The following is a 54526-nucleotide window of genomic DNA, read 5'->3' on the forward strand; positions in this document are numbered from 1 at the left end:
CTGGCGTTGATTTTTGGCACGCTGTTGAGTTCTCAAGGAACGGACGCTTCCTTTGTACTCACCCTCTCGGGCTTTCCTCCGGGCTTCCCTTCGGTGTTCCAAACTCTATCAGTGTTTTTCCGGCCCCCTGACCACCGTCCTGCAGGCATGCAGAAGGTGATCCCGGGATAGGATCTGACAAGTTGGGTGCTGCCAAGCCAAGCAAAGACGCTTGGTCGCGTCGCTCGGCCTCAAGCAGGAGTACGACTGTACATGCGGCCGTAGAGCAGGTGCAAATCGATTAGAGGTGTGGTCTAGACCACTAATCCGGACCTCTCGGGCGGAACCGTTACTACATATGACATACCCTGCTGCTCAGTGTGCCGTCCGGGACAGGTAGTGACGGCCCCATCACATTTCCACCCCTGGGAGGCTTCCCATGACCAGCGTGACGTCCCCTCTCGCAGGACGTGCCATCGGACTGGCCGCGGTGCCGGATCCGGTCTTCTCCGGAGCCATGGTCGGCCCCGGCACTGCCATCGACCCCGTACGTGAACCCTCCGAGGCTGTCTCTCCCGTGGACGGAGTCATCGTCTCCCTCCACCCACACGCCTTCGTGGTCGTGGACAGTGAAGGGCACGGCGTGCTCACTCACCTCGGTATCGACACCGTGCAGCTCAATGGCGAGGGCTTCGAGCTGCTCGTCAACAAGGGCGACACCGTGACCCGCGGCCAGAGTGTGGTGCGCTGGAACCCGGCCGCCGTCGAGGCCGCCGGCAAGTCCCCGGTGTGCCCGATCGTGGCTCTCGAAGCAACGGCCGATGCCCTCTCCGATCTCCGCGAGGACGGCGATGTGAAGGCCGGCGACAGTCTCTTCACCTGGGAGTGACGTCAATGCCGTCGTATGACGGTGAGCAGGACAACCACCGCGGCGGCGGGACCCGCCGCACTATCGGAGACGGGTGAGATGGAGACAACGCTGCGAGGCGTCGGTGTGAGCCACGGTGTGGCGATCGGCGAGGTTCGGCACATGGGGACGGCGGTTCTGGAACCGCCTGCCAAGCAGATTTCGGTGGAGGACGCGGAGCGTGAACAGGGGCGCGCCCGCCAAGCCGTGGACGCTGTGGCGGCCGACCTGATGGCGCGCGGCAATCTGGCGGGGGGCGAAGCCCAGGCGGTGCTCGAAGCGCAGGCCATGATGGCCCAGGACCCCGAGCTGATGGCGGACGTGGAACGCCGTATCGCGGTCGGCAGTACCGCGGAGCGGGCCGTCTATGACGCCTTCGCCGCCTACCGTGCTCTGCTGGCCGGTGCCGGTGAGTATCTCGCCGGCCGGGTGGCCGATCTCGATGACGTGCGGAACCGTATCGTCGCCCGGTTGCTCGGGGTGCCGATGCCGGGTGTTCCGGACAGCGACGAGCCGTACGTCCTTATTGCCCGTGACCTTGCGCCTGCCGATACGGCGCTGTTGGACCCGACGCTGGTGCTCGGTTTCGTCACCGAGGAGGGCGGGCCGACGAGTCACAGCGCGATCCTGGCGCGGGCACTCGGTGTGCCGGCCGTGGTGGCGCTGCCGGGGGCCGGGGAGTTGGCCGAGGGCACGGTGGTCGCCGTGGACGGCAGCACCGGTGAGATCTTCGTTAACCCCAGTGATGAGAAGAAGGAGCAGCTGGAGGTCGCGGCGGCCGCGCGCAAGGCCGCTCTCTCCGCTTCTACAGGTCCTGGTGCCACCTCCGATGGGCACAAGGTGCCACTGCTGGCCAACGTCGGCGGTCCTGCTGATGTACCTGCCGCGCTGGAGGCGGGGGCGGAGGGTGTGGGGCTCTTCCGTACCGAGTTCCTTTTTCTGGACGACAGCAAGAACGCGCCGTCCGAGGAGAAGCAGGTCGAGGCCTACCGGCAGGTGCTTGAGGCGTTCCCCGAAGGACGTGTCGTCGTGCGGGTGCTGGACGCAGGCGCGGACAAGCCGCTGGACTTCCTGACGCCGGCCGACGAGCCGAACCCGGCTCTGGGTGTGCGCGGTCTGCGGTCGTTGCTCGACCACCCCGACGTGCTGCGCACTCAGCTGACGGCGCTCGCGAAGGCCGCCGAAGGGTTGCCGGTCTACCTTGAGGTCATGGCGCCGATGGTCGCGGACCGTGCGGACGCGAGGGCGTTCGCGGACGCGTGCCGGGAGGCCGGGCTGCGGGCCAAGTTCGGTGCGATGGTGGAGATTCCGTCCGCCGCGCTGCGGGCGCGCTCGATTCTGCAGGAGGTGGAGTTCCTGTCGCTGGGGACCAATGACCTCGCGCAGTACACCTTCGCCGCCGACCGTCAGGTGGGTGCGGTGTCCCGTCTGCAGGATCCGTGGCAGCCCGCGCTGCTCGACCTGGTGGCGATGTCCGCCGAGGGTGCGAAGGCCGAGGGCAAGAGCTGTGGTGTCTGCGGTGAGGCCGCGTCCGACCCGCTGCTGGCTTGTGTGTTGACCGGTCTTGGGGTCACCTCCCTTTCCATGGGTGCGGCTTCGATTCCTTATGTGCGCTCGACGCTGGCGAAGTACACGCTGGCGCAGTGCGAGCGGGCCGCACTGGCCGCGCGCGCTGCGGACAGTGCCGAGGAGGCGCGCGCGGCGGCTCAGGCGGTCCTGTCCGGCGAGTAGTCGAAACCAGTCGTCGGGCGGGAAGCCGTCCGTCGGTTGTGTTCCAGGGGCTCCTCACCAGTGGGTGGGGCGCCCCTGGCGTGTTCAGTGGTGGTGTCCTCCTTGGGGTGGCTCTAGATCTCCAAGGTCCGGCGGCACGCAGTAGTCGACGCCTGATTCCGGGGAGATGAGGTCGCCGGATTCGACGTCGGTGCAGTAGGCGTCGAAGACCTCGCCTGCGGTCAGGGCTTCCAGGCCGTCGCCGCGGAGGCGCCAGCCGTAGATGCAGTCCGGGGTGTTGGGGCTGGTGGTCCGCATGACGAGGCCGCCGGGGCTTCGGGTGGCGAGGCCGAGGGCGAGGACTGTGGTGAATTCGAGGGCCTCGGCGTCGTCCAGGTGTGTGGTGCCGTCCTCGTCCTGGTCGGCGTGGAGAACGGAGACGATGGTTTCCGGTGCTCCCGAGACGCTGCAGACGAGGTGTCGGTTGCCGGGTCGGGCCGTGTCGAGGATGCGGACGAGGAGGCCGGAGGCCCGGGTGAAGGCGGCGCGGCCGATGTCCTCGCCGCAGGAGGCGCAGGCTCCGAGGCGGGCGAGGAGTGTGGTCGCGTACTCCCAGGTCGCCTGGCGGACGGCCTCGTCGACCAGGGCCGGGAGGAGGTCGGCCAGCGGCTGGCCTTCGTAGAGCAGGGTCGGGCCGGTGGCGGCGAGTTCGGCGGTGAAGCGGGCGCGGCTCGACGGGATGTCGGGGTCGAGGCCGCTGCCGGCGCAGAACTCGGCGTACTCCTCGGGGTCGAAGAGGGCCACGCTGGTGTGGCTGCCCTGGAGGGAGCGGCTCCTGAGGAGTGCTTCCACCTGCTGGAGGTAGGCGGTGTGGTCGTCGAAGGTGAAGCTGCGATAGCGCCGCATGGCGCTGAAGTCCTGCTCGTCGGTCAACAGGCCGATGGTGCCCGCGATTTCGCGGCGCAGAACGCGTCGCATGGTCTGGTGGTCGGTGTGCGCCATGTTTCCCCCTGTGCGCGGTCGATCAATACTCACTCACAGTAACCGGCGGCACTGACAACGGCGTCCGAGCGAGTGGCTCGCGGACCAGGCGGTGCTGAATCATGCAGGTCAGAGCGATGGCGGCGCCGAAGACGGTCCAGCCGAGGGGACCGGTGGCGATGGCCGCGGTGACCGCGAGTGGGCCGATGCTGCGCTGGGTGGACTGGGCGAGTCCGTGCACGCCGAGGTAGGCGCCCTGTGCGGTGTCGGGTGCGAGGGCGACGGAGAGTTCCCACGAGATGGTGGCGTGGAGCATTTCCGCCATGGTGAAGGCGGTTGCCGAGGCGGTGAGGAGCACGATCGCCGTGACGGCTCCGCCGGTGGCCGAGAGTGCCAGGGTGGCGCCGCCCAGGGCGAAGGCGACGGAGAGCGGTATCAGCAGGTTGCGGGTGGCCGCTGTCGAGGTGGCGAAGCGGGCCAGGGGGACGATGAGCGCCACCACCATCACGTTGTTGAGGACCATCAGCAGGGGTGCCAGTCCGTGCGGTGCGTCGCTGGCGTGGGCGATCCAGAGCGGCAGGCCGACCTTGAAGACGGCGTCGTCGAGGAAGAGGACGGTCTCGGTCGCGACGTACGCGAGGTAGGTGCGGTCGCGCCAGGGGTTCGGTGGCCTGCTCGCGGGTGGCGCGTCCTTCGACATCGCTACGGTGCGCTGCGGCGACGGGGGTTCGCCGCAGCCCACGGTGAGGGTCGCGACCGCGACGAAGGAGAGGCCGTCGCCGAGGAGGAGCCAGTGGTAGGCGGCGGTTGTGCCGAGGGCGAGGGCGGCCGCGGCGGTGAGACCGCCCAGGGCCCAGCCCGCATTGGCCGCGGTTCGGCTGATGGCCTGGTAGCGGATGCGGTCCGGGCCTGCGACGCGGGTGGCGTAGAGCTTGGTGAGCACGTTGGCGGCGCGGTCCCCGAAGCCGCCGGCGGCCGAGAAGACGATCAGCAGGACGTAGTTGTCCGTGGTGAGCAGGGCGAACGAGGCCAGGGCGCGCAGGAGTTGAAGGGTGACGAGGACGCGGGTGAGCGGGAACCGGTCGGCAAGGCGCCCGCCCAGGGGTGCGCCGGCGATGCCGATGGCCCCGGCGATCGCGGCGAGGGTGCCCACTTGGGTCACGGAGAGATGCGAGACGTAGGTGAAGTACAGGACGGACACGGAGGCCCACAGGCCGCTGCCGGTGCGGTCGACGAGGGCGATCACGAGCATTCTGCGGCCGTCGCGTCCTCCGGGTATGCGTTTCGGCCGTACGGCTGCGCGACTCGTCCTGCGCACTGCTCCCCCTTGCGTTAGATTATGTATTGGTACATAGTGATTGACGTGGCAATACAATATGGGATCAGTGGTACGACGGCCAAGGGGATTGCCGCGTCCGTCGAACGGCGTGTGGCCGAGGGGGCGTTGGGGCCGGGTGCCGCATTGCCTCCGGTGCGGCGGCTCGCGGACGGGCTCGGGGTGAGTCCGGGGACCGTCGCCACGGCGTACAAGGAATTGCGGCAGCGGGGCATCGTCGTCACGCGCGGGCGGGGCGGGACGGTGGTGGCGCAGGCTCCGGCGGTGGCGTCGCGGCGGCCGCCCCGGGTCCCGGACGGCTTGCGGGACTTGGCCGGTGGGCACCCCGATCCGGCGTTCCTGCCGGCCCTGGTGCCGCCTTCGCGGCTCTCCCCCGGTGCGCGGTCCCACCGGTCGACGCCGCGGCTGGCGCGGCTGGAGGAGGCCGTACGGGACTGGCTTCGGCCCGACGGTGTGCCCGTGGAGCACATGACCTTCGCGCACGGGGCGCTGGATCTGATCGGGCGGCTGCTGTCCGTGGAGTTGCGTCCCGGGGACGCCGTGGCCATGGAGGACCCCGGTTATCACCATCTGCTGGATCTGGTCACGGCGTTGGGCCTGCGGATGGTGCCTGTCGCCGTGGATGACGAGGGCATGCGTCCCGATGCCCTGCGCGCGGCGCTGCGGGCGGGTGTGCGCGCCGTGGTGTGCAGTCCCCGGGCGCAGAATCCGTACGGGGGCTGCTTCTCGGCCGCGCGCCGGGACGTGCTTGTCGAGGTGCTCGGGGACGATCCGGAGGTGCTGGTCGTGGAGAACGATCACGCGTCCTCCGTGGCGGCCGCTCCCCTGTGGTCGCTGGCCTCGGGTGGGTTGTCGCGTTGGGTGCATGTGCGGACGGTGAGCAAGTTCCTCGGCACCGACCTGCGGTGGGCCGCGGCCGCCTGCGATCCGATCACGCTGGCCCGGCACGACGGACGGTTGCTGTTGACGTCAGGCTGGGTCAGCCATCTTCTCCAGGAGACCGTCCACGGGCTGATGACGGACGACGGCACGCGCGCGTTGGTTACGCGTGCGCAGGAGGCTTATGTGCTGCGCCGGGAGACCCTCCGCAAGGAGTTGGGCGGGCGGGGAATCGACGCGCACGGGGCGAGCGGCATGAACCTCTGGGTGCCCGTGCGTGACGAGTCCGCCGTGGTCAACGGGCTGCGGTCGTACGGCTGGTGGGTCGCCGCGGGGGCACGCTTCCGGCTGTCGTCCGAGCCGGGCGTACGGATCTCCGTCGCCGACCTCGAACCGGCCGACGCGGTGCGGCTGGCCTCGGACTTCGCCGCTGTGCTCGGCGAGGGCGCGTCCGAGGCCACCTATGGAGGGTGATCGATCTCCAGGGGAGGGCGATCAGGCGCGTTTGCGGGCGAGGTCCTCGTAGAAGCTCAGCAGGTCGAGGTTGTCGATGGAGCCCGGGTTGACCGCTTTCTCCAACGGGGTGCCCTGGAGAAGGCGTTTGACGGGTACCTCGATGCGCTTCCCGGTGAGGGTGTGCGGGACGCCGGGCACCTCGATGACCTCGTCGGGTACATGGCGTGGGGAGAGCTGTTCTCGGATGGTCTGCTTGATGCGGCCCAGGAGGGCGTCGTCGAGGACGGCTCCGGGGGCGAGGTGGACGAAGAGGGGCATCCAGTAGCCGCCATCGGGCTGTTCGATGCCGATGACGAGGGATTCCCTGATCTCCGGGAGTCGTTCGACCGCTTCGTAGATGTCGGCCGAACCCATGCGCACGCCTTGCCTGTTGAGCGTGGAGTCGGAGCGGCCGTGGATGACGACGGAGCCGCGGGAGGTGACGGTGATCCAGTCGCCGTGGCGCCAGACTCCGGGGTACGTGTCGAAGTAGCTGTCGTGGTAGCGGGTGCCGTCCGGGTCGTTCCAGAAGTAGATCGGCATGGACGGCATGGGGTTGGTGACCACGAGTTCGCCGACCTCGTCGATCAGGGGGTCGCCGTTCGGGTCCCAGGACTGGAGGTCGGTGCCGAGGCCGGGGGCCTGGAGTTCGCCGATGTACACCGGGAGGGTCGGTACGGCTCCCGCGAAGCAGGAGCAGACATCCGTGCCGCCGCTGACCGAGGCGATCCACAGGTCGTCGCGGACCTCGTCGTGCAGCCAGCGGAACCCGTCCGGGGGCAGGGGTGATCCGGTGGTGGCGACGCACTTCACCTTGGAGAGGTCGAAGTCCCGGGACGGGTGCACGCCCGCCTTGCGGCAGGCCATGACGTACGCGGCTGAGGTGCCGTAGAGGGTCGCCCCGGTGCGTTCGGCGACGCGCCACTGGGCGCCGATGTCGGGGTACCCGGGGCTGCCGTCGTAGAGGACGATCGTCGTGCCCGTCAGGAGGCCGGAGACGAGGAAGTTCCACATCATCCAGCCGGTGGACGTGTACCAGAAGAAGCGGTCCTCCAGGCCCAGGTCGCAGTGCAGGCCGAGTTGTTTGAGGTGTTCTACGAGGATGCCGCCCTGGGACTGGACGATGGCCTTGGGAAGGCCGGTCGTGCCCGAGGAGTAGAGCACCCACAGGGGGTGCTCGAAGGGGACCTCTTCGAAGACGGGCTCCACGTCGGCCGAGGTCAGGGACGACCACTCCAGGGCGCCCTCGGGGGCGTCGGTTCCCAGGAGGGGGATGTGGACCACGGCGCGCAGGGTGGGCAGTTCGCGGCGGAGTTCGGCGACCGTGTCGCGGCGGTCGTGCTCCTTGCCGCCGTAGCGGTAGCCGTCGACGGTGAACAGAACGACCGGTTCGACCTGTTGGAAGCGGTCGAGGACGCTGCGGGCGCCGAAGTCGGGGGCGCAGGACGTCCAGACGCCTCCCACCGCCGCCGTGGCGAGCAGGGCGACGACGGCCTGCGGGATGTTCGGGAGGTAGCCGCTGACGCGGTCTCCGGGGCGTACACCGAGGGTGCGCAGCTCGGCGGCCAGGGAGCCGACCTGACGCCGCAACTCCGCCCAGGTGACCGGGCTCGGCTCGTGGGTCTCGTCGACGTACAGGAGGGCCGGTTCGTCCGCGCGGGTCGCTGCCGCGCGGAGGGCGTGCTCGGCGTAGTTGAGGGTCGTTCCGGGGAACCACTGGGCGCCGGGCATCGAGCGGTCGCCGAGCACGCGCGCGTAGGGGGTCGAGAAGCGGACGTCGAACCACTCGGTGACGGCCTGCCAGAAGGTGTCCAGTTCGTCGACGGACCAGCGGTGCAGTGCCGCGTAGCCGCCCTCGGCGGGGGCTCCGTGGTGTTCGGCCGCCCAGGACTGGAACCTGGTGACCTGTGCCTGGGCGATGCGTTCCGGATCTGGCTGCCAGAGCGGCAGGGGGTTCGCGGTCGACATGGGGCGGCTCCCGGGACTGTGCGCGTCGTGTGCGTCGGTCGCGCACGTGCGGGGGTGTGCGCGTGACGCGGCTGACACGGACGATGCCATGTGATCGACTTCTGCACCAGGGCGAGCTCCACATAGTCCGTGTCGTGAAGATGTGGTCCCACCACGGGTGAACGGCAGTTGAACGGCACGGTTATCCGGGGCCTGTAATGGCAGGGTGAGCAGCATGGACGGTCGTGACCTGGTGCGTTCGGTGAAAGTGGTCGGTTCGACGGGGGCGGCGCAGGGTTTGCGTACCGTACGGGCGGCGTGGCGCAGGCGCCGTGCCGACGCCACCGGGCTGCCCTCGCGGGGCGCTGAGCGGGCTCGGGTACCCGGGCCGGTGCGTGAGGCGGAGCCGGGGCCCGGTGGCGGGGTCATCCGGTTCAGCCGCTCCGAGCTGCGCATCACCGTCGCCGCGAACGGGGCCGTCTTCTGGGGCTGGGACGGGGCCGGTCCGGAGCCGTCGTACGCGCTCGGCGGGCGCTGCCCGGAGCCGGACCCCCGGGCGGTCCTGGAGCCGGACAAGGACGGCGGCTGGCGGGTCGTGGCGGAGCGGGTGACGGTCGCCGTGTCGCGGCACGGCGCGGTCGAGGTGCGTACGCCCGGAGGTGTGACGCTGCGCCGTGATCTGCCGCCGCGCTGGTGGGAGCCGGTGGGCGGGGGCACGGCACGCTGGATGCAGCGCTCGGAGGTGGCGGCGGACGCCCGGTTCTTCGGGCTCGGCGGGCGCGCGTCGGGCCCCCGGCTGCGCGACGGGACGTACCGGCTGTGGAACACCGACCCCGGGCATGCCTTCGCGCCGGGCGACGATCCGCTGTACGTCACCATGCCGGTGCAGCTGGTGGTCGCCGACGCGGCCACGCATCTGGTGTTCCACGACACCTCCTGGGACGGCACGGTGACGTTGCGGGAGGGCGAGGAGGGTGCCGGTTCCGGGCACGACCGGGCCGGGGCGTCCGAGCTGCGGATGGACGGGGGGCCGCTGCGGTGCTGGGTGGTGGTGGGCACCCCCGCGCGCGTGCTGCACGCCTGGGTCTCGCTCACCGGCGCTCCCGCGCTGCCGCCGGCGTGGGCGCTGGGTCACCATCACGCGCGGTGGGGCTTCGGGAGTGAGCAGGAGGTGCGGCGGATCGTCGCCGGCTACCAGGAGCGCGGTCTGCCGCTGGACGCCGTCCATCTGGACATCGACCACTACGACCAGCACCAGGTGTTCACCGTCGACCAAGAGCACTTCCCGGAACTGCCGGTGCTCGCCGAGGAGTTGCGCCGGGCCGGCATCCGTCTGGTGTCGATCGTCGACCCCGCGGTGAAGGCCGAGCCGGGAAACGCCGTCTACGACAGCGGGACGGCCGAGGACGCCTTCGTACGGGACGCCTCGGGGCGGCTGGTGCGGGGCGTCGTGTGGCCCGGGGAGGCCGTTTTCCCGGACTTCACGCACGCGCGTGTGCGGGAGTGGTGGGGCGGGCTCTACAAGGAGCGGCTCGCGCAGGGGTTCGCGGGGTTCTGGCACGACATGAACGAGCCCACGTCGTTCACCGCCTTCGGGGAGTCGACCCTGCCCCGTTCGGCCCGGCACGACCTGGAGGGGCGGGGCGGTGACCATCGCGAGGCGCACAACGTGTACGCGCTGTGCATGGCCAGAGCCGCCTATGAGGCGTTGCGCGAACTGGCCCCCCAGGAGCGGCCGTTCCTCTTCTCGCGCTCCGGGTGGGCCGGGATGCAGACCTACGGGGGCACCTGGTCCGGCGATGTGGCGACCGGCTGGCCGGGGCTGCGGGCCTCGCTGGCGCTGGTCATGGGGCTCGGGCTGTGCGGGGTTCCGTACTCGGGTCCGGACGTGGGTGGCTTCGACGGGAGTCCCTCGCCCGAGCTGTATCTGCGCTGGTTCCAACTCGGCGCGTATCTGCCGCTGTTCCGCACCCACGCGAGCCTGCGGGCGGGGCGCCGGGAGCCCTGGGAGTTCGGTGCCGACGTGCTGGAGCACGCGCGTGTGGCGCTCGTCGAACGGCGGCGGCTGCTGCCGTACTTCATGACACTGGCGCATCTCGCGCGGCGGACCGGAGCGCCGTATGTGAGGCCCCTGTGGTGGGGTGCGCCGGAGGATCGCGCACTACGGGACTGCGAGGACGCCTTCCTGCTCGGGGACTGTCTCCTGGTGGCGCCAGTGCTCGATCCGGGGTCGGACCGGCGTGCGGTGCAGTTGCCGCGGGGGCGCTGGTACGACACGGAGACGGAGCAGGCCTACGAGGGGCCGGCCCAGATTCTCGTCGACGCCCCGTTGTCGCGGATCCCGGTGCTCGCGCGCGCGGGTGCCGTGCTGCCGGTGCGGGGCGCGGACGGCGGGCTGGAGCTGGAGGTGTGGGCGCCCGCCCGGGGGCGGACCGGTGGCGGGCTGGTGGTGCCGGACGCAGGCGACGGCTGGGACGAACCGGAGATCGAGCGGTACGTCGCCCGCTGGGAGGGCCGACGGGTGGTTGTGGAGCGGGAGTTGGAGGACGGCGTGAGCGCGCCGTCCTACCCGGTGCGGGTGCGCGGGCTCGGTGAGGGCTGACCTCAGATGTACCGGCCCTCGAACCAGGCCCTGACGGCCACGGAGTGCAGCGGGAAGGCGAGCTCCTCCGGCCTGCGCAGGAGGTGCCAGCCCTCCGTCTCGTCGGTGGCGACGGACTTGGGCAGCCCCTCGACCGGGCGCTCGGGGAGGACACCGAAGAGCAGGAGATGCCCGTCGGGCGAGCTGATGGCGTCGACGAGCCGTACGTCGCGGCTCGCGGCGTCGATGCCCGTCTCCTCCCTGAGTTCGCGGACGAGTGCCTGCCGCCAGTCCTCGCGGTCGTCGACGTAACCGCCCGGCAGGGCGACGCCTCCGCGCGCGGGGGCGACGGTTCGGGTGATGACGACCAGGGCGGTGCCCTTCGTGTCGTACACGGGCTGGAGTGCGACGGCTACGGGCAGCGGGTTGCGGTACGCGACGGTGCCGCAGGCCGGGCAGGTGCGGGGCCAGCCGGAGGCGCCCTCTCCGTAGGGCGATCCGCAGCTCGAACAGTGGGAGTTCGGCCCGGAGTTGGGGACGGAGGCTTGAGTTTCGGACACCCGGCGGACTGTATCCGATCAAGCGGAGGGCGTCTTTCCGGGGGCCGCGCGCGTGAACGGGAAACGGCCGGAACCACCCCCGTGGGCCCCGGCCGTCCCTCCCGGTATCACGACGCCGTAAGTGGCTCGATGGTTCACCGAAACGCCCTGCTCATTTTCCGTTGCCCGTGGCACACTTCTGACGTTCCGTCAGATCCAGTGCTGTGGAGGGACGTTGTCGCGGACACGCACACCTGTGGTCACCGATTGGTTCACCGGGGACGGGGACGACTTCCGGCTCCTCGGCACGCGCTGTTCCGCGTGCGCCTCGGTCTTCTTCCCCCGTGAGGACGGCCACTGCCGCAATCCGGCCTGCGGGGGCGGCGAGTTGGCGGAGGTCCCGCTGTCGCGGCGCGGCCGGGTCTGGTCCTACACGGACAGCCGGTACAGGCCACCGTCGCCGTATGTGAGCGATCCGGAACTTCCGTGGGAACCGTACGCGTTGATCGCTGTGGAGCTGGAGTCCGAGCGGATCGTGGTGCTGGGACAGGCGGTTCCCGGGATCACCGTCTCCGATCTGACGGTGGGCATGGAGGTGGAGGTCGTCCCCGGTGTGCTGAGCGAGGACGCGGAGACGACCTGGACGACCTGGCACTGGCGGCCTGCGGGGGTGACGGCATGACGGCGGACGTGGCGGTGCTCGGCGCGGGCATGCACCCCTGGGGCAAGTGGGGGCGCGGCTTCGTCGAGTACGGGACGGCGGCGGCCCGGGCGGCACTCGCCGACGCCGGGCTGGAGTGGCGGGACGTCGGCTCGATCGTCGGCGCGGACACGGTGCGTGGCGGATATCCCGGGTATGTGGCGGGCGCGACGTTCGCGAAGGCGCTTGGCTGGCAGGGCGCCCGGGTGGCGAGCGTGTACGCGGCCTGCGCGTCCGGGGCGCAGGCCGTCAACGCGGCGCGGGCGCAGATCCTTGCGGGGCTCGCGGACGCGGTGCTGGTCGTGGGCGCCGATGCCGCCCCCAAGGGGTTCTTCCGGCCAGCCGGCGGGGAGCGGCACGACGATCCGGACTGGCTGCGCTTCCGGGTCCTCGGGGCGACGAATCCGACGTACTTCGGGCTGTACGCGCGCCGGCGGATGGCCCTCTACGGGGACACCCCGGAGGACTTCGCACAGGTCAAGGTGAAGAACGCCGCCCTGGGGGCGCTGAATCCGTACGCGCGCTACCGCAAGCGGGTCTCCGCCGAGGAGGTCGCCGCCTCCGCGGTGGTCGCCGATCCGCTGCGGCTGCTGGACATCTGCGCCACCTCGGACGGCGGGGCCGCCCTGGTGCTGTCCAGCATGGAGTTCGCGCGCCGGCACGGGGCGCCGGACCCGGTGCGGATCCGGGCGGTGTCCACGGTGACGCCGCGCTATCCCAACACCGTGCTGGACCTCCCGGACATCGCCACGGACTCCTCCGCGGCGGTGGCACCCCCGGACGAGACGTTCCGGGCGTCGATCGCGCGCGCGGCCTACGAGGAGGCGGGGGTCGGCCCGGGCGAGCTCTCCCTGGCCGAGGTGTACGACCTGTCCACCGCCCTGGAGCTGCAGTGGTACGAGGATCTGGGGCTGTGCGGCGAGGGCGAGGGCGCCAAGCTGCTCCGGGAGGGCGCGACGGCCCTGGGCGGGCGCATACCCGTGAACGCGAGCGGTGGACTGGCCTCCTTCGGGGAGGCGGTTCCGGCGCAGGCCATCGCCCAGGTCTGCGAGTTGACCTGGCAGTTGAGAGGCGACGCGGGTGACCGGCAGGTCGCGGGCGCGCGGGTGGGGCTCACCGCGAACCAGGGGCTGTTCGGGCACGGGTCGGCGGTGCTCGCCGTGCGGTGACCGACGGCGCGCCGCGCACACGGTGTGATCAGCCCGCAAGGCTGCGTGAACGTCTTATGAACTGGGCCTCGGCGTACGCCGGTGGCGTCATCATGCTGCCGTGCGCTCCTCGACGGACACTCTCCGCTTCGCCTTCCAGCCGGTGGTCAATCTGACCACCGGTGGGGTCGCGGGGCTGGAGGTCCTCGTCCGCCCGGAGACCGGGGACATCTTGGCGGAGGCCCGCCGCGACCCCGAACTCGACGGCAGGCTGGCCGTGTTGGCGGTCCGCGCCGCCGCGCGCAAGGAGACGCTGCTGCCGCTGCACATCAACGTGTTCGCCGGCACCCTCGCCGACCTCGGCGGGCTCACCCCGCTGCACAGCGCGGTGCGCGAGGCGGGGCGGCTCCCGTGGGAAGTCACGATCGACATCGTCCCGCCGTACACGCACGTGCCCCAACGGGCGCTCCTGGAGGCGGTGTCCGAGCTGCGCGGCCAGGGGTTCCGGATCTGCGCGGACGGCGTCGGCGACGGTGACGTACCCCTGCGGCTGCTCACGGACCTCGCGCCCGACCTGGTGAAGCTCGACGCGTCGCTGCTGGAGCGGCCGGCCGCGGTACGGGCGATGCGGACCCTGTGCGAACAGTTGGGCGCCCTGCTGTCCGTGGAGGGCGTCGAGACCGAGACGCAGTGCGCGACCGCGCGGTCGGCCGGGGCCCAGTTGGCGCAGGGCGAGCTGTTCGCGCCGCCGACGCGGATCCCCGCGGCGGACGTATACGTTCCGCCCCGCGCCCCCGGTCTCGCGACGACACCGCCGTCGGGGCCCTGGGTGCGGGAGTTCGTACGGCCGGCCGCGCTGCTGCCCGACACCGCGTCCGCCGGTCAGGTGCGGGCGCTGCTGACCGGCTCGCCGGACGTCTCCGGGGTGGTCCTCGTGGACCGGGACGGGGTGCCGGTCCGCTCGGTGCACCGGTCGCGCTTCCTGCTGTCGATGTCGGGGCGCTACGGCCACGCCCTGTACGCCGACCGGCCCGCGGCCAAACTCGGCGACGTGCCGCGGACGGTCGGCGTCGACGCGACCGCCTGGGAGGTCCTGGACGTGGTCGCGGTCGGCGACGCGGACCGTACATCGGACGACGTGGCGGTGGTCGACCGCTACGGGCGATGCGTCGGCGTCGTACGACTCGCCGATCTGGTGCGGACGTTGGCGGAGACGCGGGTCGAGGAGGCCGCGGGGCTCAACCCGCTGACCAGGCTGCCCGGTTCGGACGCGATCACCGGGGAGGTGGACCGGCGGATCTCGGACGGGCGGACGTTCGCGCTGAGTTGGCTGGATGTCGACCACTTCAAGCAGGTCAACGACGGGGCCGGTTTCGCGGCGGGCGACGAGCTGATCCGCTCGGTGGGGCGGGCGCTGCAGCCGGTGGCGACCGGGCACACGCGCGTGGGCCACATCGGCGGGGACGACTTCCTGGTGCTCACCGATCCGGAGGGGCTGCATCCGCTGACCGCCGCCGTGCTCGACGTGCCCTGGGAGGCGGGCGGCAGGGCCGTGACGCTGTCCCTGGCCACCGTCCTGTGCGTGCCGGGCAGTGTGACCGACCACCGGCAGGCGGCCGCGTGTCTGGCGCCGCTGAAGAAGGCCGCGAAGACGCTGGACGGCACGAGTTGGGTGCTGGGCCGGGCGGAGCGGGGCGACTACGAGATCCTCCGCGGATCGCATGCGACGCCCGCACAGGCCCCCCGCACGGCTGCGGAGTCCCCCGGGCGCTGAGCGCGGCCCGACGGCCTCCTGCGGGGCCCCAGGGGCCGTCAGGGCGGGTGTCACCGTTGCCGTCCGCGACCTTGACGCTCCACAGGCGCCGGTGAACACTTCCCGGTGTCGGTCGACATCGCCGTACATTCTCGGCGTACCAGGCACTGCGCCGCGCGGGCTCCGCCTGCGCTCAGGCCCACTCCCACGGGCGATTCGGCTGCGACGGCACGCTCGTCACGGACGCCGGGCGGGGCTCGGGACCCTCCCTGCCTTCGGCTGAAGTCGCCAAGGGAACCGCACCCTGCACGGAGGACCGGGGCCGACCGTCCCGGGCGAGGGCCTAGGAGCCGCCATGAGCAATGGAGACATATTCCTCGGTGAGGTCATCGGCACCGCGATACTGATCCTCTTCGGCGCCGGCGTGGTCGCCGCCGTCGTACTGAACTACTCCAAGGCACAGAACTCCGGTTGGATCGTCATCGCGTTCGGCTGGGGCTTCGGCGTGATGGCCGGGGCGTACACCGCCGCACCGCTGTCCGGCGGGCAGCTCAATCCGGCCGTCACGATCGGCATCGCCATCGACACCGGGAAGTGGGACAAGGTCCCGCTCTACATCGCGGGGCAGATGGTCGGCGCCATGCTCGGCGCGGTGCTGTGCTGGCTCGTCTACTACGCGCAGTTCCAGGCCAACGCCGAGGAGGAGATGGCCCAGCCCACGCTCGGGATCTTCTCCACCACGCCCACGATCCGCAATGTCGTGGCGAACCTGATGACGGAGATCATCGCGACGATCGCGCTGGTCCTGCCGATCCTGGCCTTCGGGCTCACCAAGGGACTCGGTACGTCCGGCACGGCGGTGCTGGTCGTGTCCTTCCTGGTGGTCGGCATCGGTCTGTCCCTCGGCGGTCCCACCGGGTACGCCATCAACCCGGCCCGTGACCTGGGCCCGCGCATCGTCCACGCGCTGCTCCCGATCCCGAACAAGGGCACCTCGGACTGGAGTTACGCGTGGATCCCGGTGGTGGGACCGCTGATCGGCGGGGCGCTCGCCGGAGTCATCTTCAACGCAGCCTTCTGACAACAGTCTTCCGAGAGCAGCCCTCCGAAGGACGGGAGCAGTCCTCCGAAGGATCCGTAGGACACGACAAAGGGGTCGTCATGACGGACAGGTTCGTCGCCGCAATCGACCAGGGCACCACCTCCAGCCGCTGCATCGTCTTCAACCAGGACGGCGCGATCGTCGCCGTCGACCAGCGCGAGCACCGCCAGATCTTCCCCAAGCCGGGCTGGGTGGAGCACGACGCCACCGAGATCTGGTCCAAGGTGCAGGCGGTGGTCGCCGGGGCCATCGCCAAGGCGGGACTGCGCGCCGACCAGCTCAGCGCGCTCGGCATCACCAACCAGCGTGAGACGACGGTCCTTTGGGACCGCGCCACCGGCAAACCCGTGCACAACGCCATCGTGTGGCAGGACACCCGCACCGCGGCCCTGTGCAAGCAACTGGGCGGCTCGGACGGGCCGGACCGCTTCCGCGAGCAGACCGGGCTGCCGCTCGCGAGCTACTTCTCCGGCCCCAAGGCGGCCTGGCTGCTCGACAACGTGCCCGGCCTCCGGGACCGCGCCGAACGCGGCGAGATCGCCTTCGGCACGATCGACTCCTGGCTGATCTGGAACCTCACCGGCGGCACCGACGGCGGCAAGCACGTCACCGACGTGACCAACGCCGGGCGCACCATGCTGATGAACCTGGAGACCCTGCAGTGGGATCCGTCCATCCTCGCCGCGATGAACGTCCCCGAGGCGGTCCTCCCCGAGATCAAGTCCTCCGCCGAGGTCTACGGCACCGCGGTCGGCCAACTCGCGGGCGTGCCCGTCGCGTCGGCCCTGGGCGACCAGCAGGCCGCCGTGTTCGGGCAGGCCTGCTACGACGTGGGCACCGCGAAGAACACCTACGGCACGGGCAGCTTCCTGCTGCTCAACACCGGGAACCGGCCGGTGCCTTCGAAGAACGGGCTCCTCACGACGATGGGCTACAAGATCGGCGGGGAGGCACCGGTCTACTGCCTGGAGGGTTCAATCGCCATAACGGGCGCGCTCGTTCAGTGGTTCCGCGACCAGCTCGGCATCATCCGCAGCGCCGACGAGATCGAAACCCTCGCCGCGAGCGTGGACGACAACGGCGGCGCGTACATCGTGCCCGCGTTCTCCGGCCTGTTCGCCCCCTACTGGCGCTCCGACGCGCGCGGAGTCGTCACCGGGCTCACCCGGTACGTCACGAAGGCGCATCTCGCGCGCGCGGTGCTGGAGGCTACGAGCTGGCAGACGCGTGAGGTCGTGGACGCCATGTTCCAGGACTCCGGGGTGCAGATCACCACCCTGAAGGTGGACGGCGGCATGACCAAGAACAACCTGCTGATGCAGCATCAGGCGGATGTCCTCGGAGTGCCGGTGATCCGGCCCAAGGTCTCCGAGACGACCTGTCTGGGCGCCGCCTGCGCGGCCGGACTCGCCACCGGGGTGTGGAACGACCTGGACGAGCTGAAGTCGCACTGGCAGAAGGACGTCGAGTGGACGCCGTCCATGGAGTCGTCGGTGCGGGACCGCGAGTACCACAACTGGCGCAAGGCCGTGGAGAAGAGCTTCGGCTGGCAGGAGGACGGCGACAACTAGGCACACGCGCGTGGACCGTTCACGCGGCACACGCGCGTGCGTGCCGTTCCGCGAGCGGCGGCCCGTACCCCGGTCGGCGAGGGTACGGGCCACGCCCGTACCTCAGCTGGTGACGCTCTGGCGGCGCTTCGCGCCGTAGGCCATCGCGTGCTGGACGACCTCGATGAGGACCTCCTTGACCGACGCTCGGTCGCGTGCGTCGCAGAGCATGAGCGGTACGTCCTCGTCGAGGTCGAGTGCCTGGCGCACGGCGTCCACGGGGTAACGGTCCGCGCCCTCGAAGCAGTTGACGCCGACGACGAAGGGTATGGAGCGCCGCTCGAAGTAGTCGAGGGCGGCGAAGCAGTCCTCCAGGCGGCGGGTGTCGGCGAGCACGACGGCGCCCAGGGAGCCCTCGGAGAGCTCGTCCCACATGAACCAGAACCGCTCCTGGCCCGGCGTACCGAAGAGGTACAGCACCAGGTCCTCGCGCAGCGTGATGCGGCCGAAGTCCATGGCCACGGTGGTGGTGTGCTTGCCCTCCACCCCGCTGGTGTCGTCGACCGGACGCCCTGCCTCGGTGAGCAGTTCCTCCGTGCGCAGCGGCCTGATCTCGCTGACCGCGCCGACGAGGGTGGTCTTGCCCACGCCGAAGCCGCCGGCCACCAGGATCTTGAGCGTGACGGGCTCGACCGGAGGCTTGCCTCGCTCAGAACGCCCGAAGATCATCGGTCTTTTCTCCTGCTTGATGATGGGGGTAGGGGGTGGTGGCTCGCGCCGCTCACAGGGCCCGGAGGCCGGAGATCACGTCGCGCAGAATACTCTCGTCCACCAGTTCGGCAGGGGGTACGGGACGTGACACATGGACGAGTTCGCCGTCCACGAGATCGCCGATGAGGACCCGTATCACCCCGATGGGCAGGTCGAGTTCGGCGGCGAGTTCGGCGACCGACTGCGGGGCGTCACGGCAGAGACCGACGATGTCCACGTGCTCCGGGGACAGCGTCTGGTCCGCTTCCGAGTCGTCCTCGTGGGACTCCGCGATCACCACCGCGATGAGGTCGAGGCGGTGCTGGGCCGCACTGGTGGTGCGGCCGCGCGTCATCGCGTACGGCCTGACGACCGGTCCGGCCTCGTCGTCGAACCAGTGGCTTCTTCCCTGACCGTCTCCGCTCATGTCACTCCACTACCCGCCGGAGGACAGGTCGGTGCGCGGAGCGGCCCCCAGATGCACACCGACCCGCTTCACGAGCAGTGTCATCTCGTAGGCGACCTGTCCGACGTCCGAGTCGGCGTCCGCGAGGACGGCGAGGCAGCTGCCGTCGCCGGCGGCCGTCACGAACAGGAAGGCCTCGTCGAGTTCGACGACCGTCTGCCGCACGCTGCCCGCCTCGAAGTGGCGGCCGACGCCCTTGGCGAGGCTGTGGAAGCCGGAGGCCACGGCGGCCAGGTGCTCGCTGTCCTCGCGGGTCAGGTCCTGGGACACGCCGGTGGCGAGGCCGTCGCTGGAAAGCACGATGGCCTTGCGGATGCTGGCGACGCGCTCGACGAGGTCGTCGAGGAGCCAGTTCAGCCCGCGCTGGTCGGTGCTGTGGCCGGTCGCCTTCGGTGCGGTCATCGACCGTCCCCCTTAGTTCCTTGTGCTGTGCCGCCTCGGGCGTCGTCGCCCTCGGCGTTCTCCTCGCGGCCGCGCTGCCAGCCGCGCTGGAGCGAGGCCATACGGCTGCGCACCTCGTCGGCGTCGCGCTCGGCGACCTCCGCAGGGCTCGCGGCGCGCCGATCGGGGTCCTGTTTCAGCTGCGGGGCCAGATTGGCCTGACGTACGCGTCTGGGCAACGCTCCGGTACTCGGCGGTGTGTCGGAGTCCGGTACGCCGGCCGCGAGTTCGGCACGCCGGGTGCGCCTGGGGAGGGCGGGGGTCTCGGGCGGCTCACCGAGGCCGCGCCCCGGGGAAGCGGGGGGCTGCGCGGATTCGGCGCGACCACCGGGCACGTCGGTACGGCGCCGTAGCGGCGTGTCACCGCGACGCCGGGCCGGGAGCGGTGCGGGGCCGTCCGTTTCCGGTCCGCCCAGGCTCGGGGCCGTGGCGGGGCCGTCGAAATCGGCCTCTACGGAGTCTCCCATTTCGCGTCGGGAGCGCTGCTCGACGACCGGACGTCCATGGGAACTGACCAGCTTGGGCGTACGGCGTCGGGGCAGCGGAAGCGGCTCGCTGCGGTGGCCGTCCGTGTCGGCCTCGGAGACCTGCTGATGCTGATCCACGGGGCGGACGGGGGCGAGGTCGTCCCGGTGGGTGGAGGCGCGGCGGGGGCGGAAGATCCCACCGCGCTCGCCGTCCTCGTCGTCGAGCCCGTTCGGGAAGCCTTCGAGGGCGTCCAGGTCGACAGGGGCTTCCAGTTCGACCGGTCCGTCCAAGAGGGCGGGCGGCAGGCCGGGCAGCTTCACGGGCACCTGGGAGAGCGCGGAGCGGCGGCTCTCCTCCAACTCGGCCTCCTTCGTGGGCCGGGGCCGGTCGAGGCGGAAGCCGATGCCGTTGGTGTCCGGAACCTCGTCGCTCAGCAGGGCGTCGGGGATGAACACGACGGCGGTGGTGCCGCCGTACGGGGAGGGCTGGAGCGAGACGCGGACGTTCTGCCGCTGCGCGAGCCGGCTGACGACGAACAGGCCGAGGCGGTCGGTGTCGGAGAGTTCGAACTCCGGTGTCTCGGCGAGCCGGAGGTTGGCGTCCAGGAGTGCCTCGGCCGCCATGCCGAGGCCGCGGTCGTTGATCTCCAGGGTGAAGCCGTTGGCGACCCGCTCCCCCAGGACCTGGACGGCTGTGTGCGGCGGGGAGAACACCGTGGCGTTCTCCAGGAGTTCGGCCACCAGGTGCGTGAGGTCCGCCACGGCGGGGCCGGTGACGGCTATGCGCGGCAGCCTACGGACCTCGATGCGCTCATAGTCCTCGACCTCGGCGACGGCCGCGCGGACGATGTCCATGAGCTGGACCGGCTTGCGCCACTGCCGGGACGGGGCGGCCCCGGAGAGGATCACCAGGCCCTCGGCGTGGCGGCGCATGCGGGTCGTCAAGTGGTCGAGGCGGAACAGGTCGGCGAGTTCGTCGGTGTCCTCGGTCCTGCGCTCCATCGTGTCGAGCAGGGTGAGCTGCTTGTGCAGCAGGACCTGGCTGCGCCGGGCGAGGTTGACGAACACCTCGGAGACACCGGACCGCAGTTCGGCCTGCTTGACGGCGGCTTCGACTGCCGCGCGCTGCAGGGTGTTCAGGGCCTGGCCGACGTCACCGATCTCGTTCCTGTCGTACTCCAGGCGCGGGACCTCGGTCTCCACGTCGACCACTTCGCCGACGGACAGGCGGCGCATCACGCTGGGCAGCCGGACACCGGAGGCCTCGTGGGCGTCCAGGCGCAGTTGGCGCAGGTCGCGGATGAGGCCGCGGCCGATCCGCACCGACAGGAAGAGCGAGAACAGGAGGGCGATCAGCCCCAGGACGCCGGCGACGGCCGCCTTGAGGATGACCCTCATCGCGACCGGGCGGACACGGTCCTGGTAGCGGTCGTTGGCCTGGTCGTCGAGGGTCCCGAGCTTGGCCAGCACCGCGCCGGCCGCGGTGTTCCAGGTCTGCGCGGTGACGTTGCGGGGCGTGCCGGACGTGGTGGAGGCGGCGGCCTGTTCGGCCACGCGCAGCGGGGCGCTGGCCGCGTTCTTCCAGAAGCGTTCGAAGTGTCCGCGCTCGGAGGAGGGCAGCAGCGGCAGGTTGACGTCGTACATCAGGGTGCGCTGGGCGACCAGGTCGGAGACGTCGCGGGTCTCGTCCCGGGTGAGCTTGCCGACGACCAGGGAGGAGCCCAGCAGGGCGTCCTCACGGGAGAGGAACTCCCGCGCGCGGGCGAGGTTCACGAGGGCGCGGTACTGCTTGTCCATCTCGACGTTGTCGACGACATGGAGGTTGGACAGCAGCACGTAGCACGGGTCGACCAGGTGGTTGTAGAGCCCGAGGGCCTGGCCACGGTTGACGGTGCCGTCCTCGACGCTGCGCCGCAGGGACTGGAGCCCGTCGAACGCGTCGAGGACCGCGGCGACACGGCTGTCGGTGGCCTGCCCCATCGCGTCGCGCACGTCCGGGTTGTCGGCGTTCTTGCGGATCTTGGCGACGGCCTCGTCGGTCGCGGCGCGGCTGCGCCTGAGATCGGTGAGCCCGTCGGCGGCGCGCGGGTCGGCGAGATAGACGAGCGACTGCCGGCGTTCCTGCTGGATGACCCGGACCGTGTCCTCGGTGGGATAGCCGATCTTCTCGACGACCGACGACACGTTGAACAGGTCCCCGGCCGCCCGGCCGGTGAGGACCGTGGCGAACGCCCAGATCGCGGTCAGTGACACCAGCGGCACGAGAAGGAGCGCCACGATCTTCCGGCGGATGGACTTCCCGCGAAAGCGCATGGCCTCCCCCAGCTGGACCCCCGCCGGCCGGGGGTACACATGTACGTCAACAAACGGCGCGAGCCTACTACTGACACAGAGGTAACTCGAAGAGCTGTCCGGAGCGTGAACTTCCGCAGCAGCGACCGGACATGGGGAGTTGTCGGGTCATTGCGGGAGATTGCCGCCCCGATATCCCCGGGATCGCCACACCCCACCCCATCGGTCCACTTGGCCAGTTGGCCGGAATTTTTCGTCCGTCGGGAATCTTCGTGGCATGTTGTTCGTCTTTCTCTACGGGACATGGGGGCGGAACCGGCCACACGAGCCGCATCCGCAACCGTGCGGCGTAAAACAGCGCAAGCCGGGCACCCACTGGGGAGTCGGAGTCTTCGGATTCCGGGGCGAGTGGTGTACCGGCGGTGGGGAGGACACGTTGATGGGCACGGCGGAGCGGCAAGAGGCGCTTGAGGACGGCGTGGCGGCGCGGTCGACGGCGCAGCGGCGCCGTGAGGCACCGGATCGCGACATCGCGGCAGACGGTGGTACGACGACGGGCGGCGGCGAGTCCCAGCGGGGCTCGGGCGAGCCCGCGGCAGCGGAATTCGACGAGCCGCGTTCGGCTCGCGCGGCAGCGCAACAGCAGGAGTACTACCGGCCGTTGTGGATCGAGGAGCCCGCGCGTCGGCGCCGGCTGCCCGATCCGGTGCGTGCGGCGGCCGTGCGGGCGGTGATCATCATCGCGGTGACGCTGATCCAGGCGACGGTGGCCTTCCTGTGCACGATGGCCGGGTCCTGGCTGGCGTTCCCGATGGTGATCAGCAGCGTGGTGAGCACGGTGGTGGCCACCTGGGGCGCCCTGGACGTATGGGTGACCCGTCAGATGTGGAACCAGCGCAACGGCGTGGTCTCGGAGCCCAGCAGCACGGCGAGGGCCCTCCGCCGCGAGCGGCGTCGGGCCCAGCGTCAGGCGCGGTCCAGCGAGCGTGCCCAGGAGCGGATAGCCCGCAAGAGCGGCGCCGGGCAGCTGTCACACTCCTGAGGCTCGCCTGCGGGCAGTTCGCTACGGAGCGGTCGGCGCCGGACGCTTGAACATCCGGGTCGCCGTGATCTCGCTGTGCACCGACTCACCCTCTCCGGCGGGGGCCTGCTGCGGCAGGCCCGGCCGGAGGTGCTCCTCCACGCTGATGTACTTCAGGCCCGCCCTGAGGTCGGCGTCGTTGCGCAGCCGGATGACCAGCGGGAACTCGGCCAGTGCCGTGGTGTCGAACAGGCCGGTGGTGTACAGGAGTTGGACACCGAGCGCGTCGGACACGGCGCGCTGCAGCTCCAGCAGGTAGGTCGCGTTGGCCCGCCCGATGGGGTTGTCGAGGAAGAGCGTGCCGGCGTGCCGGCGCTTGTCACGGCCCCGGTCGTTGGAGCGCAGCGCGGCCATCGTGCAGTACAGGGCGATGGCCGCGGTGAGCAGCTGACCGCCGGAGAACACGTCGCCCATCTGCCCGACCGGCACACGCTCGGCACGCAGGACGGCGTCCGGCTTGAGGATCTCGACGGCGACACCCTTGGGCTCAAGGGCCGCGCCAACTCCCCGCAGCAGCAGGGACATTCCGTCGCGCCGCATGTCGGAGTTCTTCTTCACGGCGGCCTGGGTCGCCTCGTCGACGACCACACCGAGCCGCTCGGTGAGCGTGGCCTGGTCGGGCTCCTCGAAGCGGATCCGCAGGAACTCCTGCCCGGACCACTCGCCGAGCCCCTCGGGCAGCCGGGACAGCCGCTGCGCGGACCGCAGGGTCGCCAGCGCCGACTCGACGAGCCCGCGGAGCCGGTCCACGATCGAGTCCCGGTTGCGCTCCAGCTGCGCCAACTCGTCGGTGAGGACCCGGAGTCGGGGCGCGAAGGCGTCGGCCCATTTCTGCGCGTGCTCGGGCAGCGCGGACGCGGGCAGCTCGCGGATCTGCTGCCGCGCGGGGGTCCGTACCTGCTCGTAGCGCGTGGAGTTGGCGTGCCGCACCAGCACATCGCTCGCCTCCCGTACGGCGGCCTCAGCGGCGGACAGGTCGGTGGCGCAGCCGCGCAGCGAGCGGCGGGCCTCGGCGGCGGAGTGCCGGGCCTCCTCCACGCTGCCCGGGTACGGCTCGGGCTCCTCCTGCTCCTCGTCCGAGGAGTGCTCGCGCATCAGGTCCCGGAGCATCGCGGCGGTCTCGTCGAAACCGCCGGCCCCGTCCTCTGCGGCGCGGTGGGCGTCGAGGAGTTCGGCGTGCGCCTCGCGGGCCTGGCCCAACGCGTCGGTGCGGGAGCCGAGTTCGGCCGTCGCCGTGCGCAGCAGGGCCTGGGCGTGCTCGGCGTCGCGCGGGACGAGTTCCTCGGCCAGCTCGGTGTGCGCCTCGCCGTCCTCGGGCGCGTGCCGCTCGGCCTCGCCGCGCAGCCGCCCGAGCTGTTCGCTCGCGGTCGACACTCGGGTCTCCAGCAGCTGCACCAGCTCTTCGGCACGGGCTGCGGCGGCCTGCCGGGACGGCCCGTCGGAGCCGTCGGGCGACTCCAGCAACTGCGCCGCGCGCGTGCGGACCTTGTTGCTGAGCCGGTCCAACTCCGCGATCGCCGCGCTCTCGTCGCTCTCCGCCCGCGCCTGCTCGGCCCGCAGATCGGCGCCGACGCCGACCTTCTCGTAGAGCTGCGAAGCGGCCCGATAGGCCTCCCGGAGGGCGGCCAGCGCGGGCTTGGGGGCGTCCGGGTCGTCTTCCGGTACGTCGTCGGGGGCGCCCGCGATCTCGGAGCGCTCGGCGCGCAGCGCACGGGCCGTACGGCGGGCGTCGTCGGCGGCGCGCTGGGCGGCGCGGCGGTCCTCGTCGGCGGCGCGGGCGCGCTCCAGGCAGGACTGGGCGCGGGCCTCCGACTCGGCTGCCTCGTCGGCGAGTTCACGCAGTTTGACCTGCCAGCCGGCGCGTTCCCGCAACCGGAAGGCGAGTCCGGCGAGCGCGTCGGCGGCGCGCCGGGCCTTCTGCGCGGCGTCCTGCCGCTCGTCACGCACCTGGGCAGCCTCCGCGGCGGTCTCGTCGGCCTCGGCCCGCACACTCCGCGCCTCGGCGAGCTCGGCCTCGGCCTCCTCGGCGAACGCGCGCGTGTCCCGCGCGGCCTGCGCCAGCTCGACCAGCCGCCCGCTCGGACAGCCGGTGCGCCAGGACGCGAGCCGCGCCGCCAGCTCCCGGTCCTTGCCCAGCCGCGCGGCGAGCGTACGGATCTCCTCGTCCCGCTGCCCCGCCCGCGCGCGCAGCGCCTGCCGCTCCTCGTCGGCGGCGTGCTCGTCGTGCATGGCCGGGTTCGGCGGTACGAGGAAGACGTCGCTGGTCTGCGCGTCGGGCGCCGGAGTGGGGGCGAGGAGCGCGGCGGCCGTGCCGACGGCCACGGCGGACCGGGGCAGCAGGGCCGCGTCGTTGAGGGCCTCACGGGCACGCGCATGCGTGTCCGGGTCGGTGATGATCACGCCGTCGACCAGCTCGGGCCGGGCGGCGAGCACGCGCGCGTGGTCGGTGGGGTCGACGGCCTGGGCGAGATAACGCCAGCCGGGCAGCGCGGGAATGCCGTGCTCACCGAGGTACTCCACGGTGGCCAGCACGTCCGGGCCGGGAGGCAGCAGCCCGCCGTCACCGAGCGCCCCGAGAATCCGGGAGTCGTCGGCGGCGGCGGTACGCAGGTCGAAGAGGTGCCGCTCGGCGGAGGAGACCCCGTCGTCGAGCAGCTCCCGCAACTCGTCGGCGAAGCGGTCGAGTTCCTCGGGGGTGAGGGGGCCTTCGGCGAGGGGGCGGGCGGGCTTGGCGGTACCGGTGCGGGCCACCGAGGAGACATTGGCGGCGGAACGGCCGCTTGCGGCAAGGCCGTTGGCCGAAGCACCGGTGCGTGCGTCCGACTCGGCACCGTCACCGTGACCGGCGGAACCCGAGCGCGTGCCCGCGACGCCGTCAGCGCCCTGGCTGGCGCTGCCTACGGCTGTGGCGTCACCCTGTCCCGTCGCAGCCCCGTCGCCCGCGCGCTCACCGCCCGCACCACGCGGCACGGGCACACCACCGCTACCGCTACCGCCTGCGGCACCACCCGCACCAGGCAAGCTGAGCAGCTCCGCAAGCCGCTCCTCCCCCGCCAGTCCCTCGGCGAGGCGCCGCTCGGCGTCATAAGTCCGCTCGGCGGCGGTGGCGGCATCTGACGCGCGTGCCGCCGTCAACTCCGCGCGGGACTCGGCGGAAGCAGCCTCACGCGCATGCTCGGAGGCGCGGCGGGATGCCTCGCGTGCGGTGTCCCAGGAGGCCACGGCGGTCTTCTCGGCATCGCTCGCGGCGAGGGCCGCGCGGGCCGGGTCGGCGTCCGGGGCGCTGTCGTCGAGCCAGCCGGCGCGCACCGCCTCGGCGGTCTCCTGCTCGACCTCGGACAGGCGCTGGCGCAGATGCCCGACCTCGCTGCGGGCGCGCTGCGCCTCGGTGGCGGCGGAGGTCGCGTCCCGGTGCGAGGTCTCGCCGACCTCCTGGAGCGCGGCGGAACGCTCCTCGCCCTCGTTGGCGAGGTTCTCGGCGCTCTCGGCGGCCGAGTGCAGGGCCCGTACGAGATCGACGGCGGCCTTGGCGCGGGCGGCGAGCGCCGGTGCGGCGTCCCGTTCGGCCTCGCGGATCGCGACGGCCACGCGCGCGGAGCGGTCGGCGGCGGCCCGGTGCCGTAGCACCGCCTCGGCGGCCTGCCAGGCGGCGTGCAGCGTGCGGGCGTCGGCCAGTTCGCGCTTCTGCGCGGCGGCGGACTTCTCCATCGTGGCGAGCGCCAACGAGGCGTGCCGGTAAGCCAGTTCGGCGGCGATCAGCGCGCTGCGCTCCCGCGCCCCCTCGGCGTGCGTGACGGCGTACGCGGCGGCGGTGACCCGCTGGGCGAGGTCGGCGGCCCGCACCCGCTCCTGCGCGCCCCGCGCGGACAGCCGTCGCGCCAGGGTACGGGTACGGCGCTCGGCGCCGGCGTGGATGTCACGCGCGCGTGCCCGCGCCTCGGCGGCCTCGACGATCCGGCCGAGCAGGTCCACGGAACCTGCCGTGAAGTCCCGCTCGGCGATCAGTTCGGCCCGCCGCCCCAGCTTGTTGCCGAAGCCGCCGACCAGGTCGGCGAGCCCGTCGGTGTCCCGGGTGTCGGTGACCGCGCGGAGCAGCAGGTCGGTGAAGTCGGAGTCCTTCTTGACCGCGAAGAGACCGGCGGCCTCGCCCTCGTCGGCGTTCATCTCCCGCTGGTAGCGGAAGAGTTCGGGGTCGAGGCCCAGGTCGCCGAGGTGCTCGATCCAGCGGTCGTGGATCTCCTCCCAGTGCACTTCGAGGTACGGATACGCCTTGCCCGCCTCGGTGATGGCGTCCCGGAAGCCCTTCATCGTGCGCCGACGCCCCTGGGCACCGGACGCACCCTCGACGGGCGGCCGTACGGAAGTGGCCTCGGCGACAGGGAGGTTGTCCAGGCTCAGCCCCGGCCCGGGCCGGAACGAGTACCAGGCCTCGGCGAACTTCCGCGGGTCGTTGGAGACTTGACGCCCCCGCCACTCGCTGACCTTGCCCACCACCACGCACTCTCCGGTCAGCGTGTGCTGCCACTCCAGGGCGACGTGGCCGCAGTCGTCCGCGAGGAGGAATTTGCGCAGCACACCGGAACTCGCGCCGCCAAGGGTGTTGCGATGTCCCGGCAGCATCACGGAGAAGATCAGCTTGAGCAGGACGGACTTGCCGCCGCCGTTCTCCAGGAAGAGCACACCGGCGGGCGCGGGGCGGCGCGGCGGGCCGACGGGCTCGTCCTCGAAGAACTCCGCCTGGGTGGGCGCGGGATCGGGCACGGGCTGGCCCACGCCTCGCAGGTCAAGCACGGTGTCGGCGTAGCGCGCACCGGCGGGCCCGATGGAGTAGAGGCGGACCCGGGACAGCTCGTACATGGCGGACTCTCGTCGTAAGTCTTCGGCAGGTGGGGGGAGTTGAGGAACCTCAGGAGCTGAGGGATCTCAGGAGTGGAACGGCAGCCCGGCGTCGGCCACCAGCTCCAGGTCCTCGGTGTCCTCGGCGGGCAACAGGCTGGCGGTGCCGTCGGTGACCGGGACGACGCCCAGCTCCAGCAGCTCGGCCATGGCGGCACTTCCGGCCATGTCACGCACCTGGAGCTGATAGCGGGCGGTCGTGCGGTAGGTCCCGCCGTTGTCGTCGCCGGTGCGCTGCAGGAACCCGGAGTCGGTGAGGAAGGCGGCCGCCTTGCCGACGATGCCGGTGGTCGAACCGGCCAGTCTCCGGGCGTCCTTGGTGGCTCCGGTCGCGCTGCGTCTGACCCAGATCCGCCAGGCGGCCTCCAGACCGGGCGCGTCGGTGGCCGGATCGGTGTTCATGCCCTGCTCGTCGGCCCGCTCCTCCAGCCGCCGACAGGCCTGCCGTACGAAGGCGTCGACCCCGTTGACCGTGACGCGCCCGATGTACCCGTCGTCGGCAAGATCCTCGGGCCGCGGAAACGCCATGGCGGCGACGGCAAGGTGCGCGAGCCCATGGAGGAACCGGTCCCCGGAGTCGGCAGCCGTACGACGCGCGTAGTCCCCCATCCGCACGGCGAACACCGAGTCCTCGGCGGCGGTCACGGCCATCCCCGCGCGCGGGGACACCTCCAGCACGACCAGCCCAAGCCCGGCGGCCACGGCATCGGCAAGCCGGGCAAACGGCGGATCCTCCCGGTATCGGCGGAGCAACTCCGCGTACTCCTGATCCCGCGCGGGCTGCAGTTTGGGCTGCAACCCAAACGCGACGAGCCGAGCCGCGTCGGCGGCGTCGGCGGGCGTAATGACGGCAGTCACCGGCGCGGCGGCAACCTCCGGCTCACTCCATTCGACGTGCTCACTCACGACGACAACTCCTTGAACTTAAGAACGAGGGTGAGACCAAGCGCCCCGAAAGGGGCGCGGGGAACGGCGCGACCAGCCACAACAGACGCGCACCCGAACAACGACCGACCCATCACGACGCCTCACTCCGCCCCGCAGCCATCCCTACGGCGTCCAAAAGGGCCATCCCAACAATCAGATCGGCCCCACCGAACTCCGGATCGTCCAGCTCAACCCCGTCATCCACGGCGAACAACAACTTCGGCTCCCCCTGCCGATAAGCCGTACCAACGGGCGGACTGGCCGCATGCACAGCCAACAAAGCCACCAGATAAGGAAGTTCGGGATCCCGCCGCCGCGCATCCGCAAGCAACCCCGACAACCGCCGAGGCGCATCCGCGGGCAGATCGAGCAACTCCATGGCCGCAGCCAGCTGCTCCTCGCTGAACCGACTGTCATCCGGCGTGGCGATGAGATCCGGCTCAGGCATCTCCGCCCCAAGATGCTCCCGCTCGGCAGGCGGTGTGAGCAGTATGTCGACCAGATCCCCCACCCGAACGGACACCGGCGTGCGCAGCCCGGTCCCGCGAGCGAAGAACGCGTCAGTGACCCGGATCGCCTGCTCCAGGGGCAACGGCAGAACGGGCGAGACGAGATGCCCGTAGAGATCGATCCCCGAGGTCGTCATCGGTGTGGCGAAGGCCTGCCGATCCTGCTCCGCACGGAACAGCGGCCCGGCCTCCAGAAGACGCGACTGAAGCTGCGTGTGCCGCCGGATGCAGTCCTTGACGATGTCGACCAACTCGGCCGCCCGCCGCTTCTGTTCGGCGTCCTCGGACTCGTCACGGGCCTTGCGGATATTGGTCAGGATCGCGTTCTCGTGGCGATACCGATCGGCGACATGGTCGAGGGCCTCGGCGATCATGTCCGGCACGGTATTGAGCCAGTCCACCGCGCGGACGTTGCGCCGCGTGGCGTCCAGCGCGCGCCGGAGCGTCTCCGAGTACTGCACGGTCCGGTACCGGGCCTGCTCCGCGGCGAGCTGCGCGTCGGCGAGCCGGCCGCGGCTGATCAGCACCTCCAGCTTCACCTCGGCGGCGATCTGCGCACTGGTGACGTCGGTGTCGAGGGCCCCCACGAGGACATTGACGGCCTCGTCGGTCGTACGGAGGTAGACGCTGCCCCCGTAGCCGGGGACCTCTTCGATCAGCTTGAAGTCGTAGTCGCGGCGCACATACGTGCCGTCCTGGGCGAACGTGCCGTAGACCGTGCGGAAGCCGCGGTCGACGCTGCCGACGTTGATCAGGTTCTCCAGGACCCAGCGGGCCACGCGCTCGTGCTCGACGACGGGGCGCTGCGGGGCCTGGGCGGCGATGCGCGGGATGAGCCTGGCCACTATCTGGTCGTGGTCCGCGCCGGTGTCGAAGTCCATGTTGAGGGTGACGAGGTCGATGGCGGCGAGGGCCACCTCGGCCATGCCGTAGACCGAGTACTCGCCCGCGAGATTCGCCTTGCGTGCGTCGAGGTCGTGCAGCGGCGCGGTGCAGGCGAGCGCGCGCAGGCGCCGCGCCAGTCCCTCGTCGGCGGCCGGGCCCGGGGCGGGGCGCGGCCCCGCGCTGAACTGGGGCGGAACGCTGTCCGTCGATGCAGGCGAAGTCACGGTGCACAGACTAGGTCCTCGGTCTGACAACGACCCAAACGACGCAGAAGCGACTACCGCCCCAGCCGCGTGTGCGAGTCGGTCGAGCGCCGTGCCGTCCTCAGTCGGCCGCCGTGCCGTCCTCGCCGACCCGGTTGCGGTATGCGTTGACGACCCGTTCGAGCGAGTCGTCGAGGTAGACCGCGAGCAGTTTCTCGGCCTCGGCGGGGTCGTTCGCCTGGAGTGCCTGGAGGATCAGGCGGTTGCGCTGGAGGTACGGCTCGTGGAGCGCCTTCGGGTCGTCCACGAGGTGGAAGGCGAGCCGGAGTTCGGCGAAGACGCTGCGCATGAGTTCGTTGGTGCGGGCGGTGCCGGCGAGGGCGACGAGTTCCCTGTGGAAGTGGATGTTGGCCGTACCCACTCCTTTCCAGTCATCTTCGACGGAAGCCACCTGCCCCTCCGTCACGGCCGCGGCGAGCTGTTCGAGGGCGTACGGCGGTTCGCCCAGTCCGCGGACGACGGCGCACTCGACGAGGCGGCGGGTGCGGTAGATGTCCTCGACGTCCTCGATGCTCAGGACCCGGACGAAGACGCCCCGGTTCAACTCGTGGACGAGCAGCCGCTCATGGGTGAGCAGCCGGAACGCCTCGCGGAGTGTGTTGCGCGACACACCGAGCGCCCCGCCGATGCTGTCCTCCGAGAGCCGGGTGCCCGGCGGGAAATAGCCGTCCGCGATGCGGCTCCTGAGGATGTCCGAGACGCGTTCCGCGGTGCTCGTACGGCCCAGGAGGGCGCGGTCGTCTGCCAGTCCCGCCAGCTGCTCTGCCATGCCCGGAATTCAACCGCAGATACAAGAACGAAACAACATGCCTCTTGAAGGATTGTTCAACGATCCTCTACTTTGCTTCTCATGGCGCCACCCGCTCACCCCGGCGCCCACGGCTTCCGCACGGCACGGCTCAGTCCCAGCACCCTCCGTCCTCCCTCTGCGAGGTGCCCATGAGCACGACCCCTCCACCTCAGGCCCCGGTCACCGGCGTACATCCGGACACGGATGAACTCACCGCCGACGACGGCGCGTTGGCCTGGCTGCGCGCGCTCGGTCCGAACGGCCGCCGCGCCTTCGCCGGCGCGTTCGGCGGCTACGCCCTGGACTCCTACGACTACTTCACGCTGCCGCTGAGCATGGTGGCGCTGGCCGCGTACTTCGGCCTGGACAGCGGCCAGACCGGCCTGTTCACCACGGTCACGCTGGTCGTCTCGGCGGTCGGCGGCGCCGTGGCGGGCGTCTTCGCCGACCGGGTCGGCCGCGTCAAGGCCCTGATGATCACGGTGATCACCTACGCCGTCTTCACGGTGGCCTGCGGCTTCGCGCCCAACTACGAGACCCTGCTGGTGTTCCGCGCCCTCCAGGGGCTCGGTTTCGGCGGTGAGTGGGCGGTCGGCGCGATCCTGGTCGCCGAGTACGCGAGCGCGAAGCACCGCGGCCGTACGCTCGGCGCGGTCCAGAGTTCCTGGGCGGTGGGCTGGGCGCTGGCGGCGGTCGTCTACACGCTGGTCTTCTCGTTCCTCGGCGACGACCTGGCCTGGCGGGTGATGTTCTGGACCGGCGCACTGCCCGCGTTCCTGGTGCTCTGGGTGCGGCGCCGGGTGCACGACGCCCCGGAGGCGACGGCCGCCCGCGAGCAGAACCCCCAGAAGGGGTCGTTCGCGGCGATCTTCAAGCCGGGCACGGCCGAGTCCCCGGGCCTGCTGCGCACGACGGTCTTCGCGGGCCTGCTCTCCACCGGCGTCCAGGGCGGCTACTACACCCTCGCCACCTGGGTGCCGACGTACCTCAAGACGGAGCGCGGCCTGTCGGTCGTCGGCACCGGCGGCTATCTGACCTTCCTGATCTCCGGCGCCTTCCTGGGCTATCTGACCGGTGGCTATCTCACCGACGTGCTGGGCCGCAAGCGCAACATCTGGCTCTTCGCGCTGCTCTCGGCGGTCTGCATCCTGGCGTACACGCACATTCCCAGCGGCGCCAACACCCTTCTCCTGGTGCTCGGTTTCCCGCTCGGGTTCTGCATGTCGGCGATCTTCAGCGGCTTCGGCTCGTACCTGAGCGAGCTGTATCCGACGGCGGTGCGCGGCACGGGACAGGGCTTCACGTACAACACGGGCCGCGCGGTGGGCGCCGTCTTCCCGACCCTGGTGGGCTTCCTGGCCGACAGTTGGGGTGTGGGCGGAGCGCTCGTCTTCGGGGCCATCGGTTACGGCATCGCGGCGCTGGCGCTCCTGGGACTGCCGGAGACCCGCGGAAAGGAACTGGCGTGAACCGCACGGAGGACCGTCCCCTGACCCTCGTCGACGAGCACGCGCACGCGTGGAGCCCGCGTTCCGCCCGGGCCCGGTTCCGGGCCGGGCTGACGGGTCCCACGGCCGGGGTCGCGGCGGGCCACACCCAGGTCAACCTGATCTCGGTGCCCGCCGACTGGGCCTACGACATGCTGCTGTTCTGCCAGCGCAACCCGAAGCCCTGTCCGGTGCTCGACGTCACGGACGCCGGCTCCTGGGAGACGGTGCTGGCCGACGGCGCGGATCTGCGCACCGATCTACCGCGCTACCGGGTGTGGCGGGACGGCGAGTTGACGGACGAGCCGACCGACGTGCGGGCGTACTGGCGCGAGGACCTGGTGTCGTTCCTGATCGGCTGCAGCTTCACCTTCGAGTGGTCGCTGAGCGAGGCGGGCGTCCCGATCCGGCACATCGAGCAGGGCCGCAATGTCCCGATGTACGTGACGAGCCGCCCGTGCCGCCCTGCGGGGCGGCTGCACGGCCCGATGGTCGTGTCGATGCGCCCGGTGCCCCCGGAGCACCTGGCGACGGCGATCCGGGAGACCGCGCTGCTCCCGGCGGTGCACGGCAGCCCCGTACACTGCGGCGATCCTTCAGGGCTCGGCATCGAGGACCTCGGCTGGCCGGACTTCGGTGATCCGGTGGACGCGGCACCGGACGACATCCCGGTGTTCTGGGCCTGCGGAGTGACCCCGCAGGCCGCGGTGATGGCGTCCCGCCCGCCGTTCGCGATCACGCACGCGCCGGGCCAGATGTTCGTCACCGACGCCCGCGACGAGCAGTACCGCGTCGCCTGACCAGGAGAGATGATGATCGATCTGAACGCCGACCTCGGCGAGGGCTTCGGCCGCTGGCATCTCACCGACGACGAACAGCTGTTGTCCGTCGTCACCAGCGCCAACGTGGCCTGCGGCTTCCACGCAGGGGACCCGGTCACCATGCGGCGGGTGTGCGAGCTGGCGGCCGAGCGCGGGGTACGGGTCGGCGCCCAGGTGTCCTACCGGGACCTGGCGGGGTTCGGGCGGCGCGCGATGGACGTGCCGTCCGCCGAGCTGGCGGCCGAAGTGGCGTACCAGATCGGCGCTTTGGAGGTCTTCGCCCGGGCGGCGGGCACGCGCGTGTCGTACGTCAAGCCGCACGGCGCGCTCTACAACCGGGTGGTGCACGACCCGGAGCAGGCCGCCGCGGTGATCGAGGGCGTGCTCCTGGCCGACGCCTCGCTGCCCGTGCTCGGACTGCCCGGTTCGGTCGTACTCGACCTGGCCGCGAAGGCGGGGCTGCCGGCCGTCACGGAGGCGTTCGCGGACCGCGCGTACACCGACGAGGGCACCCTCGTACCGCGCGGCCGGGACGGCGCGGTGGTCACCGACCCCGAGGCCGTCGTGGAGCGCTCGCTGAGACTGGCCCGCTCCGGGACGGTAGACGCGCTCTCCGGGACGCGTATCGAGGTACGGGCCCGCTCCTTGTGCCTGCACGGGGACACGCCCGGCGCGGTCGACCTGGCCCGCCGGGTCCGCGCGAGACTCCTGGAGTCGGGTGTCCGGGTGGAGGCGTTCGCATGAGGGCGCTGCCCGTCGGCGACAGCGCGCTGCTCGTCGAGGTCGCCTCCGGGGAGGAGGCCCAGGCCGTCCACGCGGAGCTGCTGCGCCGCCGCGCGGAGGGCCTGCTCAGCGTCCGCGAGATCGTCCCCGCCGCCCGCACGGTCCTCCTCGACGGCCTCGACGACCCGGCCCGGCTGGCCTCCGAACTCACCACCTCCGAGGTACCCCCCGCTCCCCCACGCGCGCGTGAGGTGGTCGAACTCCCGGTGCGCTACGACGGCCCGGACCTCGCCGACGTCGCCGCGCTGTGGGGCGTCCCCGAGCGGGAGGTGGCCCGCATCCACGCGGCCACCGAGTTCCGCGTCGCCTTCTGCGGGTTCGCCCCCGGCTTCGGCTACCTCACCGGCCTCCCGGCCCGCTACGACGTCCCGCGCCGGGCCACCCCGCGCACGGCCGTCCACGCCGGTGCCGTGGGCCTTGCGGGCCCGTACACCGGCGTGTACCCGCGTGCCTCGCCCGGCGGTTGGCAGCTGATCGGCACGACGGACGCGGTCCTGTGGGACACCGCACGCGAGCCGGCCGCGCTGCTGTCGCCGGGCACGCGCGTGCGCTTCGTCCCGGTGGCGGACGCATGACGGACCGTGCGGTCGCCGTCGTACGGGCCGGGGCGCTGACGACGGTGCAGGACCTGGGACGGCCCGGACACGCGCACCTGGGGGTGCCGCGCTCCGGGGCGCTCGACGGGCCCGCCGCGGCGCTCGTCAACCGGCTGGTCGGCAATCCACCCGAGGCGGCCGTCCTGGAGACGACCCTCAACGGCTGTGCCGTACGGCCTCGTTCAACGATCCTCGTGGCCGTCGGGGGCGCCCCCTGCCCGGTCACGGTGGACGGACGGCCCGTCGCCTGGGGCGCCCCCGTGCATGTGCGCGCCGGCGCGCTCCTGGACATCGGGGCGGCCGTCTCCGGAGTGCGGTCCTACGTCGCCTTCGCCGGTGGCGTCGGCGTGGAGCCGGTACTCGGCAGCCGCTCCACGGACCTGTTGTCCGGGCTCGGTCCGGCGCCGCTCACGAACGGCGCCATACTGCCGTTGGGTTCCCCGATGAGCCCCTACGCGTGCGTGGACGTCGCCCCGCAGCCGCGCCCCCCGGTCGAACTCGTCCTGCGGGTGACCCTGGGCCCCCGCGACGACTGGTTCACACCGGAGGCCGTAGGCACGTTCACGTCCCGCGTGTACCGGGTGTCCTCGGCGAGCAACCGCATCGGGCTGCGCACCGAGGGGCCCGCCCTGGAGCGGGCCCTTACCGGTGAACTCCCCAGCGAGGGCATGGTCCTCGGTGCCGTCCAGGTGCCACCGGACGGCCGCCCGGTGGTGTTCCTCGCCGACCACCCGACCACCGGCGGGTACCCGGTGATCGCCGTCGTCCGCCCCTCGGACCTCCCGGCGGCCGCTCAGGCGGCGCCCGGAACCCCGGTCCGTTTCGTGGCCGTACGCCGCCGCTGAGGCCCCGGACGCCCTATGCGGCGTCCGGCTGCTCCTGCTGCACCGACAGCGAGGCCAGCGCCATCGACACGGCGTGGGACGCGCTCAGGTCGAGGCGTGCGCTGGTGCCCCGCGCGCGGTGGCGCATCTCGTCGGCGGCCAGCCTCAGGAGCTGCGGCAGCAGGTCGGTGCAGCGGCGGGCCACCCACCCGGTGCCCGCGGTCGCCAGCCACAGCAGGCTGGCCGACCTGGTGGGCACCGGGAACTCGGGCTCGGGCGACGGCGCGACCCCCGAGGCCACGCCCTCCTCGGTGAGCAACGCGTGGAAACGCAGCGCCAGTTGGCGGTGCCCCCGCTCACTGGGGTGCAGCCGGTCCGCGCTCCAGATCTCGCGGCCCATGATCCACTCTCCCTCCGCCGCGTGCAGATGAACGGCCCCGTACCGCTCCGAGAGCGCGTGCACCACGGTGTTGACGGCTCGCTGCCGTCGGGCCAGCGGGCGGGCCAGCGCGCCCGGGAGGCCGAGCATCGCGCCCGGGTCGGGCAGACAGGCCGTGAGGAGGGTCGCGCCCTGCGCCGTGAAGGCCGCGTAGACCTCGTCGAGGCGGGCGGCCACGGCCTGGATGTCGAAGGTGCAGCGCAGGGTGTCGTTGACGCCTATGACGACCGACACGACGTCCGGGTTCAGGGCGAGCCCGGCCGGAGTCTGCCGTTCCAGCACGTCCCGCGTCTGCGCCCCGCTCACCGCCAGGTTCGTGAACTCCACGGACCCCTCGGGCTGTTCGGCCAGCCCGCCGGCGAGCAGCGCGGCCCAACCGCGCCACGCCTCGCCGACGGGATCGCCCACGCCCTCGGTGAGCGAGTCACCGAGGGCGACGAAACGGACCGTTCTCATGCCACGCCTCCGGGCACGAACCGCCGAACCGGAACATCCGCGTCGTGGGCCGCGAGGAACGCGTCGACCGCCGTGTGCCAGCCGAAACACTCCGCACGCGCGCGTGCGATCTCGCGGCGCTCCACCTCGGAGCGTTCGAGGAGCATGTCCACGGCGTCCGCGAAGGCCCTGCCGTTGTCCGCGGCCGTGGCACCGGCGGAGCCGATCACCTCGGGGAGTGCGGACGAGGCGCTGGCCACCACGGGCGTGCCGCAGGCCATGGCCTCCAGCGCGGCGAGCCCGAAGGTCTCGGCGGGCCCGGGTGCCAGGCACACGTCGGCGGAGGCCTGGAGCGCGCCGAGCAGCCGCCGGTCGGAGACGTGCCCGAGGAAGACGACCGGCAACCCGCGCTCCCGCGCCCGCTGTTCGAGCCGGGCCCGCAGCGGCCCGTCCCCGGCGACCACGAGGACCGCCCGCCGCCCGCGCCGTACCAGCGCCTCCAGGGCGTCGAGCGCCGTGCCGGGCTTCTTCTCCACGGAGAGCCTGGTGCAGGTCACCAGCAGAACCTGGTCCATGCGCGCGTACTCCGCGCGCACCACCGGGTCCCGCAGCGCCGGACTGCGCCCCACCAGGTCGACGCCCAGCGGAGCCCGTACGACGTTGCGGGCGCCGATGCGGACGAACTCCCGCTCGGCGAACTCCGTGGTGCACACCACGCGCGCGTAGGTGTGCGCCGTACGGACGTTGAGGGCGTCGGCGGTGCGCCGGGACATGTTCTCCGGCAGGCCCCAGGTGCGCAGGACTCCGTCGGCGGTCTCGTGGGACACCATCACGGCGGGGACGCGGGCCCGCCTGGCCCATTTGCCGGTCCAGCGCAGGGTCGTACGGTCGGAGACCTCCAGGCGGTCCGGGGCGAGTTGTTCCAGGAGGGTGGCCACGCGCCGCTTGTCGGCGAGGACGCGGTAGCCGCCCGTGCCGGGGAGGAGCGGCCCGGGCAGGGTGATGACCCTGCCCTGCTCGGTCTCGCGGTCGGTGTGGCGCTCGCCGGGCACGATGAGGACCGGATCGTGCCCGGCCTCCTTGAAGCCCTTGCCCAGCTCGCGCAGGGCGGTGCGCAGCCCCCCGGAGGAGGGGGCCACGAAGTTGGCGAGGCGGACGATCCGCAGCGCGGCGGTGTTCATGCCGCCACCACCACCTTGCGCGCGGCGAGGACATCGCCGTAGTGCGCGATCAGCTGGTCGCCGACGGCCGCCCAGGTGCGGCCCTCGACCATGGCCCGCGCGGCGGTGCCGTACTCGGCGCGCAGCGCGGGATCGGTGGCCAGGGTCCGCACGGCGTCCGTCACGGCGGCCTCGTCGCGCGGCGGGAAGAGGAACCCGGTGCGCCCGTGGGCGACCAGGTCCAGCGGGCCGCCGGCGGCGGGCGCGACGACGGGGACGCCGCTGGCCATGGCTTCCTGGACGGTCTGACAGAAGGTCTCAAAAGGTCCGGTGTGCACGAATATGTCCAACGAGGCGAAGATACGGGCGAGCTCGTCTCCGGTACGCCGGCCGAGGAAGACCGCGCCCGGAAGTGCCTCGTCGAGGTGCGGTCGGCTGGGCCCGTCGCCGACGACCACGACACGGACGCCCGGCAGACCGCAGGTTCCGGCGAGGAGTTCGATCTGCTTCTCGGGGGCGAGCCGGCCGACGTAGCCGACGATCAGTTCGCCGTTCGGGGCGAGTTCGCGGCGCAGCGCCTCGTCCCGGTACTCGGGGCGGAAACGCTCGGTGTCCACGCCCCGCGGCCAGAGCCTGACCCGGGGCACGCCGTGTGCCTCCAGGTCGCCCAGGGCCGCGCTGGAGGGCGCGAGGGTGCGGTCGGCGGCCGCGTGGACGGAGCGGATGCGCCGCCAGGCGGTGGCCTCGCCCGCACCGACGTACGTACGGGCGTATCCGGCGAGGTCGGTCTGGTAGACGGCGACGGCGGGGATGCCGAGCCGCGCGGCGGCGGCCATGCCGCGGACGCCGAGGATGAAGGGGCTGGCCAGGTGCACGATGTCGGCGCGGTGTTCGGTGATGGCCGCGGCGACGCGTCGGCTGGGGAGGGCGACGCGGACCTGGGGGTAGCCCGGGAGCGGTAGGGAGGGGACACGGATGACGGGGCACGGCGACTCGGCGTCGGGCCCGGGACCGGCCGAGGTGGCCGGCGCGACGACGAGCGGATGATGACCGCGATCCACGAGGTGCCGGGCGGTCTGGAGCGCGCAGTGGGCCACGCCGTTCACATCGGGGGGAAAGGATTCGGTCACGATGACGACACGCATACCCGTGTTCTCGCCGCGCTGGACGTGCCCGCGTCAACGTGGATCTATGCGAACGGTGAACGTCCCGTGAGCGTTGCGCTGCACACCCGAGCAGGTCAGACGGCGTCCATGCGCGTCTGACCCGCGGGTCATCCCACGTTCACACTGCGGGGGCGTCGGGCCCGATCCGGCTCCGTACGGCTGTCTGGACTTCCGCTTCCTCGGCCGGGTCGGCGGCGAGCCTGCGGAGCTGCTCCACGACGCGGGCGTCGGCGGTCTCGGCGTGCCGGGCGGCGATCTCGCGGGTGGTCTCCTCGCAGTCCCAGAGGCACTCGACGGCGAAGCCGGTGGGGTAGGAGGGATCGGTGGCGGCCAGGGCGCGGGCGGCCCGGCCGCGCAGATGGGACGAGGCGGTCTCGCGGTACACATGGCGCAGGACGGGGGCGGCGCAGGCGATGCCGAGCCGTCCGGCGCCGTCGACGAGGGTCCACAGGGTCGGGGCGTCGGGTCCTTCGCCCATGACGGCCTCCCTGAGGGCGCCGAGGACGAGGTCGCTGTCCTGGGCTCCGCCCCGGCAGGCGAGCATGCGTCCTGCGGCGGCGCCGAGCGGGTCGGGGCGGCGGGCCCAGCCGCGGGCGCGGTCCACGGCGGCGACGGACCGCATCCGTTCGAAGGCGTCCACGGCGGCGTCCACGACAGGTGCCGGGCCGGTGGCCACCGCGCGTTCGATGAGGGGGAGGGCTTCGGGATCGTTGCTGTCGGCGAGATAGCGCAGTGCGGTGCAGCGGGCGCCCTCGCCGCCGTCCTTGGCGGCCTCGACGATCTCGGGCCGGTCCTCGGGACCCGCGACGGCGGTGAGGCAGCGGGCGGCGGGGACGTGCAGCGCGGCTCCGCGTTCGACGCCCTGCTGGGCCCATTCGAACACCGCTTGCACGCTCCACCCCGGACGGGGCCCGGTAGGTCGCATCTGGCGTTGCCAGAGGTCGAAGCAGCCGGCCTCCTGGGCGGCACGCACGCGCGTGGCGATCGATTCGCGTGGGTCCTCGGCCCACAGCCGCCAGGGCCGGGGTTCGAAGGCGTCCCGCACGGCGGTGGCCAGTTCGGCCTCGCCCTCGGGGTCGGCCGGGAAACGCGCCAGCACGGGAGCGGCGAGGGCGCGCAGGCCCGCGTCGTCGTCCCTGAGCGCCAGCTCGTCCAGCGCCCAGGCCCAGTTGCTGCCGGAGGCCGCGTACCTGCGCAGCAGAAGGAGCGCGTCGCGCCTGCCGTAGGAGGCGAGGTGCCCGAGGACGGCGAGCGCGAGGCCCGTACGGGACTCCTCGGTGTCGAGGACGTCCTCGGTGTCGAAGAGGTGGGCCTCCACGGCGTCCAGGTCGCCGCCCAGATCGAGGTACAGACGGGCGTAGTACAGGGAGCGGTTCTCCACCTGCCAGTCGTGGCGGGGGTCGCGCAGCACACAGTGGTTCAGTGCCGCGAGTGCCTCGGCACGGGGTGCGGTGAGCGCGTGCAGTGTGCCGTCGCCGCGGCCCCGCTGAAGCAGGCCGAGCAGCGTACCGCTGGGCGCTATGACCGGATCGAACATGGGAAACAGCCTCACATCAAGCGTCGACGCAACCGGGGGACGTGCACTACCTGGCCGCGTGACAACACGTCGGGGCGCCCGCCGTTTCCTGCTTGCTGTAGACCATTTTCCTCTGCCTCTCGTAGGTGGCCCATGCGGGCCGCAACTACGGCCCGCGCGGTGCGGCAACACCTGCCCAGCCATCGCGTCCGTAAATCACGACGTCATGATGACCCGGCAGTTCTCGATGCCGCGACCGAAATTTCGGGCGGCGCCGTGCTGCCTTCCCCCGTTTTCCCCCGTTTTCCTTGTCGTACCTGGTCAGAAGGCCCGTCTTCGCTGCCGACGGGCCGCGTGTCAGTGAGCGCCGAACAGCTCCAGCAGCTCGGCCTTGGCGAACATCCGGGCCGTGTCGACCGCCGACGGGGTGCCCGCGGCCGGATCGGCGCCGGCCTCCAGCAGGACCTCGATCACCTCTTGCTCGCCCTTGAAGACGGCTCCGGCGAGCGGCGTCTGGCCCCGGTCGTTGATCCGGTCGGCCTCGGCGCCGCGCGCCAGCAGGGCCCGTACGGCGTCGGCGTGCCCGTGGTAGGCGGCGAGCATCACCAGGGAGTCGCCGCGGTCATTGGTGAGGTTGGCCGGGACGCCCGCGTCCACGTAGGCGACCAGCGCCTCGGTCCCGCCCTGGCGGGCCAGATCGAAGATCTTGGTCGCGAGCTCCACGACCTCGGGGTCGGGGGCTTCACTCATCGGCCTGACCGCCTCTCACTAGTACGGGTGAATCGCCAGCGTACTGGCTCCACAGGCACATGACCGGCCCCCTCCGAGGCAAAGATCACCCTTGGACCCGACACAGGTGAAACCCCTGCTCAGACGGCCCGAACGCGCTCCACCATCCGAGGGAAATTCGCCGAAATTCACCCACTTGCACCTTTTATCGTATGGATACATCCTGTGATCCTGGAACAACTCATGGTGACTGTCCCCACGAACCAGGAGAGCTCAAATGATCCTGTCCATGTCAGGCGTCGTCCTTCTCGGCATCATCGTCTTCCTCTTCTTCAAGAAGGACGGACTCAAGGCCTCCCACGCCATTGTGGCCGCGCTCTTCGGCTTCTACATGGCCAGCACGGCCATCGCGCCGAGCATCAAAGCCGGCGGCGAGAGCCTGGCGAGCCTCCTCGGCGGCATCAAGTTCTGACGCAACCACCCGTACGGACCTTCAGGAGACAGCAGTGGCCCGGCGCCCCCTCCCCCGCATCCTGAGCAACGGCACCGCCCAGATCGCCCGGAGCCGGGAGCTGGCCCGGACGGCGGCCGACAGCGCCACCGATGTCCTCCATCCGCTGATCACGATCACCAAGGGTCTGCGCCGGCTGGCATCCGCCGGCCGGCGCAGATGGGCCGAGACCCCCAAGGACAAGCGCGGGCCGCTGCTCTTCCTGGTGGCCTCGGTGATCCTGGTCGTGGCCCTGGTCCCGTACGGCCCGCTGCTCGCCGCCATCACCCTGATGGCGGCGGCGGCATGGCAGGGCCGGGACCGCACGCCTCCGGCGCCCGAAGGGCCCGACGAGTCCCAGACCCAGCGCCTGCAGTCCCTCTACGAGGCGCTGGTGCCCTACTTCTCGGCCGCCGAGGACCCGGCGCCCCTGTTCGCCCACGGCGGAGACTGGGAGAAGGCCTTCCCCGCCTACGAGTTCGACGGCGCGGGCCGGGTCTCCCATCTGGTCGTCCGCTATCCGGCGTACTTCACCGACGGCGAGGCCGAGTCCCGCGCGCGGATCGAGCAGCTGCTCACCGCGAAGTCCGGCCGCGGCCGGGAGTACCACTTCGCGTGGGACGAGGAGGGCAACCAGCTCACGATCGGCGTCCTCGCCCCGCTCCCCACCGACATCGCCGCCCAGCGCTTCGTCACCGCCCCCGGCGAGACCGTGCTGGGCTTCACCGACCCGACCCAGGTCCTCCGCACGCTCCCCCTCACCCACGGTGAGGAACAGAGCGACGTCCCGCCGGTCGTCTGGCGCACCGGCATCCGCTCCACCGAGCCGAACCTGCTGGTCATGGGCCAGCCCGGCAGCGGCACCACCACCCTGCTGCGCTCCATCGCCCTGCAGGCCCTCCAGTACGGCGACGTCCTGATCGTCGAGGGCGGCGGCACCGGCGAGTACGCGTGCCTCACCGGCCGGGACGGGGTCCTCGCGGTCGAATGCGGGCTGGCCGGAGCCCTGGCCAGCCTGGAGTGGGCGTCCCACGAAACGGAACGCCGGCTGATCGCGGCCAACCGCGCCCGCCAGTCGGGCCAACCGGCACCGGACGACACCAGGCGCCCCCTGTGGATCATCCTGGACCGCCCGAGCGCCTTCGCCCACGTGGCGACGGCCGACGGCCGCAAGGACCCGCAGTGCCTGCTCCAGGTCCCCCTCCGGCACGGCCGCGCGGCCAATGTGACCGTGGTGGTGGCCGACCAGTTCGACAGCGCGGACACCCTCAGCGACGCGGTACGACAGCACACACGCGCGCGTGTCGTCCTCGGCCCCGCCACCACCGCCCAGTTGGAGGCGGTCCTGGGCGCTCCCCCGCACACCACGCCGATCGCCCAGGTCCCCCCGGGCCGCGGCTACGCCCGCCTCGGCAACGGCCCCGTCCACCGCCTCCAGGTCCCGGCGACCCCGGACCCGTACGACGACGCGACGAACGACGCGCACCGCCAGGCGGTCCTGGCCCTGCTCCCGCCGCACACGACACCGGTGGACGCGGAGGGGACCCTGCCGACCGAGGCACTCCACGCGGAAGCGGCGGTCGAGGCCGCCGTGGCGGAGACTTCGTAACAGCCCGGGTTTCGGTGCGGGCGGGGCCGGGAGTCGCCCGCCCGCACCGAAACCGGGCACCTGGAGACTCGTCTACGCCACGAACGTACGGGGCGAATCGCCGCCCCCGGTGACGCCGTTCTCCACCAGCCGGGCCGCCGCGGCCAGCCGTACCGCCGCCTCCTCTGCCACCGCGCCGCCCACGGTGAACGGCAGTCGCACATACCCCTCGAAGGCGCCGTCGACGCCGAAGCGCGGCCCGGACGGGACCCGCAGGCCCACCCGCTCCCCCATCTCGGCGAGCCGTGAGCCCGACAGTCCGCCGGTGCGCACCCACAGCGTGAGCCCGCCCTTGGGCACCTCGAACTCCCAGTCGGGCAGTTGCCGCCGCAGCGCCCCGACCAGCGCATCCCGGTTCTCGCGGGCCTGGGCGCGCCGGATCTCCACGGCTTCTTCCCAACCGCCGGTGCTGAACAGCCAGTTGACGGCGAGCTGCTCCAGCACGGGGGTGCCGAGGTCGGCGTAGGCGCGGGCGGCGACCAGGCTGCGGATGACGTCGGGGGCCGCGCGGACCCAGCCGATGCGCATGCCTGCCCAGAAGGCCTTGCTGGCGGAGCCGACGGTGATCACCGTCGAGCCCGCCGGGTCGAAGCCGCAGACGGGGCGCGGCATCTCGACGTCGTCGTCCAGCCACAGCTCGGTCATCGTCTCGTCGGCGACGAGCACGGTACCGGCCGAGCGGGCCGCGTCGACGAGTTGGCGCCGCTGGTCGTCGCCGGCGAGGGCGCCGGTCGGGTTGTGGAAGTCGGCGACGACGTACGCGAGCCGGGGTGCGGAGTCGCGCAGCACTTGGCGCCAGCGGTCCATGTCCCAGCCGGAGAGCCCGTCGGCCATCGCCACGGGCACCAGCCGGGCGCCCGCCTCCCGCATCAGCTGAAGGATGTTGGCGTACGAGGGCGACTCGACGGCGACCCGCTCGCCGCGCCCCGCGAAGAGATGGCAGATGGCGTCGATGGCACCCATCGCGCCGGTCGTCACCATGATCTGCTCGGGCATCGTCGGGATCCCGCGCAGGGTGTACCGCTCGGCGATCATCGCGCGCAGCGCGGGCAGCCCGGCCGGATAGTCGCCGTGCGTGTGGGCGTACGGCGGCAGCTCCTCCAGGGCGCCCTGCACGGCCCGCGTGAGCCACGGCTCGGGCGCGGGCAGCGAGGCGCAGCCGAGGTCGATCACCGAACCGAGGGCCTCCGGGGGCAACGGCTCCAACCCGCGCGCGGGGAGCGGGTTTCCGGCCGGTACGGCGGTCCAGCTGCCGGCCCCGCGCCGGGACTCCAGGAACCCCTCGGTGCGCAGCGCCTCGTAAGCGGCGGCGACCGTGGTGCGGCTGACGGACAGCGCGAGCGCCAACTCCCGCTCGGCGGGCAGTCGGGCGGCCACCGGGACGCGCCCCTCCAGCACGAGCAGGCGGATGCCGTCCGCGAGCGCGCGGTAGGCGGGCGGGCGGCGGGTGCCGGGTCCGGCGGGCCGGTCCTGCTGGGAGTTGAGCAGCCGGGCGAGCTGCGCGGCGCCCATCGCCGAGGTCCACTGCGCCATGGAAACCAGTCCACCTTCCCTGAATTGGCCATGGATGGCATTCGTTCTCAAGCCACAGAGTGCCATGTGTCAGGCCACTACCACCACCAAGGAGCCCCCTTTGTCCACGCAGAGCCGCCTCGGACGACGGTTGGTCCAGCTGTACGTCGGACTCGCCCTCTACGGCGCCAGTTCGGCGCTCCTGGTGGTGTCGGGCCTGGGCCTGGAGCCCTGGAACGTGCTGCACCAGGGCCTCGCCGAACTCACCGGCCTGACGATCGGCGTCGTCTCGATCATCGTGGGCGCGGCGGTGCTGCTCCTGTGGATCCCGCTGCGCCAGCGCCCGGGCCTCGGCACGGTCTCCAACGTGTTCGTGGTCGGCCTGGCCATGGACGGCACCCTCGCGCTGGTGCCCGACGCGCACGGTCTGGCCGTACGGATTCCGCTGCTGCTGGCGGGCATCCTGCTCAACGGGGCCGCCACCGGGCTCTACATCTCCGCGAACTTCGGGCCGGGACCCCGCGACGGGCTGATGACCGGGCTGCACCGGCTCACGGGCCGGTCGATCCGGCTGATGCGGACGGTGATCGAGGTCGCGGTCGTGGCCGCCGGCTTCGCGCTCGGCGGCACCGTCGGCATCGGCACCCTGCTGTACGCCGTGGCGATCGGGCCGCTGGCCCAGCTGTTCCTGCGCGTGTTCGCCGTCCCGTCGGCATCCGGCGGCAGCACGGTCGTAGCCACCGGGTCACCGGAACGGGCGATACTGCCCCGGTGACCACGCTCATACGTCATCCGTACCTCGATCACCCCGGCCCCATCCCCTTCGCCCACCGGGGCGGGGCGGCGGACGGCCTGGAGAACACCGTGTTCCAGTTCCGCCGCGCGGTGGAGCTGGGCTACCGGTACATCGAGACCGACGTCCACGCCACGGCGGACGGGAAGCTCGTCGCCTTCCACGACGAGACCCTGGACCGGGTGACCGACGGCGCCGGGCGGATCGCGGACCTGTTCTGGTCGGACGTGAGCCACGCGCGCGTGGCGGGCAAGGAACCGGTGCCCCTCTTCGAGGAGTTGCTGGAGACCTTCCCCGAGGTGCGCTGGAACGTCGACATCAAGGCGGAGCCGGCACTCCGTCCTCTCCTGGACCTGCTGGAGCGCACCGACTCCTGGAACCGCGTCCTCGTCGGCTCCTTCTCCGAGAAGCGCGTGGTCCGCGCCCAGCACCTGGGCGGGCCGCGCCTGGCCACGTCGTTCGGCACGCGCGGGGTGCTGAATCTGCGGCTGCGGTCCTGGGGCGCGCCTCTCCCGGTGCGCCGCTCGGCGGTCGCAGCCCAGGTGCCCGAGGAGCAGTCGGGCGTCCCCGTGGTCGACCGCCGCTTCGTGAGCGCCGCCCACGCGCGCGGGGTGCAGGTCCACGTGTGGACCATCAACGAGGCCGATCGCATGCACCGGCTCCTGGACCTGGGCGTCGATGGCATCATGACCGATCACATCGACACACTGCGCGAGGTCATGGTGGAGCGGGGCGTCTGGGCCTGAGCCCCCGGGGCGACGCGTTCACGGGGAAGCGAGGGCACGGGTGGGTACCGACACCCTGCGGTCACGGCCGGCCGACGAGGCCGACGAGCGGCGGCGCGAGCAGCGCGGCTGGTACTTCTACGACTGGGCCTGCTCCGTCTACTCGACGAGCGTGCTCACCGTGTTCCTGGGCCCCTACTTGACCACGGTCGCGAAGTCGGCGGCGGACCCGGACGGGTTCGTGCATCCCCTGGGGATACCGATTCGGGCGGGTTCCTTCTTCGCCTACACCGTCTCCGCGTCCGTCATCGTGTCGATCCTGGTGATGCCCCTGGCGGGCGCGGCGGCCGACCGCACGGGCCGCAAGAAGCCCCTCCTGGCGCTCGCCGCCTATGTGGGCGCGACCGCCACCACGGGCCTGTTCTTCCTGGACGGCGACCGCTATCTCCTCGGCGGCTTCCTGCTGATCGTGGCCAACTCCTCCGTGGCCGTCTCGATGGTCGTGTACAACTCCTACCTTCCGCAGATCGCCCCTCCGGAGGACCGCGACGCGGTCTCCTCCCGCGGCTGGGCCTTCGGCTACGCGGCGGGTTCCCTGGTCCTCGTCCTGAACCTGATCCTTTTCACCGCCCACGACTCGTTCGGCCTCTCCGAGTCGATGGCCGTGCGCATCTGTCTCGCCTCGGCCGGGATCTGGTGGGGCGCCTTCACCCTCGTACCGCTGAAACGGCTGCGCGACCGCGGCCGTACGACGTCCGAGGCGCCGACGGCTCAGGGCTGGCGGCAGCTCGCGGCGACCGTCCGGGACATGCGCGGCAAACCGCTCACGCTGTCCTTCCTCTTCGCCTATCTGATCTACAACGACGGCATCCAGACGGTGATCTCCCAGGCATCCGTGTACGGCTCCGAGGAGCTGGGCCTGAGCCAGTCCACGCTCATCACGGCCGTCCTGATGGTCCAGGTGCTCGCGGTGGCGGGCGCGCTCGGCATGGGGCGACTCGCCCGGACGTACGGGGCCAAGCGGACGATTCTCGGCTCGCTGATCGCGTGGACGGTGACGCTGGCCGCCGGGTATTTCCTGCCCGCCGGCGCGCCCGTCTGGTTCTTCGTGCTGGCCGCCGGGATCGGCCTCGTCCTGGGCGGCAGCCAGGCGCTGTCCCGGTCCCTGTTCTCCCATCTCGTGCCGCCCGGGAAAGAGGCCGAGTACTTCTCGGCGTACGAGATGAGCGATCGGGGCATGAGCTGGCTGGGCCCGCTTCTCTTCGGGCTGACCTACCAGCTGACCGGAAGTTATCGGGACGCGATCATCTCCCTGGTGGTCTTCTTCGTGGTGGGATTCGTGCTGCTCGCACGGGTTCCGGTGGCGCGGGCGATCGGCGACGCGGGGAATCCTCTTCCCGAGAGGATTTAGCACTGGAGGCGAAAGGGCGGTAGTGTACGCGTTTGGCCTGCCTGGCGTACCGTTACTGCGCGTCAAAGATGACGAATCGCTAGGTGACATCTGCTAGTAGATGTGACAAACCGGGCGCTGGTGGGTACAACAAGGGGCGGCTACGACGGCGACGCATGACCCCGTACGGGAATCTTTACCGCCGACCGGACGTTGACCGGATGACGACGACAGCGACACCTGTCCTGTGGGCGACAAGCCCGGGAGGCACGATTCATGAGTGAGCGAGCTCTTCGCGGCACGCGCCTCGTGGTGACCAGCTACGAGACGGACCGCGGTATCGACCTGGCACCACGCCAGGCCGTGGAGTACGCATGCGAGAAGGGACATCGCTTTGAGATGCCCTTCTCGGTCGAGGCGGAGATTCCGCCGGAGTGGGAGTGCAAGGTCTGCGGGGCCCAGGCACTCCTGGTCGACGGCGACGGCCCTGAGGAAAAGAAGGCCAAGCCCGCGCGTACCCACTGGGACATGCTGATGGAGCGGCGCACCCGCGAGGAGCTCGAAGAGGTCCTTGAGGAGCGTCTTGCCGTTCTCCGTTCCGGCGCGATGAATATCGCGGTTCACCCGAGGGACAGCCGCAAGTCGGCCTAGTCCTGAAGGTGCGGAGCGGTTCTACCGCACAAGGCACAAAGCAAGTAAGCGCGGGCGCCGTACGAATCTGTACGGCGCCCGCGCTTTTGCCTGTCCGCGACCTGGTCAGCGGGTGAGCGGCGGACGTGGGCCCTGCGGGGCGTCGCCTGCGGGCTCGTCCCGGATGACCTCGCCCTGGACGACCTTGCCGTCCGGGCGGTGCATACGGGCCTGCTGGAAGGCGTCTCCCAGGGTGCCGGGGGCGGCCTTGCCGAGCTTCCGCTCGACCACGCGCTCCGTGTAGCGCGCCAGGGCCTTCTGGACCGGCGGGATCAGCAGGAGCAGGCCCAGGGCGTCCGAGATCAGACCGGGGATCATCAGCAGCAGGCCGCCGAGCATCATCAGGCCGCTGCCACCGCCGCTGGCCGGGGCGGTGCCCTGCTGCACGGCCTGGCTCAGGTTCTGGAAGGCCCGCCGGCCCGCCCGCTTGATCACCACGGCACCGAGCACGAACCCGGCGAGCAGCAGCAGGAAGACCGTCAGCCCGCTCGACGCGCCCGCGACCACCGTCAGCAGCCAGATCTCCAGCACCAGCCACACGGCGATGCCCAACGGCAGGAACGTACGCAGCCGGGAACGCGGAGGCCGGGCGGCGGAGGAAGGGGTCGGTGCGCCAGTCGTCATACGTCCAGTGTGCCTGGGCCCGGCTCAGGGCGGGATAAGCGGACGATCAACGAGGCCTGTGAAGTCGTAGGGCTACGGCTGTGACGGCTTTCTCCCGGGGTTGCCGCGGCCGCGGAGTTTGCCGACGCGCTCGCCCACGCCCCACGTCGTGACCCGCCACAGGGCCTCGACGAGGATGTCGCGGCTCATCTTGGAGTCGCCGAGTTCGCGCTCCACGAAGGTGATGGGGACCTCGACGACGTGGTAGCCGGCCTTGACGGCGCGGCGGGCCAGGTCGACCTGGAAGCAGTAGCCCTGGGAGGCCACGTCGTCCAGGCCGAGGCCTTCGAGGGTCTCGCGGCGGAAGGCGCGGTAGCCGCCGGTGATGTCGCGCAGCGGCAGGTCGAGGGCCACGCGCGAGTAGAGGCTGCCGCCGCGGGAGATGAACTCGCGGGACTTCGGCCAGTTCACCACCCGGCCGCCGGGCACCCAGCGGGAGCCGAGCACCAGGTCCGCGCCCTTGAGCGCGGTGAGCAGCCGGGGCAGCTCCTCGGGCTGGTGGGAGCCGTCGGCGTCCATCTCGATGAGGACGCCGTAGCCGTTGTCCATGCCCCAGTGGAAGCCCGCCAGGTAGGCGGCGCCGAGGCCTTCCTTGCCCTTGCGGTGCAGCACCTGGACCTGTTCGTCCTCGGCCGCCAGCTCGTCGGCCAGCTTGCCCGTGCCGTCGGGGCTGTTGTCGTCGGCCACGAGGACATGAGCCTCGGGGACCGACTGCCGCACCCGACGGACGATGGACTTGATGTTCTCCGCCTCGTTGTAGGTCGGGATGATCACCAAGGCCGTGCCGAGCGGGCCGAACTTCCGCCCCTGGGCCTGTGCCGCGAGGGCTCCGTCGCCGTCGTTCACTGCTGCCCCTTCATGTCCGTACGCAGGCGTCCACCATAGTGGCCGCGGCCTGCGATGACGTGCCACGTCGTTCGTACGGTGGTGTCGATTCGACAAGAACGGGGTAAGACTGCCCCTTTTGGCACCCGTGTACTACGGATGGGGGCCCGGCGCCCTTCGGGCCGACCTGGGACCCGCCGGCTGCGGGTCGACCAAGGCCGTTGTCTACTGGACGTCCGGGCCCCACCCGGGTCACACCAGCCGACCGGCCGGAACGTTCCCTCGTCGTGGCGCGGGCGCTGAGCCTGGCTCCCAGTGACGGTGCCCGGTGCGGCACACCGACCCTGACCCAGCGGCGCTTCGGCGATTGCTCGGAGGTTCCCCGGTCGGGCGTCCGGTGGTGGACTCGGACGAACCTACCGGCCCCCTGCGGCCGCCTGTCAACAGCCGTTTGACCTGGCCTTTCTCCCTCAACCGGCTGGTCAGGGCAGAGGACGCGCAGGTCGCGCGACGGGGCGGCGGCCGCGGATCGGGGGCGCGCCACCCCGGGAGATCACTCGCCCGGCCGTACGAACACCGTCCGTCCGCCCACGACGGTGCGCAGACAGACGGGAAGCTCCCCGCCCGGCGTCAGGTCGGGCAGTCCGGGTGTGCCGGAGCGCGGGTCGGTCGACCAGCGCGCGACCCGGTCGTCGGGCGCCTGCACCACCAGGGCGTCGGTCCGCCAGACGGCGTAGTCGGCGGGCGCGCCCGGGACCAGAACACCCGCGTCGTCCCGTCCTACGGCCCGCCAGCCGCCCCGCGTATGCGCGGTGAACGCGGCCCGCACCGAGACCCGGTGTTCAGCCGTCCGGTGGAACGCGGCGGCCCGGACCGTCCCCCACGGGTCGACCGGCGTGACCGGGCTGTCGGAGCCGAAGGCGAGGGGCACACCGGCCCGCAGCAGGGCCGCGAAGGGGTTCAGGGCACGCGCCCGCTCCACGCCCAGCCGCTGGGCGTACATGCCCTCCTCGCCGCCCCACAGCGCGTCGAAGGCGGGCTGCACGGAAGCGGTCAGGCCCAGCTCGGCGAAGGCCGCGATGGTCTCCGGGGTGAGCATCTCGGCGTGCTCGATCCGGTGACGGGCGGCGCGGACGCGGCCCAGGCCGACCTTCTCCGCGGCTGCCCGGAAGCCGTCGACCACCGCGGTCACGGCGGCGTCCCCGATGGCGTGGAAGCCCGCCTGGAGGCCCGCCTCGGTGCAGGCGACGACATGCGCGGCGACGGCGTCCGCGTCGAGGTACGCGATCCCGGCATGCCCGGCGTCGGTGTACGGCTCGTGCAGGCAGGCGGTGTGCGACCCGAGAGCACCGTCGACGAAAAGATCCCCCGCCGCTCCTACGGCGCCCAGCTCCCGCGCCTTCGCCACGTCCTGCTCGGCCCAGTAGCCGACGACACGCGGCCCCGGCTCCTCTGCGGCGAGCCGCAGCAGGCCCGTGAAGTCGTCCTCGGAGGAGATCTCGGGTCCGGCGCACTCGTGGACCGAACCGACGCCCAGGGAGGCGGCGTGGGCCAGGGCGGTGCGCTGGGCCTCGATGCGCTGCTCCGGCGTGATGGCGGCGAGCGCGGTGGCACGTACGGCGTGGTGGGCGTCGGCGGTGAGGGGGCCGTCGAGCGCGGCGAGGCCGGGGACGAGGTCGAGCAGGGCTGTGGTGACGACCGCGGAGTGGACGTCGATGCGGGAGAGGTAGAGCGGACGTCCGCCGGTCGCCGTGTCGAGTTCGGCGCGGGTCGGCGGGCGGCCCCCCGGCCAGCGGGCGGCGTCCCAGCCGTGGCCGAGCAGGACGCGGTCGGCCGGGCGGGCGGCGGCGAAGCCCCGGACGAGGGACAGGGCCGCCTCCAGGGAGGGCGCTTCGGACAGGTCGAGGCCGGTGAGCGCGAGGCCGGTGGCCGTGGTGTGGACGTGTGCGTCGGTGAACGCCGGGGTGACCAGCGCGCCGTCCAGGTCGACCACCTCGTCGACGCCGTCCGCGAAGGCGTCGGCGGCGCCCTCGGAGCCGACCCAGGCGACCTGGCCGCGCTCCACGACCATCGCGGTCGCGAAGGGGTCGGCGGGACTGTGGACTTCGCCGCGGCGGAGCAGGACGGTCGACGGCTCGGGGGTGCGCTCACTCATGGGGAACAGTCTCGCGCCTCACCGGCACCGCCCCGCACGCAGGTCCGTCAGATGCGGGGCGGGCGGGCCTCGTACGGCGTCGAGAGCACCACCGTGGTCCGGGTCGAAACGCCTGCCAGGCCGCGCAGCCGGGCCAGCAGCTCCTCCAGTTCGTGCGGGGTGGAGACCCGCACCTTGAGGATGTAGTTCTCGTCGCCCGCGACGCTGTGGCAGGCCTCGATCTCGGGGACGTCGGAGAGGCGGTCCGCGATGTCGTCGGGGGCGCTGGGGTCGAACGGTTTCACCGAGATGAAGGCGGTCATGGGCAGACCCACCGCCTCCGGGTCGACGACCGCGGCGTACCCGCGGATGACGCCCCGCTGCTCCAGCCGGCGCACCCGTTGGTGCACGGCCGACGTGGACAGGCCCGTGGCCTTGCCCAGGTCTGTGTAGCTCATCCGCCCGTCCTTGACGAGCAGCTGCACGATTTGTCGGTCCAGCTCCTCCATGACGCAAGAACCTACAGTGCGTCTGATCTCCTCCGATACCTCAGCGGCGCCGGTCATACCCGGTTCGTGATGTGGCGGAGAGCGACCCGTGTGGCGGCCGGGGACAAAACCGCCGCCTCGGGCATCTGCGGGCGGCATGTGACGAACGCCACAGGCCCGGGACGGTCTCCGTGATGGTCTCGTGATTACCGCGGAGACGGGACGGGAAGTGCTTGCTGTGGTCGAGGCCGCAGCGCCTTCACGGCCCAGCCCAGTAGGGGGAGAACCCATGCAGAGTCTTAAGCGCCCTGGACGCACCGCGCCCAAGCGGCCCCAGCTCGTCGTCGAGCCCGAGCCGGAGGGCGTCGAATCCGAGGATTTCGACGCCGAGGAGCTCGACGCGTACGACACCTTCGAGATGTACCGGGTGATCTGCCCGGACTGCGTGCAGCCCATCGCGCTCCTCGCCGACGAGGAGGTCCTGCCGGAGCACGCGCTGTGCGCCTCGCCGTGGAACCCGTTCGGGCTGACGGTCTGCGCCGGTACGGGCCGCGAGGCGGGCGACGCCCGGTCCGCCGACGAGACCGCGGAACCCCAGGAGCAGGACACCGCGCTGTTGTTGACGCTCCCTCAGGGCCTCGACTGGCGGACGCAGCCCTTCTCGCACGTCGGCGGCCCCAGTTCGCGCCCGATGCGGGTGCCCGTCATGCGCCCCGCCGCCTGAGCGCACTCACTCAACCCCAGTAGCTGCCCTGCACCATGGCCCGCAGGCTGCCGTGGTGCAGGATCAGTGTGTCCGGGTCCGCCGGGACGGCCACCTCGCCGAAGTGCACCTGCCGGTAGGCGATACGGAGCATCACGATCGCGTGCCGCAGGGCCGCGTACAGGGTGTAGAAGTCCATGTCGCGCGGGGTGTGACCGGTGAGTTCGGCATACCGCGCCTCGACCCGGTCCCGGCGGAAGAACTCCGGCAGGCCCGGCTGGCCGAAGGCGACCGTGAGGTCCTGGAAGAAACGGTGCAGATAGACGGTCCAGCCGAGGTCCACCTCGCGCGGGGCCGGGGCCGCCATCTCCCAGTCGAGGACCGCGACGGGATCGAACCCGTCGTAGACGACGTTCCCGATGCGCGCGTCGCCCCAGTTGAGGACCGGTTCGCCGGGGGCCGCCGGCCAGAGTTCCGTGAGCCGGTCGAAGGCGCTCTCGATGAGCGGTGAGCGGGCGAGTCCGTCAACCACCCATTCGTAGTAGGCGCGTTGGGATGCGACGTGGCGGTGGAGGGCGTCACCGTCGCCCGGGAGCGTGAGGAACCCGGCCTCGGTCAAAGGGACTTGGTCATGCAGGCGGGCGATGAGTCCGACCGAGGCGGCCTCAAGGTGTGCGCGTTCCGCGTCGGTCGCCGCGTGCAGCCAATTGCCCTCGTACGTATAGGGCATGACGTCCGGCGGCACGCGTCCCTCGGCGCGCTCCATGACGAAGAACGGCGCGCCGAGCGGCCCGGGATCCTCCTCAAGCCAGCACACCTTCGGTACCGGAAGGTCCGTACGGTCGGCGACCAGGCGCATCGTGCGGAACTGGCGCGGCAGGTCGTAGACCGGGAAGACGGTGTACGCCGCCGGATCGGCCGCGAGTCTCAACGCGCAGGCGTGGAACGGTGGTTCGGGGTGCTCGATGTCGAAAAGCAGGGTCTCGCTGGACATGCCGTTCGACGCGGGCACCCTGATGCCGACGGCCTTGGCACCGGGCAGGCGGGCGTCGAGCCAGGCGGTGAGCCGCTGGGCGAGTTCCTCGGGGTCGCGGGTGGTGGTGCGCGGGCGGGGTGCCGTCGCCATGTCTCAACT

45 protein-coding genes are annotated in these 54526 nt (G+C 71.7%); 22 read left to right on the forward strand and 23 right to left on the reverse strand.

The features are described 5' to 3' along the window. Window positions 1-418 precede the first annotated feature (418 nt). Complete coding sequence (locus tag ACGFY9_RS42550; protein ID WP_393763549.1) at window positions 419-868, forward strand: PTS glucose transporter subunit IIA; 450 nt, start codon at window positions 419-421, stop codon at window positions 866-868. Between the two features lie 78 nt (window positions 869-946). Then, window positions 947-2617 (forward strand): phosphoenolpyruvate--protein phosphotransferase, encoded by a 1671-nt coding sequence (ptsP, locus tag ACGFY9_RS42555; RefSeq protein WP_393763551.1) that lies wholly within the window; start codon window positions 947-949, stop codon window positions 2615-2617. Between the two features lie 84 nt (window positions 2618-2701). Here ptsP and ACGFY9_RS42560 read toward each other — a convergent pair whose 3' ends face one another. Both ACGFY9_RS42560 and ACGFY9_RS42565 read right to left on the reverse strand, forming a co-directional pair. After that, complete coding sequence (locus ACGFY9_RS42560; protein ID WP_393763553.1) at window positions 2702-3598, reverse strand: hypothetical protein; 897 nt, start codon at window positions 3596-3598, stop codon at window positions 2702-2704. Window positions 3599-3620: 22 nt separating this feature from the next. Continuing rightward, on the reverse strand, window positions 3621-4829 hold the full coding sequence (locus ACGFY9_RS42565) for an MFS transporter (protein WP_393763555.1): 1209 nt from the start codon (window positions 4827-4829) through the stop codon (window positions 3621-3623). A gap of 111 nt (window positions 4830-4940) precedes the next feature. Here ACGFY9_RS42565 and ACGFY9_RS42570 point away from each other — a divergent pair, with 111 nt between their 5' ends. Beyond that, window positions 4941-6266 carry an aminotransferase class I/II-fold pyridoxal phosphate-dependent enzyme gene (locus ACGFY9_RS42570; RefSeq protein WP_393763557.1) on the forward strand — a complete coding sequence of 442 codons (1326 nt, stop codon included), beginning with the start codon at window positions 4941-4943 and terminating at the stop codon, window positions 6264-6266. A 21-nt stretch (window positions 6267-6287) separates the two neighbouring features. Here ACGFY9_RS42570 and ACGFY9_RS42575 read toward each other — a convergent pair whose 3' ends face one another. Further along, window positions 6288-8255, reverse strand: a complete 1968-nt coding sequence (locus ACGFY9_RS42575) for an acetoacetate--CoA ligase (protein WP_393763559.1) — start codon at window positions 8253-8255, stop codon at window positions 6288-6290. A gap of 214 nt (window positions 8256-8469) precedes the next feature. Between ACGFY9_RS42575 and ACGFY9_RS42580 the strand changes: the two genes are divergently transcribed. Beyond that, window positions 8470-10836 carry a TIM-barrel domain-containing protein gene (locus tag ACGFY9_RS42580; protein WP_393763561.1) on the forward strand — a complete coding sequence of 789 codons (2367 nt, stop codon included), beginning with the start codon at window positions 8470-8472 and terminating at the stop codon, window positions 10834-10836. Window positions 10837-10838: 2 nt separating this feature from the next. Here the strand turns inward: ACGFY9_RS42580 and ACGFY9_RS42585 are convergent, their stop codons facing one another. Next, a complete protein-coding gene (locus tag ACGFY9_RS42585; protein WP_393763563.1) occupies window positions 10839-11375 on the reverse strand; it encodes an NUDIX domain-containing protein in 537 nt (178 codons plus the stop codon). A 235-nt stretch (window positions 11376-11610) separates the two neighbouring features. Between ACGFY9_RS42585 and ACGFY9_RS42590 the strand changes: the two genes are divergently transcribed. From ACGFY9_RS42590 to glpK, 5 genes are all read left to right on the forward strand, one after another. After that, window positions 11611-12036, forward strand: coding sequence for a Zn-ribbon domain-containing OB-fold protein (locus ACGFY9_RS42590; protein ID WP_393763565.1), 426 nt, complete (start codon window positions 11611-11613; stop codon window positions 12034-12036). After that, window positions 12033-13223, forward strand: a complete 1191-nt coding sequence (locus ACGFY9_RS42595) for a lipid-transfer protein (protein WP_393763567.1) — start codon at window positions 12033-12035, stop codon at window positions 13221-13223. Before ACGFY9_RS42590 ends, ACGFY9_RS42595 begins: the two co-directional genes overlap by 4 nt. 100 nt (window positions 13224-13323) lie before the next feature. Beyond that, window positions 13324-14976 (forward strand): EAL domain-containing protein, encoded by a 1653-nt coding sequence (locus tag ACGFY9_RS42600; protein WP_393763569.1) that lies wholly within the window; start codon window positions 13324-13326, stop codon window positions 14974-14976. A 334-nt stretch (window positions 14977-15310) separates the two neighbouring features. Beyond that, on the forward strand, window positions 15311-16036 hold the full coding sequence (locus ACGFY9_RS42605; RefSeq protein WP_393763571.1) for an MIP/aquaporin family protein: 726 nt from the start codon (window positions 15311-15313) through the stop codon (window positions 16034-16036). A gap of 80 nt (window positions 16037-16116) precedes the next feature. After that, window positions 16117-17628 (forward strand): glycerol kinase GlpK, encoded by a 1512-nt coding sequence (gene glpK, locus ACGFY9_RS42610; protein ID WP_393763573.1) that lies wholly within the window; start codon window positions 16117-16119, stop codon window positions 17626-17628. A gap of 102 nt (window positions 17629-17730) precedes the next feature. Here glpK and ACGFY9_RS42615 read toward each other — a convergent pair whose 3' ends face one another. Genes ACGFY9_RS42615 through ACGFY9_RS42630 form a run of 4 tightly spaced genes read right to left on the reverse strand, consistent with a single transcriptional unit; the run spans window position 17731 to window position 22044 of the window. Then, complete coding sequence (locus ACGFY9_RS42615; RefSeq protein WP_327405523.1) at window positions 17731-18336, reverse strand: ATP/GTP-binding protein; 606 nt, start codon at window positions 18334-18336, stop codon at window positions 17731-17733. 52 nt (window positions 18337-18388) lie between these two features. After that, entirely contained in the window at window positions 18389-18784 is a 396-nt protein-coding gene (locus tag ACGFY9_RS42620; protein WP_033282377.1) for a DUF742 domain-containing protein, read from the reverse strand. 9 nt (window positions 18785-18793) lie between these two features. Further along, window positions 18794-19225: a roadblock/LC7 domain-containing protein gene (locus tag ACGFY9_RS42625; RefSeq protein WP_393763575.1), complete on the reverse strand. Its 432-nt coding sequence runs from the start codon at window positions 19223-19225 to the stop codon at window positions 18794-18796. Continuing rightward, complete coding sequence (locus tag ACGFY9_RS42630; protein WP_393763577.1) at window positions 19222-22044, reverse strand: nitrate- and nitrite sensing domain-containing protein; 2823 nt, start codon at window positions 22042-22044, stop codon at window positions 19222-19224. The genes ACGFY9_RS42625 and ACGFY9_RS42630 overlap by 4 nt, the downstream gene beginning before the upstream one ends. Before the next feature lie 418 nt (window positions 22045-22462). On the opposite strand from ACGFY9_RS42630, the gene ACGFY9_RS42635 reads away from it, so the two are divergent. Then, entirely contained in the window at window positions 22463-23065 is a 603-nt protein-coding gene (locus tag ACGFY9_RS42635) for a hypothetical protein (protein WP_393763579.1), read from the forward strand. Between the two features lie 21 nt (window positions 23066-23086). Here the strand turns inward: ACGFY9_RS42635 and ACGFY9_RS42640 are convergent, their stop codons facing one another. The 4 genes from ACGFY9_RS42640 to ACGFY9_RS42655 all read right to left on the reverse strand — a co-directional run bounded on the left by ACGFY9_RS42640 (window position 23087) and on the right by ACGFY9_RS42655 (window position 31353). Beyond that, complete coding sequence (locus ACGFY9_RS42640; RefSeq protein ID WP_393763581.1) at window positions 23087-27961, reverse strand: hypothetical protein; 4875 nt, start codon at window positions 27959-27961, stop codon at window positions 23087-23089. 66 nt (window positions 27962-28027) lie between these two features. Continuing rightward, a complete protein-coding gene (locus ACGFY9_RS42645) occupies window positions 28028-28906 on the reverse strand; it encodes a hypothetical protein (protein WP_393763583.1) in 879 nt (292 codons plus the stop codon). Between the two features lie 112 nt (window positions 28907-29018). After that, entirely contained in the window at window positions 29019-30545 is a 1527-nt protein-coding gene (locus ACGFY9_RS42650; RefSeq protein WP_393763585.1) for a hypothetical protein, read from the reverse strand. Between the two features lie 100 nt (window positions 30546-30645). Further along, window positions 30646-31353, reverse strand: a complete 708-nt coding sequence (locus ACGFY9_RS42655; protein WP_393763587.1) for a GntR family transcriptional regulator — start codon at window positions 31351-31353, stop codon at window positions 30646-30648. Window positions 31354-31523: 170 nt separating this feature from the next. Between ACGFY9_RS42655 and ACGFY9_RS42660 the strand changes: the two genes are divergently transcribed. Genes ACGFY9_RS42660 through ACGFY9_RS42680 form a run of 5 tightly spaced genes read left to right on the forward strand, consistent with a single transcriptional unit; the run spans window position 31524 to window position 35906 of the window. Next, on the forward strand, window positions 31524-32843 hold the full coding sequence (locus ACGFY9_RS42660) for an MFS transporter (RefSeq protein WP_393763589.1): 1320 nt from the start codon (window positions 31524-31526) through the stop codon (window positions 32841-32843). Continuing rightward, window positions 32840-33661, forward strand: coding sequence for a putative hydro-lyase (locus ACGFY9_RS42665; RefSeq protein ID WP_393763591.1), 822 nt, complete (start codon window positions 32840-32842; stop codon window positions 33659-33661). The genes ACGFY9_RS42660 and ACGFY9_RS42665 overlap by 4 nt, the downstream gene beginning before the upstream one ends. Before the next feature lie 12 nt (window positions 33662-33673). Beyond that, complete coding sequence (locus ACGFY9_RS42670; protein ID WP_393763593.1) at window positions 33674-34426, forward strand: LamB/YcsF family protein; 753 nt, start codon at window positions 33674-33676, stop codon at window positions 34424-34426. Continuing rightward, complete coding sequence (locus tag ACGFY9_RS42675) at window positions 34423-35040, forward strand: allophanate hydrolase subunit 1 (RefSeq protein ID WP_393763595.1); 618 nt, start codon at window positions 34423-34425, stop codon at window positions 35038-35040. The genes ACGFY9_RS42670 and ACGFY9_RS42675 overlap by 4 nt, the downstream gene beginning before the upstream one ends. Further along, window positions 35037-35906 (forward strand): biotin-dependent carboxyltransferase family protein, encoded by an 870-nt coding sequence (locus tag ACGFY9_RS42680; protein ID WP_393763596.1) that lies wholly within the window; start codon window positions 35037-35039, stop codon window positions 35904-35906. Before ACGFY9_RS42675 ends, ACGFY9_RS42680 begins: the two co-directional genes overlap by 4 nt. A gap of 13 nt (window positions 35907-35919) precedes the next feature. On the opposite strand, the gene ACGFY9_RS42685 is transcribed toward ACGFY9_RS42680, so the two are convergent. The 5 genes from ACGFY9_RS42685 to ACGFY9_RS42705 form a co-directional block, all read right to left on the reverse strand. Beyond that, entirely contained in the window at window positions 35920-36780 is an 861-nt protein-coding gene (locus ACGFY9_RS42685; protein WP_393763598.1) for an SGNH/GDSL hydrolase family protein, read from the reverse strand. Further along, window positions 36777-37940 (reverse strand): glycosyltransferase, encoded by a 1164-nt coding sequence (locus ACGFY9_RS42690; protein WP_393763600.1) that lies wholly within the window; start codon window positions 37938-37940, stop codon window positions 36777-36779. Before ACGFY9_RS42690 ends, ACGFY9_RS42685 begins: the two co-directional genes overlap by 4 nt. Then, window positions 37937-39064 (reverse strand): glycosyltransferase family 4 protein, encoded by a 1128-nt coding sequence (locus ACGFY9_RS42695; RefSeq protein WP_393763602.1) that lies wholly within the window; start codon window positions 39062-39064, stop codon window positions 37937-37939. Before ACGFY9_RS42695 ends, ACGFY9_RS42690 begins: the two co-directional genes overlap by 4 nt. A gap of 139 nt (window positions 39065-39203) precedes the next feature. Continuing rightward, window positions 39204-40622: a HEAT repeat domain-containing protein gene (locus ACGFY9_RS42700; RefSeq protein ID WP_393763604.1), complete on the reverse strand. Its 1419-nt coding sequence runs from the start codon at window positions 40620-40622 to the stop codon at window positions 39204-39206. A gap of 336 nt (window positions 40623-40958) precedes the next feature. Further along, window positions 40959-41351 carry an ankyrin repeat domain-containing protein gene (locus tag ACGFY9_RS42705; protein WP_329245706.1) on the reverse strand — a complete coding sequence of 131 codons (393 nt, stop codon included), beginning with the start codon at window positions 41349-41351 and terminating at the stop codon, window positions 40959-40961. A 256-nt stretch (window positions 41352-41607) separates the two neighbouring features. On the opposite strand from ACGFY9_RS42705, the gene ACGFY9_RS42710 reads away from it, so the two are divergent. Beyond that, window positions 41608-41802 (forward strand): hypothetical protein, encoded by a 195-nt coding sequence (locus tag ACGFY9_RS42710; protein WP_019066471.1) that lies wholly within the window; start codon window positions 41608-41610, stop codon window positions 41800-41802. A 34-nt stretch (window positions 41803-41836) separates the two neighbouring features. After that, a complete protein-coding gene (locus ACGFY9_RS42715; protein ID WP_393763605.1) occupies window positions 41837-43429 on the forward strand; it encodes a hypothetical protein in 1593 nt (530 codons plus the stop codon). 72 nt (window positions 43430-43501) lie between these two features. Here ACGFY9_RS42715 and ACGFY9_RS42720 read toward each other — a convergent pair whose 3' ends face one another. Then, window positions 43502-45001, reverse strand: coding sequence for a PLP-dependent aminotransferase family protein (locus ACGFY9_RS42720; protein WP_393763606.1), 1500 nt, complete (start codon window positions 44999-45001; stop codon window positions 43502-43504). Window positions 45002-45065: 64 nt separating this feature from the next. Between ACGFY9_RS42720 and ACGFY9_RS42725 the strand changes: the two genes are divergently transcribed. From ACGFY9_RS42725 to ACGFY9_RS42740, 4 genes are all read left to right on the forward strand, one after another. After that, window positions 45066-45755: a YitT family protein gene (locus ACGFY9_RS42725; protein WP_393763608.1), complete on the forward strand. Its 690-nt coding sequence runs from the start codon at window positions 45066-45068 to the stop codon at window positions 45753-45755. Further along, window positions 45752-46519 carry a glycerophosphodiester phosphodiesterase gene (locus ACGFY9_RS42730; protein ID WP_393763610.1) on the forward strand — a complete coding sequence of 256 codons (768 nt, stop codon included), beginning with the start codon at window positions 45752-45754 and terminating at the stop codon, window positions 46517-46519. The genes ACGFY9_RS42725 and ACGFY9_RS42730 overlap by 4 nt, the downstream gene beginning before the upstream one ends. 40 nt (window positions 46520-46559) lie before the next feature. Continuing rightward, window positions 46560-47909, forward strand: coding sequence for an MFS transporter (locus ACGFY9_RS42735; RefSeq protein ID WP_393763612.1), 1350 nt, complete (start codon window positions 46560-46562; stop codon window positions 47907-47909). A gap of 255 nt (window positions 47910-48164) precedes the next feature. Continuing rightward, window positions 48165-48539 (forward strand): RNA polymerase-binding protein RbpA, encoded by a 375-nt coding sequence (locus ACGFY9_RS42740; RefSeq protein WP_003977404.1) that lies wholly within the window; start codon window positions 48165-48167, stop codon window positions 48537-48539. Window positions 48540-48644: 105 nt separating this feature from the next. Here ACGFY9_RS42740 and fxsA read toward each other — a convergent pair whose 3' ends face one another. The 4 genes from fxsA to ACGFY9_RS42760 form a co-directional block, all read right to left on the reverse strand. Further along, window positions 48645-49202 carry an FxsA family membrane protein gene (gene fxsA / locus ACGFY9_RS42745; RefSeq protein WP_393763614.1) on the reverse strand — a complete coding sequence of 186 codons (558 nt, stop codon included), beginning with the start codon at window positions 49200-49202 and terminating at the stop codon, window positions 48645-48647. Window positions 49203-49274: 72 nt separating this feature from the next. Beyond that, entirely contained in the window at window positions 49275-50087 is an 813-nt protein-coding gene (locus ACGFY9_RS42750; protein ID WP_393763616.1) for a polyprenol monophosphomannose synthase, read from the reverse strand. 532 nt (window positions 50088-50619) lie between these two features. After that, a complete protein-coding gene (locus tag ACGFY9_RS42755) occupies window positions 50620-52221 on the reverse strand; it encodes an amidohydrolase (protein WP_393763618.1) in 1602 nt (533 codons plus the stop codon). Window positions 52222-52268: 47 nt separating this feature from the next. Then, on the reverse strand, window positions 52269-52709 hold the full coding sequence (locus tag ACGFY9_RS42760) for an Lrp/AsnC family transcriptional regulator (protein ID WP_026150833.1): 441 nt from the start codon (window positions 52707-52709) through the stop codon (window positions 52269-52271). A gap of 268 nt (window positions 52710-52977) precedes the next feature. Between ACGFY9_RS42760 and ACGFY9_RS42765 the strand changes: the two genes are divergently transcribed. After that, window positions 52978-53412: a hypothetical protein gene (locus tag ACGFY9_RS42765; protein ID WP_393763620.1), complete on the forward strand. Its 435-nt coding sequence runs from the start codon at window positions 52978-52980 to the stop codon at window positions 53410-53412. Window positions 53413-53422: 10 nt separating this feature from the next. Here the strand turns inward: ACGFY9_RS42765 and ACGFY9_RS42770 are convergent, their stop codons facing one another. Continuing rightward, complete coding sequence (locus ACGFY9_RS42770) at window positions 53423-54517, reverse strand: phosphotransferase family protein (RefSeq protein WP_393763622.1); 1095 nt, start codon at window positions 54515-54517, stop codon at window positions 53423-53425. Between the last annotated feature and the right edge of the window lie 9 nt (window positions 54518-54526).

Origin of the sequence: Streptomyces sp. NPDC048504, assembly GCF_043200035.1 — a bacterium.
Lineage (GTDB): Bacteria > Actinomycetota > Actinomycetes > Streptomycetales > Streptomycetaceae > Streptomyces.

Coding starts and splice junctions, on each gene's coding strand:
- ptsP (WP_393763551.1), top strand. CDS start 947: ATGGAGACAACGCTGCGAGGCGTCGGTGTGAGCCACGGTGTGGCGATC.
- ACGFY9_RS42640 (WP_393763581.1), bottom strand. CDS start 27,961: ATGTACGAGCTGTCCCGGGTCCGCCTCTACTCCATCGGGCCCGCCGGT.
- ACGFY9_RS42630 (WP_393763577.1), bottom strand. CDS start 22,044: ATGCGCTTTCGCGGGAAGTCCATCCGCCGGAAGATCGTGGCGCTCCTT.
- ACGFY9_RS42660 (WP_393763589.1), top strand. CDS start 31,524: ATGAGCACGACCCCTCCACCTCAGGCCCCGGTCACCGGCGTACATCCG.
- ACGFY9_RS42580 (WP_393763561.1), top strand. CDS start 8,470: ATGGACGGTCGTGACCTGGTGCGTTCGGTGAAAGTGGTCGGTTCGACG.
- ACGFY9_RS42575 (WP_393763559.1), bottom strand. CDS start 8,255: ATGTCGACCGCGAACCCCCTGCCGCTCTGGCAGCCAGATCCGGAACGC.
- ACGFY9_RS42705 (WP_329245706.1), bottom strand. CDS start 41,351: ATGAGTGAAGCCCCCGACCCCGAGGTCGTGGAGCTCGCGACCAAGATC.
- ACGFY9_RS42635 (WP_393763579.1), top strand. CDS start 22,463: ATGGGCACGGCGGAGCGGCAAGAGGCGCTTGAGGACGGCGTGGCGGCG.
- ACGFY9_RS42740 (WP_003977404.1), top strand. CDS start 48,165: ATGAGTGAGCGAGCTCTTCGCGGCACGCGCCTCGTGGTGACCAGCTAC.
- ACGFY9_RS42765 (WP_393763620.1), top strand. CDS start 52,978: ATGCAGAGTCTTAAGCGCCCTGGACGCACCGCGCCCAAGCGGCCCCAG.
- ACGFY9_RS42550 (WP_393763549.1), top strand. CDS start 419: ATGACCAGCGTGACGTCCCCTCTCGCAGGACGTGCCATCGGACTGGCC.
- fxsA (WP_393763614.1), bottom strand. CDS start 49,202: ATGACGACTGGCGCACCGACCCCTTCCTCCGCCGCCCGGCCTCCGCGT.
- ACGFY9_RS42615 (WP_327405523.1), bottom strand. CDS start 18,336: ATGATCTTCGGGCGTTCTGAGCGAGGCAAGCCTCCGGTCGAGCCCGTC.
- ACGFY9_RS42620 (WP_033282377.1), bottom strand. CDS start 18,784: ATGAGCGGAGACGGTCAGGGAAGAAGCCACTGGTTCGACGACGAGGCC.
- ACGFY9_RS42770 (WP_393763622.1), bottom strand. CDS start 54,517: ATGGCGACGGCACCCCGCCCGCGCACCACCACCCGCGACCCCGAGGAA.
- ACGFY9_RS42670 (WP_393763593.1), top strand. CDS start 33,674: ATGATCGATCTGAACGCCGACCTCGGCGAGGGCTTCGGCCGCTGGCAT.
- ACGFY9_RS42560 (WP_393763553.1), bottom strand. CDS start 3,598: ATGGCGCACACCGACCACCAGACCATGCGACGCGTTCTGCGCCGCGAA.
- ACGFY9_RS42720 (WP_393763606.1), bottom strand. CDS start 45,001: ATGGCGCAGTGGACCTCGGCGATGGGCGCCGCGCAGCTCGCCCGGCTG.
- ACGFY9_RS42760 (WP_026150833.1), bottom strand. CDS start 52,709: ATGGAGGAGCTGGACCGACAAATCGTGCAGCTGCTCGTCAAGGACGGG.
- ACGFY9_RS42685 (WP_393763598.1), bottom strand. CDS start 36,780: ATGAGAACGGTCCGTTTCGTCGCCCTCGGTGACTCGCTCACCGAGGGC.
- ACGFY9_RS42565 (WP_393763555.1), bottom strand. CDS start 4,829: ATGCTCGTGATCGCCCTCGTCGACCGCACCGGCAGCGGCCTGTGGGCC.
- ACGFY9_RS42695 (WP_393763602.1), bottom strand. CDS start 39,064: ATGCGTGTCGTCATCGTGACCGAATCCTTTCCCCCCGATGTGAACGGC.
- ACGFY9_RS42700 (WP_393763604.1), bottom strand. CDS start 40,622: ATGTTCGATCCGGTCATAGCGCCCAGCGGTACGCTGCTCGGCCTGCTT.
- ACGFY9_RS42595 (WP_393763567.1), top strand. CDS start 12,033: ATGACGGCGGACGTGGCGGTGCTCGGCGCGGGCATGCACCCCTGGGGC.
- ACGFY9_RS42755 (WP_393763618.1), bottom strand. CDS start 52,221: ATGAGTGAGCGCACCCCCGAGCCGTCGACCGTCCTGCTCCGCCGCGGC.
- ACGFY9_RS42675 (WP_393763595.1), top strand. CDS start 34,423: ATGAGGGCGCTGCCCGTCGGCGACAGCGCGCTGCTCGTCGAGGTCGCC.
- ACGFY9_RS42725 (WP_393763608.1), top strand. CDS start 45,066: ATGTGTCAGGCCACTACCACCACCAAGGAGCCCCCTTTGTCCACGCAG.
- ACGFY9_RS42680 (WP_393763596.1), top strand. CDS start 35,037: ATGACGGACCGTGCGGTCGCCGTCGTACGGGCCGGGGCGCTGACGACG.
- ACGFY9_RS42605 (WP_393763571.1), top strand. CDS start 15,311: ATGAGCAATGGAGACATATTCCTCGGTGAGGTCATCGGCACCGCGATA.
- ACGFY9_RS42625 (WP_393763575.1), bottom strand. CDS start 19,225: ATGACCGCACCGAAGGCGACCGGCCACAGCACCGACCAGCGCGGGCTG.
- ACGFY9_RS42710 (WP_019066471.1), top strand. CDS start 41,608: ATGATCCTGTCCATGTCAGGCGTCGTCCTTCTCGGCATCATCGTCTTC.
- ACGFY9_RS42655 (WP_393763587.1), bottom strand. CDS start 31,353: ATGGCAGAGCAGCTGGCGGGACTGGCAGACGACCGCGCCCTCCTGGGC.
- glpK (WP_393763573.1), top strand. CDS start 16,117: ATGACGGACAGGTTCGTCGCCGCAATCGACCAGGGCACCACCTCCAGC.
- ACGFY9_RS42690 (WP_393763600.1), bottom strand. CDS start 37,940: ATGAACACCGCCGCGCTGCGGATCGTCCGCCTCGCCAACTTCGTGGCC.